The organism is Hymenobacter qilianensis (genome assembly GCF_014489555.1).
GTDB classification, from domain to species: domain Bacteria; phylum Bacteroidota; class Bacteroidia; order Cytophagales; family Hymenobacteraceae; genus Hymenobacter; species Hymenobacter qilianensis.
In genome coordinates, this window is the sequence record NZ_CP060784.1 from 4562113 (window position 1) to 4619783 (window position 57671).

At 56.3% G+C, this 57671-nt stretch carries 44 protein-coding genes and 8 pseudogenes (2 of these 52 only partly in view); 25 read left to right on the plus strand and 27 right to left on the minus strand.

All coding sequences use genetic code 11. The features are described 5' to 3' along the window. A pseudogene (gene rhaT, locus H9L05_RS20610) lies at positions 1 to 686 on the minus strand (L-rhamnose/proton symporter RhaT); it reaches 350 nt to the left of the window's first position. Between the two features lie 359 nt (positions 687 to 1045). Here rhaT and H9L05_RS20615 point away from each other — a divergent pair. The 8 genes and pseudogenes from H9L05_RS20615 to H9L05_RS20650 all read left to right on the plus strand — a co-directional run bounded on the left by H9L05_RS20615 (position 1046) and on the right by H9L05_RS20650 (position 10388). Beyond that, positions 1046 to 3153, plus strand: a pseudogene (locus H9L05_RS20615) (bifunctional aldolase/short-chain dehydrogenase). Positions 3154 to 3430: 277 nt separating this feature from the next. Beyond that, entirely contained in the window at positions 3431 to 4474 is a 1044-nt protein-coding gene (locus H9L05_RS20620) for a GntR family transcriptional regulator (protein WP_223284616.1), read from the plus strand. A gap of 397 nt (positions 4475 to 4871) precedes the next feature. Then, a pseudogene (locus tag H9L05_RS20625) lies at positions 4872 to 6151 on the plus strand (TIM barrel protein). Next, positions 6148 to 7476, plus strand: coding sequence for an FGGY-family carbohydrate kinase (locus H9L05_RS20630; protein WP_187732481.1), 1329 nt, complete (start codon positions 6148 to 6150; stop codon positions 7474 to 7476). Before H9L05_RS20625 ends, H9L05_RS20630 begins: the two are co-directional and overlap by 4 nt. A 236-nt stretch (positions 7477 to 7712) precedes the next feature. Beyond that, the gene (locus H9L05_RS20635; protein WP_187732482.1) at positions 7713 to 8453 is read left to right on the plus strand and encodes a (Fe-S)-binding protein; all 741 of its coding nucleotides are present in this window, start codon (positions 7713 to 7715) and stop codon (positions 8451 to 8453) included. Next, on the plus strand, positions 8450 to 9820 hold the full coding sequence (locus H9L05_RS20640) for a lactate utilization protein B (RefSeq protein ID WP_187732483.1): 1371 nt from the start codon (positions 8450 to 8452) through the stop codon (positions 9818 to 9820). The genes H9L05_RS20635 and H9L05_RS20640 overlap by 4 nt, the downstream gene beginning before the upstream one ends. Further along, positions 9817 to 9999, plus strand: a complete 183-nt coding sequence (locus tag H9L05_RS20645) for a hypothetical protein (RefSeq protein WP_187734366.1) — start codon at positions 9817 to 9819, stop codon at positions 9997 to 9999. The genes H9L05_RS20640 and H9L05_RS20645 overlap by 4 nt, the downstream gene beginning before the upstream one ends. Then, positions 9987 to 10388 carry a LutC/YkgG family protein gene (locus H9L05_RS20650; protein ID WP_223284617.1) on the plus strand — a complete coding sequence of 134 codons (402 nt, stop codon included), beginning with the start codon at positions 9987 to 9989 and terminating at the stop codon, positions 10386 to 10388. The genes H9L05_RS20645 and H9L05_RS20650 overlap by 13 nt, the downstream gene beginning before the upstream one ends. Before the next feature lie 208 nt (positions 10389 to 10596). Here H9L05_RS20650 and H9L05_RS20655 read toward each other — a convergent pair whose 3' ends face one another. From H9L05_RS20655 to H9L05_RS20705, 14 genes and pseudogenes are all read right to left on the minus strand, one after another. Next, entirely contained in the window at positions 10597 to 12024 is a 1428-nt protein-coding gene (locus H9L05_RS20655) for a glycoside hydrolase family 28 protein (RefSeq protein WP_187732484.1), read from the minus strand. Positions 12025 to 12365: 341 nt separating this feature from the next. Then, the gene (locus H9L05_RS20660; protein ID WP_187732485.1) at positions 12366 to 14303 is read right to left on the minus strand and encodes a RagB/SusD family nutrient uptake outer membrane protein; all 1938 of its coding nucleotides are present in this window, start codon (positions 14301 to 14303) and stop codon (positions 12366 to 12368) included. Positions 14304 to 14338: 35 nt separating this feature from the next. Beyond that, on the minus strand, positions 14339 to 16825 hold the full coding sequence (locus H9L05_RS20665) for a SusC/RagA family TonB-linked outer membrane protein (RefSeq protein ID WP_187732486.1): 2487 nt from the start codon (positions 16823 to 16825) through the stop codon (positions 14339 to 14341). Further along, positions 16822 to 17517, minus strand: a complete 696-nt coding sequence (locus H9L05_RS20670) for a TonB-dependent receptor plug domain-containing protein (protein ID WP_187732487.1) — start codon at positions 17515 to 17517, stop codon at positions 16822 to 16824. The genes H9L05_RS20665 and H9L05_RS20670 overlap by 4 nt, the downstream gene beginning before the upstream one ends. Before the next feature lie 391 nt (positions 17518 to 17908). Continuing rightward, positions 17909 to 18223 (minus strand): L-rhamnose mutarotase, encoded by a 315-nt coding sequence (rhaM, locus tag H9L05_RS20675; RefSeq protein ID WP_187732488.1) that lies wholly within the window; start codon positions 18221 to 18223, stop codon positions 17909 to 17911. 7 nt (positions 18224 to 18230) lie between these two features. Further along, the gene (locus tag H9L05_RS24350; protein ID WP_223284618.1) at positions 18231 to 18698 is read right to left on the minus strand and encodes a hypothetical protein; all 468 of its coding nucleotides are present in this window, start codon (positions 18696 to 18698) and stop codon (positions 18231 to 18233) included. 2 nt (positions 18699 to 18700) lie between these two features. Next, complete coding sequence (locus tag H9L05_RS24355; RefSeq protein WP_223284619.1) at positions 18701 to 18913, minus strand: sialate O-acetylesterase; 213 nt, start codon at positions 18911 to 18913, stop codon at positions 18701 to 18703. Next, positions 18910 to 19698: a sialate O-acetylesterase gene (locus H9L05_RS24360; RefSeq protein WP_223284620.1), complete on the minus strand. Its 789-nt coding sequence runs from the start codon at positions 19696 to 19698 to the stop codon at positions 18910 to 18912. The genes H9L05_RS24355 and H9L05_RS24360 overlap by 4 nt, the downstream gene beginning before the upstream one ends. Positions 19699 to 19778: 80 nt before the next feature. After that, entirely contained in the window at positions 19779 to 20861 is a 1083-nt protein-coding gene (locus H9L05_RS20685) for a glycoside hydrolase family protein (protein WP_187732489.1), read from the minus strand. Between the two features lie 205 nt (positions 20862 to 21066). Continuing rightward, the gene (locus tag H9L05_RS24365; RefSeq protein WP_223284621.1) at positions 21067 to 21789 is read right to left on the minus strand and encodes a glycosylhydrolase-like jelly roll fold domain-containing protein; all 723 of its coding nucleotides are present in this window, start codon (positions 21787 to 21789) and stop codon (positions 21067 to 21069) included. Further along, complete coding sequence (locus tag H9L05_RS20690; protein ID WP_223284622.1) at positions 21768 to 23933, minus strand: glycosyl hydrolase; 2166 nt, start codon at positions 23931 to 23933, stop codon at positions 21768 to 21770. Before H9L05_RS20690 ends, H9L05_RS24365 begins: the two co-directional genes overlap by 22 nt. Positions 23934 to 24294: 361 nt before the next feature. Next, positions 24295 to 25384, minus strand: a pseudogene (locus H9L05_RS20695) (glycoside hydrolase family 88/105 protein). Positions 25385 to 25533: 149 nt separating this feature from the next. Next, positions 25534 to 26754 (minus strand): oligogalacturonate lyase family protein, encoded by a 1221-nt coding sequence (locus tag H9L05_RS20700; RefSeq protein WP_187732490.1) that lies wholly within the window; start codon positions 26752 to 26754, stop codon positions 25534 to 25536. A gap of 38 nt (positions 26755 to 26792) precedes the next feature. After that, positions 26793 to 27545: a polysaccharide deacetylase family protein gene (locus H9L05_RS20705; protein WP_187732491.1), complete on the minus strand. Its 753-nt coding sequence runs from the start codon at positions 27543 to 27545 to the stop codon at positions 26793 to 26795. 653 nt (positions 27546 to 28198) lie between these two features. Between H9L05_RS20705 and H9L05_RS20710 the strand changes: the two genes are divergently transcribed. From H9L05_RS20710 to H9L05_RS20735, 6 genes are all read left to right on the plus strand, one after another. Beyond that, positions 28199 to 28558, plus strand: a complete 360-nt coding sequence (locus H9L05_RS20710; RefSeq protein WP_187732492.1) for a heme NO-binding domain-containing protein — start codon at positions 28199 to 28201, stop codon at positions 28556 to 28558. Between the two features lie 5 nt (positions 28559 to 28563). Beyond that, on the plus strand, positions 28564 to 28737 hold the full coding sequence (locus H9L05_RS20715; RefSeq protein WP_187732493.1) for a hypothetical protein: 174 nt from the start codon (positions 28564 to 28566) through the stop codon (positions 28735 to 28737). A gap of 168 nt (positions 28738 to 28905) precedes the next feature. After that, positions 28906 to 29655 carry an SGNH/GDSL hydrolase family protein gene (locus H9L05_RS20720; RefSeq protein ID WP_187732494.1) on the plus strand — a complete coding sequence of 250 codons (750 nt, stop codon included), beginning with the start codon at positions 28906 to 28908 and terminating at the stop codon, positions 29653 to 29655. A gap of 392 nt (positions 29656 to 30047) precedes the next feature. Beyond that, on the plus strand, positions 30048 to 30365 hold the full coding sequence (locus H9L05_RS20725) for a hypothetical protein (protein ID WP_187732495.1): 318 nt from the start codon (positions 30048 to 30050) through the stop codon (positions 30363 to 30365). Positions 30366 to 30469: 104 nt separating this feature from the next. Then, positions 30470 to 30655 (plus strand): hypothetical protein, encoded by a 186-nt coding sequence (locus tag H9L05_RS20730; RefSeq protein ID WP_187732496.1) that lies wholly within the window; start codon positions 30470 to 30472, stop codon positions 30653 to 30655. Between the two features lie 12 nt (positions 30656 to 30667). Continuing rightward, a complete protein-coding gene (locus tag H9L05_RS20735) occupies positions 30668 to 32947 on the plus strand; it encodes a tetratricopeptide repeat protein (RefSeq protein WP_187732497.1) in 2280 nt (759 codons plus the stop codon). Positions 32948 to 33118: 171 nt separating this feature from the next. Here H9L05_RS20735 and H9L05_RS25390 read toward each other — a convergent pair whose 3' ends face one another. After that, positions 33119 to 33436, minus strand: a complete 318-nt coding sequence (locus tag H9L05_RS25390; protein WP_262892587.1) for a methyltransferase — start codon at positions 33434 to 33436, stop codon at positions 33119 to 33121. A 58-nt stretch (positions 33437 to 33494) separates the two neighbouring features. Next, positions 33495 to 34130 (minus strand): acetylserotonin O-methyltransferase, encoded by a 636-nt coding sequence (locus tag H9L05_RS25395; RefSeq protein ID WP_262892588.1) that lies wholly within the window; start codon positions 34128 to 34130, stop codon positions 33495 to 33497. Between the two features lie 343 nt (positions 34131 to 34473). On the opposite strand from H9L05_RS25395, the gene H9L05_RS20745 reads away from it, so the two are divergent. Continuing rightward, a complete protein-coding gene (locus tag H9L05_RS20745; RefSeq protein WP_187732498.1) occupies positions 34474 to 35220 on the plus strand; it encodes a superoxide dismutase in 747 nt (248 codons plus the stop codon). Positions 35221 to 35409: 189 nt separating this feature from the next. On the opposite strand, the gene H9L05_RS20750 is transcribed toward H9L05_RS20745, so the two are convergent. After that, on the minus strand, positions 35410 to 36546 hold the full coding sequence (locus tag H9L05_RS20750) for an aminotransferase class V-fold PLP-dependent enzyme (RefSeq protein ID WP_262892589.1): 1137 nt from the start codon (positions 36544 to 36546) through the stop codon (positions 35410 to 35412). A gap of 451 nt (positions 36547 to 36997) precedes the next feature. Here H9L05_RS20750 and H9L05_RS20755 point away from each other — a divergent pair. Continuing rightward, positions 36998 to 39192: pseudogene (locus tag H9L05_RS20755) on the plus strand (penicillin acylase family protein). A gap of 194 nt (positions 39193 to 39386) precedes the next feature. Here H9L05_RS20755 and H9L05_RS25400 read toward each other — a convergent pair. From H9L05_RS25400 to H9L05_RS25405, 4 genes are read right to left on the minus strand one after another with little or no spacing between them, the layout of a single operon-like run. Next, positions 39387 to 40163 (minus strand): glycoside hydrolase family 3 C-terminal domain-containing protein, encoded by a 777-nt coding sequence (locus H9L05_RS25400; protein ID WP_187732499.1) that lies wholly within the window; start codon positions 40161 to 40163, stop codon positions 39387 to 39389. Then, positions 40160 to 40921, minus strand: a complete 762-nt coding sequence (locus H9L05_RS24375) for a PA14 domain-containing protein (RefSeq protein WP_262892590.1) — start codon at positions 40919 to 40921, stop codon at positions 40160 to 40162. Before H9L05_RS24375 ends, H9L05_RS25400 begins: the two co-directional genes overlap by 4 nt. Beyond that, a complete protein-coding gene (locus tag H9L05_RS24380; RefSeq protein ID WP_317175205.1) occupies positions 40894 to 41589 on the minus strand; it encodes a glycoside hydrolase family 3 protein in 696 nt (231 codons plus the stop codon). The genes H9L05_RS24375 and H9L05_RS24380 overlap by 28 nt, the downstream gene beginning before the upstream one ends. Further along, the gene (locus H9L05_RS25405; RefSeq protein WP_262892591.1) at positions 41547 to 41873 is read right to left on the minus strand and encodes a glycoside hydrolase family 3 N-terminal domain-containing protein; all 327 of its coding nucleotides are present in this window, start codon (positions 41871 to 41873) and stop codon (positions 41547 to 41549) included. The genes H9L05_RS24380 and H9L05_RS25405 overlap by 43 nt, the downstream gene beginning before the upstream one ends. 566 nt (positions 41874 to 42439) lie before the next feature. Here H9L05_RS25405 and H9L05_RS20770 point away from each other — a divergent pair. Continuing rightward, entirely contained in the window at positions 42440 to 43174 is a 735-nt protein-coding gene (locus H9L05_RS20770) for an SDR family oxidoreductase (protein WP_187732500.1), read from the plus strand. 219 nt (positions 43175 to 43393) lie between these two features. Here the strand turns inward: H9L05_RS20770 and H9L05_RS20775 are convergent, their stop codons facing one another. Together H9L05_RS20775 and H9L05_RS20780 are read right to left on the minus strand one after the other, a co-directional pair. After that, entirely contained in the window at positions 43394 to 43915 is a 522-nt protein-coding gene (locus H9L05_RS20775; protein ID WP_187732501.1) for a hypothetical protein, read from the minus strand. Beyond that, on the minus strand, positions 43864 to 44121 hold the full coding sequence (locus H9L05_RS20780) for a hypothetical protein (protein ID WP_187732502.1): 258 nt from the start codon (positions 44119 to 44121) through the stop codon (positions 43864 to 43866). The genes H9L05_RS20775 and H9L05_RS20780 overlap by 52 nt, the downstream gene beginning before the upstream one ends. Positions 44122 to 44367: 246 nt before the next feature. Between H9L05_RS20780 and H9L05_RS24385 the strand changes: the two are divergent. From H9L05_RS24385 to H9L05_RS20805, 4 genes and pseudogenes are all read left to right on the plus strand, one after another. Beyond that, positions 44368 to 46799 (plus strand): annotated as a pseudogene (locus tag H9L05_RS24385) (outer membrane beta-barrel protein). Between the two features lie 47 nt (positions 46800 to 46846). After that, positions 46847 to 47869, plus strand: coding sequence for a sensor histidine kinase (locus tag H9L05_RS20795; protein WP_187732505.1), 1023 nt, complete (start codon positions 46847 to 46849; stop codon positions 47867 to 47869). Then, positions 47866 to 48411, plus strand: a complete 546-nt coding sequence (locus H9L05_RS20800; RefSeq protein WP_187732506.1) for a LytR/AlgR family response regulator transcription factor — start codon at positions 47866 to 47868, stop codon at positions 48409 to 48411. The genes H9L05_RS20795 and H9L05_RS20800 overlap by 4 nt, the downstream gene beginning before the upstream one ends. Further along, positions 48411 to 48623: a LytTR family DNA-binding domain-containing protein gene (locus H9L05_RS20805; RefSeq protein ID WP_394368504.1), complete on the plus strand. Its 213-nt coding sequence runs from the start codon at positions 48411 to 48413 to the stop codon at positions 48621 to 48623. The genes H9L05_RS20800 and H9L05_RS20805 overlap by 1 nt, the downstream gene beginning before the upstream one ends. A gap of 25 nt (positions 48624 to 48648) precedes the next feature. Here H9L05_RS20805 and yiaK read toward each other — a convergent pair. After that, positions 48649 to 49640 (minus strand): annotated as a pseudogene (gene yiaK, locus H9L05_RS27060) (3-dehydro-L-gulonate 2-dehydrogenase). 450 nt (positions 49641 to 50090) lie between these two features. Between yiaK and H9L05_RS20815 the strand changes: the two are divergent. Continuing rightward, positions 50091 to 52316, plus strand: coding sequence for a bifunctional alpha,alpha-trehalose-phosphate synthase (UDP-forming)/trehalose-phosphatase (locus tag H9L05_RS20815; RefSeq protein WP_187732507.1), 2226 nt, complete (start codon positions 50091 to 50093; stop codon positions 52314 to 52316). A 75-nt stretch (positions 52317 to 52391) separates the two neighbouring features. Here H9L05_RS20815 and H9L05_RS25420 read toward each other — a convergent pair whose 3' ends face one another. Further along, positions 52392 to 52769 (minus strand): SDR family NAD(P)-dependent oxidoreductase, encoded by a 378-nt coding sequence (locus H9L05_RS25420; protein WP_262892593.1) that lies wholly within the window; start codon positions 52767 to 52769, stop codon positions 52392 to 52394. Between the two features lie 5 nt (positions 52770 to 52774). Further along, on the minus strand, positions 52775 to 53137 hold the full coding sequence (locus tag H9L05_RS25425; protein ID WP_262892594.1) for an SDR family NAD(P)-dependent oxidoreductase: 363 nt from the start codon (positions 53135 to 53137) through the stop codon (positions 52775 to 52777). Between the two features lie 564 nt (positions 53138 to 53701). On the opposite strand from H9L05_RS25425, the gene H9L05_RS20825 reads away from it, so the two are divergent. From H9L05_RS20825 to H9L05_RS20835, 3 genes and pseudogenes are all read left to right on the plus strand, one after another. Continuing rightward, a complete protein-coding gene (locus H9L05_RS20825) occupies positions 53702 to 54766 on the plus strand; it encodes a LacI family DNA-binding transcriptional regulator (RefSeq protein ID WP_187732508.1) in 1065 nt (354 codons plus the stop codon). Between the two features lie 1002 nt (positions 54767 to 55768). Next, a pseudogene (locus tag H9L05_RS27065) lies at positions 55769 to 56619 on the plus strand (sensor histidine kinase). A gap of 589 nt (positions 56620 to 57208) precedes the next feature. Continuing rightward, positions 57209 to 57671: the 5' end (the start) of an ATP-binding protein gene (locus H9L05_RS20835; protein ID WP_187732509.1), read on the plus strand. Its footprint extends 1475 nt past the window's final position; the window shows 463 of its 1938 coding nt (coding positions 1-463); its start codon is at positions 57209 to 57211; its stop codon lies off the right edge, out of view.

A 57671-nucleotide genomic window follows, 5' to 3' on the forward strand; every position in this document is an offset into this window, starting at 1 on the left:
TGGTGAGGCCGCCGAGCAGGATGATAACTAAGATGGCATTGTTGGCATAAAGCGGATTCGTGCCGTTATCAGTAGCCAGCTCCGCAATGGATTGGCCAGCCGTTAGGCCAAAGGAAAAACAAGCGCTCATCACGCCCGAAAATACAGCCACCAGCAAGCCCTTGCGCATGTCGAACTCGGCTACACCGGCTTGCTTTTCCTCCGTAGTCTGATGCTTTTCCTTCATCACGCCGGCCATGCCGCAAATCAGAATCCCCGCTACGCACACTACCAGTCCCATGATAATCACCTTGCCAGACAGGGTGCTAATCAGGGTCGGAAAAGTGCCTTCCCAAATAGGGGCACCAGCGTACCAAAAACGGCGCATAAACCCAGCGTAACGGCCATACCTAAAGACAAGCCCAAGTAGCGCATGGCCAAGCCAAAGGTAAGGCCACCAAAGCCCCACAAAATACCCCAGAAATACGTCCAAAGGACGGTTTCGGTATCCGCCTGAGCTAGCACGCCAAACAGGTTAGGCACCGTAAGATAGCCGAGCAACAAGGGAGCCATAAGCCAGGAAAAAAGCCCCCAACAAGCCAGTAGCTTTCCCAGGCCCAGCCGTTTACTTTCTTGTAGGGCAGATAAAAGCTGCCGGAGGCGAAACCGCCTAGTGCGTGGAGCACCACTCCCAGAAAAACACTCATAAGTCGAAGTTGTTGGTCGTGTTGTTTTACCAAAGCTGCCTTAATCCTTTACGCAAACCCTCCTGTTCTCTCCTGAAAGCAGGAAAGTACGGCAGGAAGCAATGGTGAATCGGTTATTGGATATGTAGAGACGCGACACTTCGCGTCTCCTCGCTGCTGAGGTTGCTCAGTATCGGTTGTTCAACGCGGAGCCGCGAAGTGGCGCGTTTATACATCCGTATACTAAGTGAAAAATAGACTCTTGCAAAATTTATTCACGCCCGAACAGGAGAGTGCAGGAGTTTTACCGCTTGCAGTTCCTATTCTTTTGTGAGCAATCTAATTATCCGGTTTTCGGCCCTCAAATCAGTAGCCTCAATATGGAAAAAACGCTCACCTTTCAGCACGTCAGTTACTTGTGGGACGAGGCCCAGGCGGCGGCACTAGCCGGCGATGAAGTAGCCTTATTTATTTATCGCTCCAACCTGCTGGGAGCGGATTTGCGCCTAACCAACTATGCGGGCGGCAACACCTCCGTCAAAATCACCGAAACCGACCCCGTAACCGGCGAGCAAGTGCCCGTGATGTGGGTAAAAGGCTCCGGCGGCGACATCGGCACCCTGACCAAAGCCGGTTGCGCTAATCTCTACGTAGAGAAGCTGCACCAGCTCAAAAACCGCTACCGCGGCCTCGAGCACGAAGACGAGATGGTAGAGCTGTTCAACCACTGCCTCTTCGACCCGAAGTGCGCAGCCCCTTCTATTGATACGCCCTTGCATGGCCTGCTGCCCTTCAAGCACATCGACCACTTGCACCCCGATGCCCTGATTGCTATTGCCGCCAGCCAGGACGGCGAGCAGATTATGCGCGACATCTGGGGTGACAGCATGGCGTGGCTGCCCTGGCAGCGCCCCGGCTTCGACCTGGGTTTGCAACTCGAAAAGGTAGTGCAAGAAAATCCGGGCCTGCGCGGTGTCATTCTCGGCGGCCATGGCCTGTTTACCTGGGGCGACACCTCGTACGAGTCGTATATGAATACGCTGGAGGTAATTGAGCAGGCGGCTGCTTATCTGGCTAGCAACTATGGCAAGAACAAGCCCGTGTTTGGGGGCGTAAAGCTATCCAACGGCCCCGATGCCGCCACGCGTAAGCAGCAGGCGGCAGCCATCATGCCTACGCTTCGCGGTCTGGCTTCGGGCCACCGCCGCATGCTGGGTCACTTCACCGACGATGCCCGCGTGCTGGAGTTCGTGAACTCGCATGATCTGGCTCGCTTGGCTCAAAAAGGCACCTCCTGCCCCGACCACTTCCTGCGTACTAAAATTCGCCCCTTGGTGCTCGACCCGGCGGTGATGAGCCAGCCATTGGCCGAGGTGAAAACCTATTTGCAGGAGCAGTTTGAAGCGTATCGCCAGGATTATGCGGCGTATTACGAGCGCAGCAAGCACGCTAACAGCCCCGGCATGCGCGATGCCAATCCGGTGATTATTCTGTGGCCCGGCGTGGGCATGTTTGCCTTTGCCAAAGACAAGCAGACCGCCCGCGTAGCCGCTGAGTTTTATACCAACGCCATCAACGTGATGAAGGGCGCCGAGGCGGTAAGCACCTACGTAGGCCTACCGGAACAGGAAGCATTTGACATTGAATACTGGCTCTTGGAAGAAGCCAAGCTCCAGCGCATGGCGCCTCCCAAGTCGCTTTCGGGCAAGGTAGCCTTCGTCACGGGTGGTACGGGCGGTATCGGCAAAGCAATCTGTGAGGCCCTGCTGCAACAGGGTGCTTGCGTAGTCGCTGCCGACCGTGCCGACCTGGACGAAACGCAAACCGATTTGCGCAAGCAATTTGGCAAGGACAGCTCGCTGGCCGTGGGCATCGAAGTCACCAGCGCCGAAGGCATTGCGGAAGCGCTGCGCCAAAGCGTACTGCAGTTCGGTGGCGTCGATATCATCGTCAACTGCGCCGGCCTGAGCATCTCCAAACCATTGGCCGAAACCACCCAGGCCGACTGGGATATTCTCAACGACGTGCTCGTAAAAGGGCAGTTCCTGGTAAGCCAGGCCGCCGTGGAGATTTTGCGTCAGCAGGCGCTGGGGGCGATATTGTGAACATCGCCAGCAAAAACGGCCTTGTGGCCGGCCCGAATAACGTGGCTTACGGCACGGCCAAAGCGGCCCAGCTGCACATGTCGCGCCTGCTGGCCGCCGAGCTCGGCCCCGACAAGATTCGCGTGAACACCGTGAACCCGGACGCTGTATTGCGCGGCTCCAAAATATGGGAAGGCGCCTGGGCACAAGGTCGGGCCAAAGCCTACGGTATTTCGGTGGAAGAGCTGCCCCAGCACTACGCCAAGCGCACCTTGCTGGGCGAGGAGCTGCTGGCCGAAGACATTGCCAAAGCCGTGCGCGTGTTCGTGGATGGCTCTCTGAGCAAATCCACAGGCAACGTGCTCAACGTGGATGGCGGCGTAGCAATGGCATTCGTGCGCTAAGCAAAAACCTGATTGAAAACGGAACGGGCCGGCTACATAGCCGGCCCGTTTTTTTGTGCGCTTCTCAAACTTCGTGGCGGGGCCGCACCTTTGGGAACGTTCCCGGCAACGATGACGCAATGAAATTGGCCTTTTTACTTCCAACTGTATTTTTAAGTCCTTAATTTATGCTCTAACAAGTAGAAGTCTGCCCAAAAAAAGCCCCCGAAGCGGAAGAGAACTTCGTTGCTTCGGTGCCGGTGTTCTTAGCTCTAGTTTTCCCACCCAACTACTCGCTATGGCCGTTGTACTTTCGCCTAATCAGAGCATGTATAAGTTGCAGTTCAAACCTTTCGACAAAACCCCCAAGTACAAGCAGATTGTGCAGTCGGTGATTACCGATATTGAGCGGGGCACGTTGAAAAAAGGCGACCAACTGCCCTCCATCAGTGAGCTCAGCGCCGAATACTACCTGGCCCGCGACACTGTCGAAAAAGCGTATCGAGAGCTGCGGGAGCGGGGTTTTTGCACCTCTGTGCAAGGCAAAGGCTACTACGTGCAGGCCACCGACGCCACCAAAATCAAGATTTTGCTGGTTTTCAATAAGCTCAGCTCTTATAAAAAGATCATTTATTACGCTTTCCTGCAAGCCCTCGGCGACCGGGCCACTGTTGACCTGCAAATTCATCACTACAGCGCCCATCTTTTTCAGGAAATTATCGAGAAGAATCTGGGCAAGTACAACTACTACGTGGTGATGCCGCACTTTGCGCTGGACTTGGATAAAGCCGACTACAAAAGCGTTCTTAACTCCATTCCCGCAAACGAATTAGTTCTGCTCGATAAAGACCTGCCCGACATGAAGCGCGACGTGCTGACCGTGTATCAGGACTTCGACAAGGACATTTTTACGGCTCTGGAAGGCGTGCAGGATTTGCTGGAAAAATACGAGCGTATGGTGCTCGTGCTGCCCAGCGTAGGCAACAACTATCCGGTCGAAATTGCCTGGGGTTTTCGCACTTTCTGCATCAATTACAACAAGGGTTTTTCAGTTAAGGAAAACGCCATAAACGAAGTGCTGGAAGCCGGCACTGCCTACGTAGTTGTAGAAACCACCGACCTGGCTGAGCTGATGAAAAAAGTGCGCCAAACGCCTTACTTATTGGGGCGTGAAATCGGCATTTTATCCTTCAATGCCAGCACGCTGAAAGAGCTGCTGGGCATCACCGTTATCACCACCGATTTTGAGGCGATGGGCCGCACGGCGGCGGAGCTTTTACTGGAGAAGCAGCGCGTAAAAGTGAAGAATCCGTTTTACACGATTCGGCGCGGGTCGCTGTAGTGGCGGCAGCCTCAGAAACAACCTTCTCTGATTATCTGGGGGCTTTTTTGTAGAGACACATACTTGTGTCTCATCGTTGTTTGTTGAGCGAAATACGTCGTTCAATCATAAGACACAAGTATGTGTCTCTACACCGTAATGGCACCATGAAATAACAGGCGAGGAGAGGCAGAAAATTGTCTCTCCTCTTCTTTTTTCACCTATCTGATCAGTTGATATTCGGCAGCTGATTTTTATCCAGGAAAAAAGCCCCCACACAGGAGAGTTCAGAAGAGTTTGGGCGCGGGTTGGTGCTAGGTTGCTTATCCTAATGAAGCTGTGTGTATCGTCTGCCTGGCCGACTTGCTAAAACGAAGCTGCCGGGCTCCATCTTCTCACCCTCGACCCCTACTCTACTATGCTTTCCGACCAACAAATTCAGGACCTCAACCAACCGTTGTTGAGCGAGCACCAGCTGCGCTTCAGCTATCTGACCGATATGCTGGCCCGCCGCAGCCTCGACGCCCAGGATGTTATCCGGCAGCTCATTGATTTTCAGGTAGCTATTCCGAGCTGGGCCCTGGGTACGGGGGGCACGCGCTTTGGGCGCTACCCATCGGGGGCGAGCCGCGCAGCCTTGAGGAGAAGATTGGCGATGTGACCTTGCTTAATCGTCTTAATCGCTCCTCCAACTCCATTTCCCTGCATATTCCGTGGGATATTCCGAAGGATATTCCAGCGCTTCAGCAGCAGCTGCAAGCGGAAGGACTGACGATTGATTCGATGAACTCGAATACGTTTCAGGATCAGAAAGATCAGGCGTATTCCTACAAGTTTGGCTCGCTCAGCCACACCGAAAAAGCGGTGCGTCAGCAGGCCATTCAGCACAACATTGAGTGCGTGGAATACGGCAAGCAACTGGGGGCCAAAATTCATACGGTGTGGCTCGCCGACGGCTCCAACTTCCCCGGTCAGCAGCACCTGCGCCGCGCCTACCAGCGCACGGCCGAAGCCTTGGCCAGCATCTACGAGGCCATGCCTTCCGACATGACCATGCTGATTGAATACAAGCCCTACGAGCCGCACTTCTACTCCATGGTTATTCCGGATTGGGGTACGTCGTACTCGCTGTGCCAATACCTGGGTGAGAATGCGCAGGTGCTGGTCGATTTAGGTCACCATTTGCCTAACACCAACATCGAGCAAATCGTGGGTCGCCTGTTGCATTTTGGGCGGCTGGGGGGCTTTCACTTCAACGGCTCCATGTACGGCGACGACGACTTGACCACGGGCAGCATCAAGCCCTATCAGCTCTTCCTGATTTTCAATGAGCTGGTCGATGGCGCTCAGGATTCCGCCGTTACCAACGCGGCCGTGGCTTACATGATCGATGCCAGCCACAACACCAAGGACCCGCTGGAAGACCTGCTCCAATCGGTAGAAAGCATCCTCGGCGCCTACGCCAAAGCCCTGCTCGTCGACCGCGCCGCTTTGCAGGAAGCCCAGGAAAATAACGACGTGGTTCGGGCCGAAGAGATTCTGCGCGACGCCTTCCTCACCGATGTACGTCCGCTGGTGGCCGAAGCCTACCGCCAAAGTGGCGGAGCGCTCAACCCCATTGCGGCCTATCGCGCCGGCCAGATTCGGGAGCAGCTTATTCAGCAACGCGGCAAACTCAGTCTGTCTACTGGCTTATGAAAAAGTCTATCTACGCTGTGTTCGATGTTGGCAAGACCAACAAAAAAGTACTGCTCTTCGACGAGGATCGACAGATCATCGACGAGCACCAGCAAGTGTGTCTGGAAACCGTGGATGAGGAAGGTTTTCCGTGTGAAACTCTCTCACGGCTTTCGCAGTGGGTGCAGGACCGCTGGCACACTTTACGGCACAATCCGCACTATAGTCTGAAGGGAGTGAATTTCACTTCCTACGGTGCCAGCTTTGTGCATTTGGGGGCCAATGGGCAGCCCATTTTGCCTCTCTACAACTATCTGAAGCCCATGCCGCCGGCCGTGAGCGCGCAGTTTTACGCTGAGCTGGACGAAGATCCCGTTGACTTTGCCACGGCTACCTGCTCGCCGCAGATGGGCATGCTCAACTCCGGTATGCAGCTGTACTGGCTTAAGCAAACCAAACCGGAGCAATACGCCCGCATTCGCACGTCGCTGCATTTGCCGCAGTACTTGTCGTACCTGATTACGGGTGAGGCATTTAGCGACTACACATCCGTAGGCTGTCATACGGGTCTGTGGGATTTCAAGCGTAATCAATACCACGACTGGGTGTACCGCGAGGGCATCGACGACAAATTAGCCCCCCTGACCAAAGACTCAATTGCGTCCGTGGTTGATGGCATTCTGGTCGGCGTTGGCTTGCATGATAGCTCGGCGGCGCTGTTGCCGTATATGCAGCAGGACGAGAAGCCTTTCCTGCTGATTTCGACCGGCACGTGGGCCGTGACGCTGAGCCCCTTCAACCGGGAGCCGCTCAGCCCGGAGCTTCTGCGCCGCGACTGCCTGAGCTTTCTCTCGCCCAAAGGCGAAATGACCAAAGCATCGCGGGTATTTTTCGGCCGTGAGCACGACTTCCAGGTGCAGCGCATTGCCCACCACTTCCACGTAAAGCCCGATTTTTACCACTCTCTCATGCTGGCCCGCCCCTACGATGAGGCCTCGCATGACTTTCAGCCCTGGTGCATGAGGGGCACGGGGCCCTTCCCAGAGCGGCAGGCCGGTGAGTGGGATCTATCCGGCTTCAATACGGCGGGAGATGCGTACCATCACCTCATGCACGGCCTCATGGACATCCTCACCGAATCCATTAACCTGATCCGGCGCGATGAGAAGCTGATCTACGTAGATGGCGGCTTCGCCCGTAACCCGTTGTTCATGCAGATTCTCAGTTGGAATTTCCCCGACGCGAAAATCAAGACTCTAGAGGTTCCTCAAGCTACCGCCCTTGGTGCCTTGATTCACTTAGAACAAGGGGAAGCTTGGAAGAAAACGCAGTTGTTGTTTTCGTAAGATTTTAGAGTTCCAAGCCTCGCTCGAATTTCACAGCAAATGGCCTGAGGTGCTTTTTTGGTTTTTTAAAAGGCCGTCATGCAGAGCAGAGCGAAGCATCTCGCGTGTTTAGTAAGATTACTAACCTCTCATCAGCACGCGAGATGCTTCGCTCTGCTCTGCATGACAGACGCGAGTCGTTTAACGATCATAAACAGAACTGGAAAACAGCTCTGGTCCAAGCTTTATAAACTTTAATGAAAGTCGCTTTATTTATTCCCTGCTACGTTGATCAGTTTTACCCGCAGGTAGGTATTGCTACCTATCAGTTGCTGGAAAAGCTGGGCATACAGGCCGAATTTCCGCAGAAGCAAACCTGCTGCGGGCAGCCGATGGCCAATAGCGGCTGCGAGCAGGACGCCATTCCTGTGTATCACCATTTTGTTGATACGTTTCAGGGATACGACTATGTGGTAGCGCCGGCGGGCAGCTGCGTGTATCACGTGCGCAAGCATTTCAATATCATTGAGCAGACTCCGGCCGTGCAGCACGTGCGCGAAACGACTTACGATCTGATTGACTTTATCACCACTATTCTGGGCGTTACGAAAATACCGGGTGAGTTTCGGCACAAAGTGGGCCTGCATCTGAGCTGCCACGGACAGCGCGGCTTACATCAGGCCAACGAGTCGGAAATGACGCCCGTGCGGGATGGGCATTTGCGGCGGCTGTTGAAATCGTTAGAGGGCATTGAGCTAACGGAGCTTGACCGTAATGACGAGTGCTGTGGCTTTGGGGGGACATTTTGCGTGTCGGAGGCGGCTATTTCGGCGCGCATGGGTCAGGACAGAGTGCAGGACCATCTGCGCAACGGCACGCGGGTACTGACGGGCGGCGACATGTCGTGCCTGATGCACCTAGAGGGCATTGTACGGCGCCAAAAACTACCCATGCGGGTGATGCACGCCGCCGAAATATTGAACGGCACCATCTTATGAGCCACCCCAAACGAGCTGAGATATTTACCCGCGATGCGGAGCGCACCACCTGGCACGACGAAACCCTGTGGTTTGTGCGCCAGAAGCGCGACAAAGCCGTGTATGCGGTGCCCGAATTTCAGGAGCTGCGCGAGCTGGCTTCCCAGATCAAAACGCACACGCTAAGCCGCCTCGCTGATTACCTGGAACAGTTTGAAGCTCAGGCCAAGGCAAATGGTGTGCACGTGCACTGGGCCAGCAATGCGGAGGAGCACAACGCCATTGTGCTCGACATTATCCGTCAGCAAAACGCCACTAGCATCGTCAAAAGCAAGTCGATGCTGACGGAGGAGTGCCACCTGAACCCGTATCTGCTGCGCCACGGGGTGGAAATCGTAGATACGGACCTCGGGGAGCGGATTGTGCAGCTGCGGCAGGAGTCGCCGAGCCACCTGGTGCTGCCGGCCATTCACTTGAAAAAGGAAGACGTGGGTGCCACGTTTTTTAAGCATCTGGGCACGGCCGAGGGCGAAGTCGATCCGCAGGTTCTCACGGAAGCTGCGCGTCAGCACTTACGCGCCCGATTCCTGGCCGCGGAAGTGGCTATTTCGGGAGTTAATTTTGCTATTGCCGAAACGGGCAGCGTCGTGGTGTGTACCAACGAAGGCAACGCCGACCTGGCCGTAAATCTGGCGCGGGTGCACATTGCCAGCATGGGCATCGAGAAGCTCATTCCGCGCCTCTCCGACCTAAGCGTATTCACGCGCCTGCTGGCTCGTAGCGCTACCGGGCAGCCTGCCACTACTTACACCTCGCACTTCAGCCGCCCCGCCGCGGGCAAAGAGCTGCACGTAATTCTGGTAGATAATGGTCGCACCCAGCAGCTCGGCCGCCCCGATTTTCGGGCCTCGCTGAAGTGCATTCGGTGTGGCGCTTGCATGAACACCTGCCCTGTGTACCGGCGCAGCGGCGGCCACAGCTACGACTTCACGGTGCCGGGCCCGATTGGGGCAATTCTATCGCCCAACATCGACATGCGCCAGCACGCATCTTTGCCGTTTGCCTCCACGCTCTGCGGCTCCTGCACCGATGTGTGCCCGGTGAAGATTGATATTCACACCCAGCTCTATAAGTGGCGGCAGGTAATTGCCGCGGCCGATGAAATTCCGGCCAGCAAGAAGTGGAGCATGCGCCTGCTGAGTCGGGTGCTGGCCCGGCCGGCTATGTACGAGTTGGGGGGCAAATTTGCCCGCACCAGCCTGCGTTTTGTGCCCCACGCCCTCACCCACGCCCCCGGTTACAACCCGTGGGCCATTGCCCGCGAACTACCCGAGCCGCCGCCCCAAAGCTTCCGCGAATGGTTCAAGCAAACCAACCCCAAACCATGACGGCCACTGCCCGCGAGCGAATTCTGGCCGCTACCCGCGCCAATCACTTCGAAGCAAACCCGCTGCCTACGGTGCCTCAGTTCACCGGCAACGATTCGGTGGAGCGCTTTACGGAAGTGCTGCAAAGCATTGGGGGCAAATTGTGCGCGTACCAGCATGCCAGCCATTGGCCGAAGTAGTTCAGGAGCTTTTCCCAGCCGCTGGCTCTGTTGCTTCTCCCCTGCTGCCCGCCACCATCACTATCGATGAGCAAACACCAACCGCTGTGCTCGATACGGTGGACGTAGCCGTGCTGGGGGGCATTTTTGGCGTAGCCGAAAACGCCTGCATCTGGCTACCCGAAGTAAACATGCTGCACCGGGCTTTACCGCTGATTACCCAGCATTTAGTGCTTGTGCTTTCCGAGCAAAATATCGTGGCCAACATGCACGAAGCGTATGCGCGGGTGCAAGATGTAGGCGGCTACGGCCTGTTCATCGCGGGCCCTTCCAAAACGGCTGACATTGAGCAGTCGTTGGTTATTGGAGCCCACGGCGCGCGCAGCCTCACGGTGCTACTCACGACGTAGTAGTTAGAAAGCATCGGTTCAACCACCGTCATGCAGAGTGGAGCGAAGCATCTCGCGTGTTTAGTGGGATTAGTACCCTTGATAAACACGCGAGATGCTTCGCTCCACTCTGCATGACCGCCTTTAGTTTGAAAAACTCGTGAAAACAAACGCAAAAGATCCTGGATGCCAGCAGCTGTTGTCCGCGCTCTTTGCGTTTTCATAGCTTTTAGAATTTCACGCTCGTGCTATTCACCACTGCTACGGGCTCTTGGTCCTGGGCCGTGATGTTGATATTCTTGACAGTCCAGTTTTTCGCGTAGCTGATGTCGCCTGCAGTCTGGGCTGTTATGGTAATGTTGCTCAGGGTCATGTTTTCGAGCAAGGAATTGGGCTGACCTTCGGCCGAAACAGCTTTTTTGGCGTTGGTCACGCGCACGTTGCTGATGTGCACGTCGCGGAAGTATGGGAGGCCTTTTTCAGCAGGCTCGACTTTGGTCAGCATGGCTTTCCAATGAGCCGGCAATGTCTCCTGCGTGTAGCCTTCGGGCAGCGTGGAGTAGCTGTAGGACGGGTTCCAGTTCATCGTCATCTCGATGGCCGTACCTACGCCATCCATCTCGATATTATCAACCCGAATATCCTCTACCGTACCGCCCCGCGTAAGCGCCGATTTGATCCGGATACCAACCTTGGTTCCTTTCGCTTTCAGGTTGCGGGCAATGACATGACGAATGCCCCCGGAGGTTTCGCTACCGCAGGTAAAAAGCCCCCCACCGGCCCCGGCCACGCAGTTTTGGATGAGCACGTACTCCGTGGACTTATTTACGCGCAGACCGTCGGCGTCGCGGCCCGACTTGAGGCAGAAGTTGTCGTCGTTGCAGTCGATGTCGCAGTTTTGCACCAGCACGTAGCTGCTGGAGTCGATGTCGATGCCGTCGGTGCTGGGGCCGTGGCCGCCGAGGTTGTTGCGGATGATAAGGCCGTCGGCGGTTACGTTTTTGGAGTAGAGCACGTGTACCGTCCAGAAACCGGCCCGCTGCAACGTAATGTCTTTGATGGTTACGTTCGAGGAGTTTGACACAAGCAAGGTGCGCGGGCGCTTGGCGTCATAGTCCACAATCCAGCGCAGGCCTTTGGCTTCGTAGTCTTTGCGCATGGCCCAATACAACTCCCAGAAGGGTTTGCCCTGACCATCTACAGTGCCTTGGCCGATGATGGCCACGTTGTCCTGATCCAGCACATTAATCAGCGCCGCGGGCCACACCATCTCGATGCCGGCAATACGGCTGGGCATTTCGGGATAATCCTTGATGTACTGGCTGCCGAGCAGAGTCACGCCTTTGTCAAGCTGTAGCGTGACGCCTTTCTTCAAAAAAATAGAGCCCGTCAGATACTGACCGGGCTCAAACGTGACAACCCCGCCTTCCCTGGCGGCCGCGTCGATGGCGTTTTGAATGGCTTTGGTGTTAAGCGTTTTGCCGTCGCCTACTACACCGTACTTGGCAGCCGCAAAGGTCGTTTTGGCCGTGGGTCGGGTTTTGGCGCCTACTTCTTTCACCCAGGCGGGATCATGGGCAGTGGGTGCCGCTGGCTCAATTACAAACAGGCTTAACCAAGTGATGAGCGGAAACAGAAAAGAGAGCAGCAGTTGCATAGGAGGCAGGATTGACCGAATCAGGAAGAAACGGGAATTGTAACATGACGCGGGACTGAGCGGCGGAACAACAGATTCCCACCACCGCTGTATTTGCCCCCCAGCCCCACGTCAGTTAACACTCACTTTTGCTTACTCATCCAAATCTGCATTTTCTCACCCGCCGAACCCTCCCGCACCCTCCTGCTACTGAAAATTACCCTAGCAAAACGCAGCAGAAATCCGGGGCGGCTACACGTTGAAAGTTGCACATGCGTGCTGCGAGCTATTCATCCAGGGGCTAAAAAATAAGTCCGTCATGCTCAGCATGACGGACTTAAAAATGGACAATTAACAGCCGGTTAGTAGCCCGGATTCTGCTCGGTCTGGCGCTGTTCCTGGGTTAGTGATTGACCACCGCGGAATATCCGCTCCAAGTGCTCGCGCGGGATGGGCCGCAGCTTGTGATAGGGCTGTATTTCGGACCGGGTATCAGGATTGAAGGTGCGGGCGCGCTCCAGCAGCGTTTCGGTGCGGGCCAGATCTTCCCAGCGGTGCAGCTCCCCGGCCAGCTCGCGGGTTCTTTCATTCAAGATGAAGGCGATAAAACGAGCCTGCGTGGTGGTGGCCGACGGCGGATACAACTCAGCTGGGTCGTTGGTGGTGAACTTGGTCATAGTAACCTGCAAGGCCGGAGCCGTGCTCGTCACGTCGCCGCGGGTGCCGCCTTCCACTAGTGAGAAAGCCGTGGGCTTTGCTTCGCCGGCCTTGTATGCTGCCCGGTTGCGCAGGGTGTTGATGTAGCCGATAGCCTTGGCGTAATCACCCTTACGACCATAAGCCTCGGCGGCAATCAGATACGTTTCAGCAAAGCGAGCCAGGATACCGTCGCGCGTGCCAGCCTCTTCATTTACGCCAGAGCCGGCCCGAAACGGGTCGATATACTTCAGCAGCTGAGGATATTTGTTGCGCACGCCTACCGGGCCGGTTGGGTCATAAGCCGAAGACACAGCGTTGCTACCGTTGCGGAAGTAGCGCGCAAACGTAGCGTAGCGCGTCCGCGAAATCTGGTTGGCAGTGAGCGTGGTTTGCGGGGTATTTACTTGGATAAAAATGGCCGTATCGCCTATGGCAAATTTGTTTTGCCCTACCTGCGCGGGAGTAGGTGCATTGGCGGCCGTCCATTTGGGAATGGTGGCGGCGTTATTAGCAATCCACACCGTTTTGAAGCTCTTATAAAACCGCGAGTCGTTGCGCCGGTCGTAGATATCCATGGTGTAGTTGGTGGGCATCAGGCGGCGGAAGGGCCGGTCGTTGAGCAGGTCGCGGGCCATGCCGGGGGTGTCTTCGTAGATCATGGTGAAATACGAGTGCACGCGGTTGCCAAAGCGGCCTGCCAGGGTAATGACGTTGTTGAACTGCGTGGAGAAAATGACTTCCCGGCTGGTTTGCCCGGCGCGGTTATTCGCATAGCTGGAAATATCCCAGAGTTTGGCAAAGTCGTTTTCCAGCACGTAACGGCCCGAGGTAATCACCTGGTCGGCGTAGTAAGCAGCGCTATCCACGTCGGTGGGCTTCTGGCCCCGCTCGTCGGTGATGGCGCTGCCGCGCGTCAGGTACACTTTGGCTAAGTAATGCTGAGCCGCGCCTTTGGTAGCGCGACCAAACTCCGCGCTTGTGGGGGACAAATTTTCCTCCGCAAAGCGCAAATCCTTGATGATCTGCTGATACACCTGCGGCACGGGCGTGCGCTCGTATTCCAGCTGTATACTTTCGGTAGGCTTCAGCGAAACTGGGATGGCACCGTACTGCTGCACTAGCTGAAAATAGTAGTAAGCCCGCAGGAAATGCAGCTCGCCGAGGCGCTGGGCCTTCTGTGCCGCAGTAGCCAGCGTGGTAGTGCCGCCAGTGAAAGCCGGAATCTTATCGATGCCGATGTTGCAGCGGTTGATACCATCGTAGTCGGCCGTCCACACATCGTGCACGAAGCTTTCGATGCCATTACCGGTATTCAGACGGCTACGGTCGTAGGTATTCCAGTAAACGTAGTTAACCTGATCGGCATGCGTAAACTCATCGGTGCCGAAGTTGAACATCGCGTAGCTGTGCTCGTTGGCGTACTTGAAGCGGGTCTGTTCGTAGGCCGCTTTTACAAGGTCTTCCAGCCCTTTTTCCGTAGTGTAATAATCGTTGGTAAGGGTAGAGACGAGTTCTTCCTGCAGATAATCCTTGCAGGCCGTGGTAGTCAGGCCGAAGGTAGTAAGCAGGGCAATGGTTATGAGTCGATATGAACGTTTCATGATACTAGGCTAGACGTGGGGAATTAGTCGTCAAATCAGAAGCCAATGCGGAGGCCAAGCACCAAGCTTTTGGTGCTCAGGTTACGCGCTTGCGCCAGTTCGCCAGAGGTAGTACCGATATCGGTGGCTTCGGGGTCCAGCCCCTTGAACTTGGTGATCAGGAAGGGGTTGACCGCATTCACGTACACACTCAGGTTGCTGCTGTAGAACTTAGAGGCTAGCTCCTTAGGGAGGTTATAAGTGAGCGAGATGCTGCGCACTTTGGCGAAGCTGCCATCCTGGTACCGCAAGGCGTCGCCAAAGGTGGCAATGTCCTGCTGGCTGTTTGGCCGGGGCTCCTCGGTGGTTGGATTGGCTGGTGTCCAGTAGTCGACTTTCTGACCTGGAAAACGCCCCCCAAGGCCGGGCCGGAAGCCCGTGGCCAGCATCTGGCCGACACGGGCATACACCAGGAAGCTCAAATCGAAGCCGCCGTAGGAGAAGCTGTTGCTTACGCTGCCGCTCCACTTGGGGCGGTTCGAGCCCAGCACAATCTGGTCCTGAGTGTTGATCTGGCCATCGTTGTTTACGTCCACAACTTTTATCGTACCTGGCCGCACGTTATAGCGAGTTAGGCCTTCGGTGTCGTAGCTCTGCCAGATGCCTTCGTACTTGTAGTCGTAGTACACGCCCAAGGGCTCGCCGATAAACCAGCGGTTGCCAAGGTCGTCCTGCTTGCCCGAGGCCAGCTCCACGAACTCTTCCTTGTTCTTGGTGAAGACAAAGTCAGAGCCCCAGCGGAACTTGATGGTTTCCACGTTCACCGTCGACACAGTGGCTTCTACGCCGGTGTTGCGCGTGGCACCGATGTTTTGCAGCACGTTATTAAAGCCCGAAACCGTAGGCAGCGCGCGGGGCAGCAACAGGCCGGTGGTGTTGGCACGGTACACTTCCACCGAACCGTTGATGCGGTTTTTAAACAAACCAAAGTCCAGACCTACGTTTACGGTGTTGGTCCGCTCCCACTCCAGCTCACTGTTGGGTAAGCCCCCCAGCGTATTGGGCAGCGTGCCGGGCGTGGGCGTGTAGCCATACGCTGGCGTCTCGTCCCACACGTAGGGAGTTTGCTGCAAGGTGCCGCCGGTGGTGTAAGGGTCTACGGACGCCTGGCCTACGGAGCCGTAGCCGCCGCGCAGCTTCAGCTCGCTCAGCATGGCTATGTCCTTAAAAAAGCCCTCCTCCTGGAGTTTCCAGGCTAGGGCTACGGAAGGGAAAAATGCCCATTTGCGGCCCTCAGCCAGCACGGAAGCACCATCGGCCCGTCCGGTAGCCGTCAACACGTACTTGTCGCGGAAGCTGTAGTTTACCCGTCCCATCCACGACATCAGCTGGCGCTGGATAAACGGACCCGAGCCGAAACTTTGTGCCGCCGCGTTGTTGGTTGAGCCTAGGTTGTACCACTTCTGCGAGTCGTAGGGCAGGTTGGTGGCACTGATGGAGGAGCCTTCGCTGCGGTCCTGCTGAATACTTTGCAGGAGCGTCACGCCCAGGCTATGGTCTGCGGTGAGCTGCTTATCGTAGAAAAGCAGGTTTTCTACGACGTAAGTAAAGTTCTGATTCTGATCGTATTGCGCGAACGATACCGCGTTGGCACCGCCGCCCTGTCCCGTAGAGCGGGCCGACCGAAACTGACCATTGCGGGCGTTGCGGAAGTCGGGGCCTACGTTGAGGCGGTAGCGCAGGCCTTCCAGCAGCCGGGCCTCAGCGTAGAGGCTGGTAAAGAAACGGGCCACACGTCGCTCACTAAAGGTGTTTTCCGGGTCGAGCAGCGGGTTCAAAATGTTGGCGTCGGCACCGGGGTTGGTCTGGAATACGCCTTCCGCGTTGTAGGGCGTAGCATACGGCAGCTGCCCAACGGCTTTGCCGTAGATGTCGGGGCCGACGTTCTGAATACCCAGGCTGGCGTTGGTAGAGCCGCCCACCGAAATGATCTTATTGACTTTGAAATCGAAGGTAGCGCGGGCTGTGTAGCGGGTGAAGTCCTGGCCAGGCTGAATACCTTCCTGATTCAGGTAGCCCACCGACAGCGACGCGCGCAGGTTCTCGGAGCCGCCACTAGCGCTAAGCTGGTGGTTTTGGGTGAAGGCGTTGCGCAAGGCGGCATCCTGCCAGTCGAAGCTCCTGATCTTGCTGGGGTCGTAAATCGGAATCTGGGTGACGTTCGGGAAGCCGTAGAGGGCATAACGGGCTTTCTCCTCCTCTGTCGCTTCGCGCGTTTCGGGAATGCGCGCGTCAAAATCCCGCCAAGTGTACGCCCCGGCGATGTTGGCCCACACGTTCGGGTCGGTGCCAAACAGCGTGAAATCGTTTACGGGATTAGGATAAGGCGTGGTATAAGAGCCCGACGTACGGTACGCTTCGCGGCGCACATCGGCAAACTCTGCTGCGTCGAACAGTTCCGGCAGGCGCAAAGGCCGGTCGAAGCTGCCGTAGGTGTTGTAGCTGATATTAAACTTGCCTTCCTTGCCGCGCTTGGTAGTCACGATGACCACGCCATTTGCCCCCGCGAACCGTAAATAGCGGTTGCCGAAGCATCTTTTAGCACTTCTACTGATTCGATATCATCGGGGTTGAAGTCATTCAGGCCCGTGCCTTGCGCCAGCGGAATGCCATCAACTACATAAAGCGGCTCGTTGGAAGCCCGCACCGAGCGGTTGCCGCGAATACGGATAGCGGGCGTTTCACCGGGCCGAAAATTGCCCCCCGCCACGTCGACGCCGGCCGCGCGGCCTTGCAGGGCCTGGGTCAGGTTCTGAACCGGCACCTGCTTGATCTTCTCTTCCGACACCGACGACAGCGCGCCGGTTACGTCGCTCTTTTTCTGGGTGCCGTAGCCAACTACTACCACGTCTGCCAGCTGCGTTACATCCTCGGCCAGCGCCACGCTTATCGGTGATGCGCTGGCGGGCACTTCCTGGGTTACATAGCCAATCGAGGAGATGGTGAGCGTGGCTCCGGCCGGGGCCGTCAGGGTGAAGCTGCCATCGGGGTTGGTGCTCGTGCCGGTGGTGGTGCCTTTCACGACTACCGTTACCCCTGGCAAACCACTTTTGTCGGTGGCCGTAACGACCCGCCCTGTTACGGTTTGATCCGTCTGGGCAAAGACGCTGGCGGGCGCCAGACCAACTACTACTGTCAGGGGCAACCAGCGGACTGAGTTGTAAAGTTGTAACATAAAGGAGGAGTTGGAAGTGGGAATGCAAACAGGGAGTTTCTACCTACCAAGTACCTGTCTTTCTTCCCCAAATCTCTCCCGCACTCTCCTGCTGCCGTGCTAGTATTTCTTCGAAGTGATCAAAAATATCTCTTAAACATCCTGACGTGTATTCTGCGCCTTCAGCTGCGACGAAGCTTTACGCATACTGATGTTTCTATACTACCTATTCACATCATTGTCATCCTTAATCTAGCGTACGGCACGAAGGACCTTCTCACGTTGAAACAAATCGTTCTTCGGAGAGAAGGTCCTTCGTGCCGTACGCTAGATTAAGGATGACAAACGGAGTGGTTAATAAGCTTCGGCTCAGTTCAGGATGACACGTTCAATCATCTATCATACAAACTTTTTATGCTTGATAAAATACCCTTTCCAACGGCGTTACCACCGGCGAGTTATCCGGATTGGTCAGCATCAAATCAGCCATATAAGCCCACCAGCGCTGCATGATTGGCAGCGACGGCAGCTGATCGGCGGTGTGCTCAGGCAGGCGACGCTGCACGGCAAATAGCGTGTCAGTAGCGGGGTTCAGGTAGATAGAATACTCGCGGATGCCGGCTTCGTGCAGGGCCGCAGTCAGTTCGGGCCAGATTTCGTCGTGGCGGCGCTGGTACTCGGCTTGCACGCCGGGGCGCAGCTGCATGGTGAAGGCTATTTCTTCCATAAAAGGCTTACAGTTTTCCTTGGGTGCTTACCCGCCATTGGTCGGTGCGAAAGGGCGAAGCGGGCAAGCCGGCCCCGTTGTATAAATTGGGCATGGGCGACTTACTCCAGCCAAAACGCACGGCCACCGGCTGCTTTACCTGCTCGCTCCACACCACCACCGAGTTGCCCTCAATACGAGCCTGGGCGGGCCGAAACACGCTGTCGGGGCCGGCAATGGTGAACTCGCGCAGATCGCCGTTTTGGGCAACTAGGCCACCGGAAGTATAGTCGAATTGCAGGCGTGCTTTGCCATCTTTCACTTCCATCTTTTTGTAGATAGGCCCCGAATACGGCAGATTTTTCTGCCCGTATTCTTTTGCTAAGGCCCACAGTGCCAATCGGTGCCCCACGACTTGCTTGTTGCGCGGATGAATATCCAGCGAGTCGCCCACGTCGGTAATGACCACCATGCCCGTGTTCGGCACGGTTTGCATACTTAGCAGCTGCGCTTCCCGAATTTCGGGATTCTGCTCCTTGTGGGGGTTATCTGGACGAAGTAAAACGGCAGATTCGGCTGCTGCCAGTCCTGGCGCCAGTTGGCTATCATGGCCGGAAATAGCTTGCGGTACTGATAGGCCCGCACGGCGTTGCTCTCGCCCTGATACCAGATTACACCCTTGAGCGTGTACGGAATCAGGGGCTTTATCATGCCGTTGTAGAGCTTGTAGGGCGACTTGTTGCTGGTTGCGCTGAGGGCTCGGCGGGCTTGGGCGTTTTGGTTTGGGGAGAGGCAGCCTGCTCTTGCTTCCAGGCGGTCAGGGCCGCTTCGTAGGCCGGGCGCTGGGTCAGCCCTTCGTCATAGCGGGTGAGGATGGGGCGCAGGTCGGGGTCTTTTTCCAGCACGTCTTTCCGCGTCCACGACTCGGCCGGGGTGCCACCCCAAGAGGAGTGAATCAGGCCCACCGGCACCTTGGTTTTCTCGTGAATTTCCTGGCCAAAAAAGTAGGCCACGGCCGAAAAGCTCCCCACTGTTTCGGGGCTGCACACCACCCAACTCCCCTCCGTATCCATCTGGGGCGTATCGGACACTTTCTGCGGCACCGTAAACATGCGGATGGCCGGATACGTGGCCTTGGGCACCACTTCCGCTTCGTTCACGACGCCCGTCATCCACTTAGATGCCCCTTTAGCCACCGGGAAATTCATGTTCGATTGCCCCGAGCACAGCCACACTTCCCCCAGCAGCACATTGCTGACCGTCAGCTTATTCTTGCCCTGAAAGGTGATGGTGTGTGGTCCGCCGGCTTTATCGGTGGGGATGCGAACCTGCCAGTTGCCCTGGGCATCGGCCGTGACTTTCTGGGGGCTTTTTGCCAGCTGGCAGTTACCGTTACGGCTTCGCCGGGGTCGGCCCAGCCCCAGAGGGCTACGGTGGTTTTTTGCTGAAGCACCATGTTGTCGGCCATCAAAGCGGGTAGCTTGATGTTGGCCCAAGCAGGGCTGGCCAGTGCAAAAAGCAGCAGAAGCAGTAGGTGGCGCAAAGGAAGCCGGTGAGTCATGCTTGGGGGCTTTTTCTAGATTATTTTAAAGATAAAGGCAGAAGCGGTCATGGATTTACCGCCCTGGGAAGCACCAAATAAGTAGGCGGGCTTACCGTCGCGCAGCAGCAATTGCGGGCGCTCCAAGCGGCCGTAGCGTTTCAGGTTAGACGGAGCGGGCGGCTCCACCACACCGTACTCACGCAGCGGTAAATAGGCAATCTTAGGGAAGTCCCAGCGCTTGCCATCCTCCGATTCGAGGTAAAGGCCGACTTCGTGGTTGTACACGCCCATGTCGCGGGCCAGGAGCCGAAATTTGCCCCCCTGCCGCCACACGAAAGCGTCTTCAAACTGCTTGTTGTGGCCCTGGTTGGAGAAATCAATAACGGGGTTGCCCGTGTACTTCACATAAGGGCCTTCCAGCTTATCGGCCACGGCCAAGCCGTACTTGCGGTTGCCGCGAATGGTGGGGTCTTTGGCCGTGAGGTAGTCCTGGGTATTCCACGATTTGTAGTACAACCAATACTGCCCATTCGGGTGCTTAATGAAAGCTGGATTGGTGGTGCAATGGTCGTCCCAGGCGCCTTCGGCGCCGGGCTCCAGCAAGGGTGCATCTGGTCGTTGCCAAGGACCATTTAATGAGTCAGCCGTGGCGAGGCCAATGCGCTTGGTGTTGGTTTTGCCGTTGCTGTTGCCCATGAAAAACAGGCAGTACTTGTCATCGACAAACTGAATGCTGGGATTGTGACAGGTAGTAGCGTCCCAGAAGCCAGGCCCGCGCGGGGCCAGCACTACGTCCACGAAGGTAAACGGGCCTTCGGGCGAGTCACCGACGGCGTGGGCTATTTCAGAGCTGTTAATCCAGCCACCCATGCCCTTTTTAGCAGGCCACCGCGAGAAAAACACGTGCACTTTCCCATCGGGGTCTTCGATTGGGCTGGTGCACCACACAAAGTAATCGGGCAGCTCCAGGGCGCGGCCCACGGGCTTCAGGTGTTTGCTGAATTTGGAGAGGCTACCCTTGGGATAATCAATCAGCCGGCCCGCAGAAAAGCCCCCCAGCGCCCGTGCTATAGGAGCCAGTGTCAGGGTAGCAAGAAAGGTGCGACGAGTAAGCATATTGGTAACACTGTAGAGACGCAATATTTTTCGTCTCCTCGTTGCTGATGTTGTTTAGTCGCTTATACGCCTGTCATCCTGAGCTTGCGAAGGACCTTATCGAAGAGGCACAGGTTGTTCAACGGTGAGAAGGTCCTTCGCAAGCTCAGGATGACAGATGATTATTGTTCAAAGAGGAGACTCCAACTATTGCGTTTCTACCACCTTACAAACCTGGCGATGCTTTCCCCTGCTGGCCATTCGTGGTCGTGGGCGTCAGGGTCACGGGGCCTAGCAAGCCAGACTCTTTCGGGGTCCATTTCTCAGCTGTGAATAGGCCATCTGCACCACGGTTTTCCTTGAGCTTGCTCGACATATTGATGTTGTAAGCATTCTTATAAGGCACCTTGTTGCGGTCCATGTGGATGATGCGGTTCGCCATGCTATTGCTGACGGTAACTACCAGCTTGTTTGTGGCTTGCATTTTCTCCTTGGGCACAAATACCTGATACGTCGGACCAACCAACGTGCCTAGCTCCTGCCCATTGAGCTGTACGCGGGCGCTTTCCGCCACGCGGCCCAGATCGAGCATAAATCCTTCGCCCGTACCCTGGGGTTTGGCAAATGAAATGGCGTAAGTGGCAGTGCCGGAGAAGTTTTTGACCGCCTCACCGTTCCAGCTGGTCCACGAGCTTAAGTCTTTCACCTGTGCTTTGGCCGGTAACTCTGGTCCACCCGACACAAAGCTCACGTCCCAAGTGCCCTGCACAGGCTGCGAAGCGCCGGTAGCTTTCAGATAAGCATAAGCAGGGCCAGTCAGGGCAGCATCGTTGGTTTCCAGGATGCACGACTCGCCGGGGGCCAATTGTACATACACCTCCGTACCGGCCGACGACGTGCGCGAGGCGGCTAGGCCCAGCTTTTCGGTCATGGGGTTGTACAGGGCCACCGATTTGCCCCCACGCGCAGCGGCACCCAGGCTTCCACTGGTTTTTCGCCCCAGTTAGCCACGAAGTAGTAGTGCCCTTTATCATGGCGACGACGCACGAACTCTAAGCCCTTATCCACCATCGTTTCGCGCTGCACGCCGGCAGCAGTCAGCGCCTGATCCACATCTTTACCAACCAGCACCGAGCCTTTGCCCACGGTAGCCTTTTGTACACCGCCGCTAGTGGTAAACTTGAGCGTGCCAACCAGCTTTTTGAAAGCAGCACGGCGAGTATCAAGTTTGCCTAAACCGGGTACGTCGGTGGGTAGTTGCTCCTGAAACACGATGGTAGCACCGTTTTGGGCCAGCTTCATGAGCTGCTCCATCGTGGCCAGGGGCATCACCTGAGCGGCCGGAACCAGAATGGTTTGGTAGGCCGAGCCACCGCCGGTTTGCAAGGTTTTGCCTGTGTTTTTTACCTGCTGAATTTGCAGATCGGAAATAAAATCGAAGCCGTAGCCTTTGGCCAGCAATGCTTCGCCGGTAGCTCCTACGGGTATGCCTTTAAAGCCGTGGTCAATGCCGTCGAAGTGCTGAAGCATTACCTTGCCGGGCTTGCCGTAAGAGTCATATATGGGCAAGTACACCAGCACGTCGTTGCTGGGCTGACCGGCCTGCATAAATGACTGCGCGTGCGCCACGTAGCGGTTTAGCTGGGCAAAATCCGTCCAGAACGTGTTATTGGGGTTGAAGTGAACCGCCGCGTAAAACAGCCAGCCCGGCCAGGCCGCAGCCTGGGGTGAGTAGTTAGTGCCGTGGTAAAACGTGTGATTTACGCCCCCCAGCAGCATGCGGTCCATCGCTTTTTTGATGTCGCTGAGCTTGGACAAGAAGTGGTCATTTTCCCACGTCGCCGTCTCCGAAGATGTAAGCTTCTTGCCTGTTACGTGCGCGGCCGAAGAAGCAAATTTGATTCGCAGCAAGTCCTCCCCTTCAATCTCGGGAATATCCGTGACGGCGTACAAATCGAGGATGTTGGCCGGCGAGCCGTGGGCCTGATTACGAATCAGGGCTTTGTGCGTTTTGGCCCAGTCGCTCCAGGTTTTGGTGTAGTTTTCCAGCAGCAGCTCCGACAAGGTTTCACGGTAATCAGTTAGTACGCGCTGGTTCTGATCTTCGCTGGCTTTACCGAACAAAGCAGGCAAATGCTGGCGCAAATCGTAGCCACGGCGCTTCTGAAATTCGGCAAACATCTGGGGCGTCCAGTTGCTCTCGCCCTGGGCGTCGTCTACCTCGTAGGAATCGTTGAAAAAAGCGCGAATACCCGACACGTCTTTGCCTTTGAAGGCATCGTCGAAGCGCTGCAAATAGTGCTGGGTTGCGGTTTGGGAAAAGTGGTCAATTACGTCGCCTTCGCCACCGGGGCCGGCCCGCTCTACCTGCTTGCCGTGCCAGCCCTGAAACACGCCAAACAAGGTCCAGTTGCCGGCGGGCGCAGTCCAGTTCAGCTTGCCGCTGGCATCTACTTTACTGGTCAAATCCACCGTTTGGCCCTTATCCGAATAAGCCATCAGCGCCTGTAGCGGTAGCGGCTTCTCGAACCGAACCTGGTCGAACGCATGGAGCTGCAAATCCTTGTTTTGGGCGACCGGCTCTACCAGCTGCTTGATGTCGATGGGTTGGCCCACCGTGCGTATCATAGGCTTCTGCATGTAGTTGACAGCCTCCTTCAATTGCTCCCCGCCTTTCACAGTATAGGTCTGGTAAGCCACGTACTTACAAGCATCCTCAAGCGTCACCCACGGGCCACCAAACGGCCACCCCGACGCCTGCGCCATATCCACACCCAGCCCTAAGCGCTTCGACTCGGTAAGCGTGTGCGTGAGCATATCCATCCACTTGGGCGACAGGAAATTAACAAACTGGTTTTCCGTGCCTTTCACCCCATAAATAGGCGTAATTTCGGTGCCGCCTAAGCCGGCTTGCTGGTACTGGGTAAGCAAGCGTGTTAAGTCCTGCTCGTTCACGGCGCTGCCCTGCCACCACCAGCGCGTCCATGGTTTGTTTTGCTGGGTGATTTCAGGCCATTTCAAGGCCTGGGCCGATGCAGTATTTTGATGAAGCGCCGCGGCAACCAGTAAGGAAAGAAACAGGGACTTTTTCATGGGGAAAAGAAGAGCAAGAAAGCGTAGCTGGAAGCTGGTGCTAAGAAGAAAGCAACGAAGCCTAAAGAATCTAAGACGAAAACTAGAACTAGCTCCCCTCCTCAGCTGAGGAGGGGTTGGAGGTGGTTGACCGGAGCGGTGTTTTGTTGCTTAAAAAAGGCGGTCATGCAGAGTGGAGCGAAGCATCTCGCGTGCTGATGTAGAATTACTAATCTGCCATCAGCACGCGAGATGCTTCGCTCCGCTCTGCATGACGGCCTTGGGGGGCAATACTGCCGAAACAACATCAGCAACGAGGTCAATCACCCCAGCTTTGGCTTTGCCAAAGCGTCCCCTCCTCAACTGAGGAGGGGAGCTAGTTCTAGTTTCCGGCGCTTACTGACTTTGATTTAATATCATTCATTTTGTAGATCTCGCTGCCGGCCAGCAGGAAGCAGCCGAGGCCGTAGTCCTCGAAGTCGGGTTTGCTGGTGTAGCTCACGGGCTGGCCGTCTTTGGGCTCTTTGCCGGTGCCTTGCACGTAGCCCAGGAAGCCATTGGGGTGCACGCACTCCTTGGCCATGGCGTTCCATGCTTTGGCGATGATGGGCTGGTATTGCTTGGCGTCGAGCAGACCGTTATTGATGCCCCAGGCCATGCCGTAGATGAAAAGGGACGTGCCGGTTAGCTCTTTGCCGCCGAAGTTTGTGGGGTCGTGGAGGCTGACGTTCCAGTAGCCGTCGGGGCGCTGGAGGGCGGGTAGGGCCTTCATCATGTTCATGTACATTTGCTCGTACTCGGCACGGTGGGGGCATCTTGGGGCAGAATTTCGAGCGTCCGGACCATGGCGGCTACCACCCAGCCGTTGCCGCGGCTCCAGTAGCAATCCTCGCCGTTTGGCTCTTTGTATGGTGGCACAAAGTCCTTGTCGCGCCACCAAAGCTGGTCTTGGGGTTGTAGAGGCCGTTGGTGCCGTGCACCGTTTTGGAGTAGTTGTAGAGGCGGTACATCTTCTCGTAGTAGGCCGTATCCTTGGTCATCACGCCGAGCTTGGCGTACACGGGCATGGCCATTTGCAGGGCGTCAATCCACCACCAGTCGTCTACCTTCGGGCTGTTCACCATCAGGTCGATGCTGGCTTTAATGTCGCGGATGCGCTCGGGCTTGGGGTCTATTTCGTAGAGCGCAATGTAGGTCTGGCCGGCGGCCTGGTTGTCGGCGTTCCGCGTGGTGATGCCGTTATTCAGGCCCCATTGGTGCTTTTCGCCCCAGTCCACGGCGTAGTCGTAGTACTGCTTCTGCTTATCGATGCCATAGAGTGCCATAAGGCCTTCGTAGTACACGGCCCGCGTCCAGATGTGGCTGGGACGGGTTTTGTTGGTCACGATTTCCTTGCCCGTATCCGGCCACTTCTTCATGAAGTAAGCGTTGGTCTTGCGCAGGGTTTTGAGCACGTCCTTCTGCTTGGGCATTTTCTGGGCCTCAGCCGAAGTTGCCAGACTGGTCAGCAGGCAAGCCGCCACCAATAATTTACAATAAAAAGCCCCCAGCGCTGCGTCATTGTCATGGTATGTGGTGTCATAAGTGTTAGTGATTTTTGTTGTCGTTCGGGCACGTTTTGCTACGACGCCGCTTTGGCAATTTCTACCGCGTACACCTGCTCCTGGCCCTCAAAGTTGGCGCGGAAAATTATCCACTTGCCATCGGGTGAGAAATGGACGTTCGGCTCGAGCTTGTAGCCGTGGTGCTTCATGTTCACGAGCCGCTCCGATTTGAATTTGTCGCCCTCCGGGCGGAACAGATAAATCCACATGCCGTCGGGCGCTTTGGCTACCTGGCCCGCGTCGCCGCCGTCACCGGCGAATAGCTTCTGATCGGGCGAGATGTTGAAGTGAATCGACCACTCGTTGCGGTCCATCTGGTAGAGCTTTTCCTTGCCGGTTTTCACCTCGGCACCGGCCAGATAGAAGGTCACGCTGCGGGGCTTCTGCAAGTCAAACCACACCGTTTTGCCATCGGGGCTGAAAAACTCGTGGCCGGCAATTTCGCCCTCCACAGTGCGCTTGTGCACCAGCTTGTTCTGCTTGGTTTTGATGTTGATATGCCAGATGCGGTCCACCTTGTGCCAGGGACCTTCGTGGCAATACATGAGCAAATCGGGGTCGGTGGGCGAAAACTGCACATGACCCAGCCAAGTATTCTCCTTGTAGATATCCGTCCGCTTGCCGGTTTTGGCGTCGATGGTGAACAGAATGTGCTCCACCTTGGCATCGTAGATGCGGTTGAAGAAGTCGCTCTTTGCGGGGTATTTGCGCAGGATTTCGCGGGCTTCTTTGCCGCCGAGCGCGCCGGCAATCGTGGTTTCGTTGGCGTTCAGGCTGGTGATATTGCCCGGAAAATCCTTGGGGAACACGTAGATGCGGCGGGTCTTTTTGGTGTCCACGTTGGTGGCGTACACCGTATCCTGGGCTTGGTAGAACACATCTCGACCTTTAGGAGCTACTATTTCGCCGCTCACTTTGGTAAAATAGCGGGTCAGCGGTTCCACCTGCCGCGTTTTCAGGTTTACCAACCGTAGCTGCTTGCCGCGCTCATCGGTGTGGTAATACACCATTTTGTCGCCTTCACCTGCCTTGCCTTTCAGGAAGGGGTTGTTGTGAAAATAGAAGCTGCCGTTGCCACCGTCGGTGGGCGTCAGGCGCATCACTTTGTGGCCCGTGTCCTGGTCTATCCAGTCGGCGGGCATGGGTTTACCGCCGGTTTCCTGCTTGGTTTGGGCCTGCGTACCAGTGGCCAGCAGCAGGCCGGCGCTGAGCAGGAGGTAAAGTCTGGTTGATTTCATAGTCGGGAGAGTGGGAGATTTGGGAGAGAATTCCGAAGTCAGGATTTGGGCGTGCTAGCGCCTGGCACGCGCACGTACTTTTTGAGGTCGCGCAGGGCAATGACTTTGTAGTGATTGTCGTGCAGATAGCGCAGGTATTCCTCAAATAGCGCGGGCGGCGTGGTTACCCAGTCGTGGGCATAATCGGGGACGCCGTGCACGGTGAGCACCACAATTTTGCCCCCCACGGCCTGCTGAATGGCTGTCAGCACGCGCTGCTTGTCGGTGCCGGTAGTGGTGAAGCTGGGGATGAGCAGGGGGTTATCGGTGGCGGGGTCGTAGGGCTTGTCGCCGCCTACGCGGGCAAACTGGTAGCCCTGCTGGGGCAGCACGGTGAAGGCTATCGGGTGCGTATCGTAAGCGGGATAAGCAAATGTGGTTGGCTTAGCAATACCATTGTTGCGGCAGCGGCTTTCAATAGAATCCAGCTCGGCCACCAGTTCCGGCGCGCTCATCTTGTTCACGTGCTTATGTGTGAGCGTGTGGCTCCCGATTTCGAAACCCTGCCGGTGCAAGTCTCCAATCTGAGACCAGCTCATGTACTTGGTTTTGTCGGCGAAATCGGGGCGAAACTCGCAGACGTAGAAAGTGGCGCCGAAGCCGTATTTCCTGAGCAGAGGCGCTACGTAGGTGGCGTGCGTTACGGCCGCATCGTCGAAGGTGAGCACTACCAGCCTGTCGGGCACGGACCGGCGCAGCTGCTGGGCGTGGCTGCTGCCAACACGCAGGCCGAGCGCTACCAGAAGCAGCATTCTAAGTAAGTGAAGCTCTGCGGTATGTACACGAATGGCGTGAAGCATGTGTACAAGAAACACTCTTCCCTTGCCCCAACCCTCCTGTACTCTGGGGTGCAGTGAAATTCATTCGCTGTGAAATGCCCGATACTATAGCCTTTGGGTCTGTAGCTTCTGCGTTCGAAGTGTACCAATGGTTACTGTAGCTAGCACGATGTTACGATATGGCTTTGCGCTTTATTAGCACAGTTATCCTTTATATTGTCATTCTCCCGCTGTCATCCTGAGGCACGAAGGACCTTCTCACTCAGGCACGGATCGTTGTTATGCTAGTCGTTCATCGGTGAAAAGATTCTTCGTGCCTCAGGATGACAGCGGGGAAATGTGGGTGAATACGGATGATTAGACAATTATATTCACGAGTCAGGGCGCTAAAGCACTTCTAGCCGCTATGCTCGACTAGGCAATAGCGCAAGCAATAGGAGTTGAAAGTATTCCTTAGCCTAGAGCTTGTACCTTAGCAAAGCCGCTGCCTGGTAAGCTGAACAATAGATTGGGCACATCAGCAGACAAGCCGCACGTTGAATATTTAGTAGAATAACAACTCCCGGTGAAGGCAAGGACACGGCCAGTTCTATCACTCATTTTTACCTGTACCCTCAGCCCAGATTATGCATGGCACCGTTCTTATGCTGCTTAAGCGTTACGTTCAAACTCAGTACGACCACAGCACATGGCTCAAGCTCATGGAGCTTTCGGGCCTCGAAAACGTTGAATTCGACCACAAAACAGTATACCCTGACGAGAACATTTATGCCTTGGTAGGTCAGGCTGCCGAGATGACCGGCCTATCGGCGGGCGAATTGCACGAGAAGTTTGGTGAGTACCTGGTGCCTGATCTGATGTTTATGTATCAGAAATACGTGCAGCCCGAGTGGAAAACCCTCGACATGATAGAGCATACCGAGCTTACCATGCACAAACAAGTACGGCGTGAGCACCCCGAAAATAGCCCCCAGTGCTTAATGTAAAGCGTTTGGGCGAAAACGAACTGATCATCGACTACGTGTCGCCGCGCCGCATGAGTGGGCTAGCTGTGGGCATCGTGCGCGGCCTGGCTACTTACTTCGATGAGGCCGACCGCATCGATGTGATGCCCACCACCAGCCACGACGGCGAGCGGGTGCGCATCCATGTGCGCCGGACCTGAGGGCATTTTGAGGGAAGCGGGGGGCAAAAAGATGGGTCTATTGGACATTTAAAGCCCGGCAGTAATATCTTTTTGCCCTCCACCAACGTTCTAGGGTCCTTGCCGGCCTGAGTGCACTTTTCCGCTAAAGCTTGTACTCTGGTTATTCCTGATCCAAGAACCAACTTCATGTCTATAAAAATCACCACCCGCAGCTTACTTATTGCCCTCTCTATTAGCGTGTTTGGCTGTAGCTCCAACAGCTCCGACCCGGAACCTACGCCTGCGCCAGCTCCTCCCCCTGCCCCGGCGGCTCCTATCACCTACAAAATCACGTATGCCGGCAACAGCCTGCTCTCCGGCTACCTGGGCTTCGTGATTGATACCAAGATCATGGCCGAGGTCAAGAGCCAAGGCGGAGCTGCTTTAGGCGCCGGCACCTCCGAAAATTTTGCGGTAGCCAACTACGTTACCCCGCAGGTGATAGACCAGCTGCCGAAGATTAACGCGGCCTTCGACCCAACCAAGGACGTGAACGTGCTGGTGCTTTGGGAAGGCACCAATCATATTTACTACGGAGCCACGGCCAAGCAAGCCGAAGAGTCGCTGCTTGAAGTGTGCCGCAAGGCGCGCGCCGCGCACCCCGAGTGGAAAATCGTGATGGGCACCTTGTTGCCCCGCTCCGAAGACGACTACCCCGCCACCCAGGAGCGCGACCGTCTGGCCGTAAACGTGGCCCTGCGCGCCGTAAAAGCCAGCGGCAACACGCTGTTCCATGAGCTAGCCGACGTAGCCCAGGACCCGCGCATCGGCCCAGGCGGCACCGAGAAAGACAAAACCTACTACCACGACCTCGTGCATCTCAACGACGCCGGCCAGCAGGTAGTAGCACCCATCTTCGCCAAGTCCATCGTGGCGGTTATCAAGGCAGGCAAGTAATACGATTTCATAAACTAGACCGTCATGCAGAGCGGAGCGAAGCATCTGGCGTGCTGACGAGAGATTAGTAATCAAACGGCACGAGCGAGATGCTTCGCTCCGCTCTGCATGACGGTCTTATGTGAGACGTTTTTATGTGAAAAAGCCCCCAGACTATCCAATAATCAAACAACCAAACACCTAAACAACGACCTCAACCACCCCCGTTTGCGCTGCGCGAAACCATCCCCTCCTTGTTAAGGAGGGGAGCTTGGACGTGTGTGGCGGCTCAGGACAATGAACGGAAGCCCGATAGCACAATTCAATTTGCATATAAACAACACAATATTCTTTTGTATTATTTCTAATATTAGTATACATTAATAGTTATTATCACCTCAGCTATCTTACCTATGGCGCTCACCGAAGGAAATACAGACAGCATAGAGTTTCCAGTGCCATCCGACGAGTGGCAGCTTTACGTTGATGCATTCAGCGAGACCTCCAAGCGGCTCGAAGACCCGAATCCCTTTACTGCCGCTTTTCAGCTGGAAAATGGTGAGATACTGTACGTTATAAACACCGGCGATTCGATGATTGCCGGCACGGCCACTTACACCGACGTGCCCCATGCAGGCTTTGTGGATCTCATTTATGAGGCCATGCCCCCAAGTACCAATTCAAAAAGCCCTACGACGTCAACGTTACGGCCCTGCGGGAAGGCAAAATAGTGGAAGCCACGCTTCGGTTCGCCGAATTCAAGTTTAGCAAAGCAGAAGAGCTTACCGAAAGAACAGGCGGCGTTATTCACAATCCGCCTTATTAAAAAAACAGCATGTCAAAATCTCGCACAACCGGCAAAGGCGACTCGGCTCCCGATGAGTCGAACCCTGATGCCCCCACCCCCATTGGCAGCAATCCGGATGAGCCCGTCGACCTCTCCACGCTGGAGGGCGGCGTATTGCACAACCCACCCCAGGCAAAGCAAAGCCAGGAGTCCAGCACTATCGACGAGGAATAGCGCGGCGGCTGTTTGCTAACCGCCTACCAGCCAGCACGCGCATCAACGTATTTACCCTTTGTGCCCGCCAGCATGAAGCATGTAGTAGTCCTGCTTCTTTTGAGCGTTATTCTGCTCCCGCAGCCGGCTCTGGGCCAAACGCCGGCTGCCGCCGACAGCCTGCGCCAGCTGTTGCGCCAGCAGCCCCGCGCCGATACCGTCCGCGTGCAGCGCCTGCTGGCCCTGGCGCACGCGGTGCGTATAGCAGATATGCCCCAGGCCATGCAGCTGAATCGGCAGGCGCTCACGCTGGCCCGCAAGCTGGCCAATACCGACGGCCAGGCTGAGGCGCTGTTGGCCCTGAGCATCCTCTACCGCCGCCAGACCAATTACGACCTGGCCCGCCGCTACGCCCAGCAGGCCCAGAGCTTGTTTGCCAGGCCCAACGACCCGGAAGGACTGGGCAGAACCTGGCTGCAAATGAGCTGGATTGACTTATTACAAGGCAATTATCCGGGCGCCTTGTCTTCTGCCCTGAAAGGCTTGCCCCTGACGGAGAAAAGCGGCGACCTGCTTACCCGCACGCGGCTGCAAATCAATATGGGCAATATCTACAGCCAGCTGGGCGACTACACGGAGGCGCTCTCGACGCTTCGGGCTGCGCTAAAGAACGCCCGGCGCCTCAATGACGAGCAGACGGTATTAATGGCCCTGAATGGATTGGGCACTACCTATCAAACGCTCAAAAACTGGCCGCAGGCTATTGCTTATCACCAGCGTTCCCTTAGCCTCAGCAAAAAGCTGGGCAACGTGGGGGGCGAAATTTCGGATGAAATCAACCTTGCGGAAGTATATGGCCGGCAGGGAAACACAACCCAGGCGCTGGCCCACGGCCTACGGGCTCGCCAGCTGGTGCGCGCCACTCAGGATACGTACAACCTGCCCTCGGTGGAGCTGATGCTGGCCCGGGCCTATCTGCTCGCCAACCAGACCGATAGCGTGCTGGCCCTGGCCCATCATGCCCTGGAGCTTAGCCAGAAATCGGGCAGCAACGTCAATATTTTCATGGCCAGCGAGTTGCTGGCCGACGCCTACGGTCAGCGTCGGGATTTTGAGCAGGCTTACCGCTACCGCAATCTGCAGATAGCCTATGACGATTCGCTCTCCGGGGAAGACATTCAGCGCCGCACCAGCGCCTTGCGCTATGGCTACGAGCTGGACCGCAAAAAGGCGCAGATTGACCTGCTCAGCAAAGACCGCCAGCTCCAGAAGCAGAAAGCTGAGCGCCAACGGCAGAAGTTCGTGGGCCTGCTGGCTGGCATTGCGGGGCTGTTGCTGCTGGCCGGGCTATTGCTGCGCAACGTCTTTTTAAAGCAGCGCGCCAACCGCCAGCTCAAGGAAAAGAACCTGGCCATCGCCGCCCACCGCGACGACCTCGACCAGGCCCTAACGGAGTTGCGCGCCACCCAGGCCCAGCTGGTGCAGCACGAGAAGCTGGCCTCGCTGGGGCAGCTGACGGCGGGCGTGGCCCACGAAATCCAGAACCCGCTGAACTTCATTACCAACTTCTCCGACCTGGGCGTGGAGCTGACGACCGAATTGCAGGAGGAGCTGGCGAAAGAAAAGCTGTCGGAAAGGGGGCGGGCCACGATTGAGGAACTGCTGCACGATCTGTCGCATAACCAGCTGAGCATTCATCAGCACGGCCGCCGCGCCGACCGCATCGTGAAAAGCATGCTGGAGCACTCCAGGGCCAGCAGCGGCCAACCCCAGTCCACCGATCTGAACGTGCTGGCAGAGGAGTGTCTGCGCTTGGCGCACTACAGCTATCAGGCTGCCAACAAGGACTTTAAAGCCACGCTCACCACCGAATTTGCCCCCCAGCTTCCCAGCCTGCAAGTGGTGCCCCAGGATTTGAGCCGGGTGCTGATAAACCTGCTCACCAACGCGTTTTACGCCGTAGCCGAAAAGCGCCGACAGTTGGGCGAAGCGTATCAGCCGGAAATAACCATCCGCACCCAGGAAACCGAAAAGGACGTTCGGATTGTGATTCGCGACAATGGCAACGGCATTCCGGCCGAGGTGCGCCAACGCATTTTCGAGCCCTTCTTTACGACCAAACCCACGGGCGAAGGCACGGGCTTAGGCCTGTCGCTGAGCTATGATATCATCACCAAAGGCCACCGCGGCACGCTGAGCGTAGAAACAAAGGAGGGCGAGTACACGGAGTTTACGATTTGCCTCCCACTAGCCGTCGCCCCACAACGCGCCGCCCGCACCGCCACACCGGAAATGACCAAGGCCGGTGTATAAACTCCTGTAGAGACGCGTATTGGCTGTGCCGACCTTCGGTTCACGTCTCATCGTCGCGGTCGTTGTTTAGGCGAATTATGCGAACGGCGCGATGCCCATCGTTCACCGACTAGACGCGAACCGAAGGTCGGCACAGCCAATACGCGTCTCTACATGGCGCTGGGGGCTTTTTTACTTGCGTATGCCTTCGATAATGCTGAACGGCGACCTGGTCGGCAGGATGCGGGTCAGCTCTAGGCCGGCCTTCCCGAACAGCTGACGGTACTCCGCTTCGGTCCGCTCGCAGCCGCGCAGGTACAGCAGCATCTGCAGGTCCAGAAACTTGCCGAAGGAAGGCTCGTTGCCTTCGGGCAGCACCATTTCCACCACCAGCACCTTGCCTTCCGGGTTCATCGCCTCGCGGCAGTTATTCAGAATGGTCAGGCTCTGCTCATCGTTCCAGTCGTGGATGATGTGCTTCATGATGTACGCATCGGCCCCTGCCGGCACTGAATCGAAAAAACTGCCCCCACCCGCTCGCAGCGGTCGGCTACGCCCTGCGATTGTATCAGGTCGGCGGCAGCTTCCACGATGGCCGGCATGTCGTAGAGAATGCCCGCAGCCGGGGGTATTTTTTCAGAATAGAAGCCAGCAGCAAACCATGTCCGCCGCCTACATCCACGATGGTAGAAAAGGCCGAAAAATCGTAGGCTTCCAGCACGGCGGCGCTGCTAAAGGCGCTGTTGCTGGACATGGCATCGTTGAACACCTTGCCGGCCTTCTCATTCTTCCAGAAATAATCGAAGGACGAGGTACCAAATACCTTGTCGAAGGCCGGCTCGCCGGTTTGCACGCTGTAGAGCAGCTCGGCCCAGGTTTGGTACTGAAAGTCGTTGGTCATCAGGGTTACGAAGGACCGCAGGCTGCCGGGCACGTCGCTCAGCAGCGACTCGGCCGGCGGCGTCAGGCGAAAACGCTTGTCTTCGTCTTCGGAGAATACGCCCACGCTGGCACAGGCCCGCAGCACCCGATACAGGGAGCGCTCGTGCGTGCTGGTAAGGCGGGACAGCTCGCCGGCGCTCTTGGGGCCGTCCTGCAGCAGATCGGCAATACCCAGCTCGGCGGCAACCCCTATAGCGCGGGAGGGCGCAAACCCAAACATAACCTGCATGAGCTGAAGGGAAGGAGGTAGCTCTTGCGACATAGATAGTTTACTTAAAGCATATCAGATAGTTAAGCGCAGTTTATAGTTTACTGGAAGGCTATAGCTCGAATTTGCCCCCCCAGAACGCTACTCTAATATATTCTATTTATTCTATTTATTCTATTTATTCTATTTATTCTATTTATTCTATTTATTCTATTTATTCTATTTATTCTATTTATTCTATTTATTCTATTTATTCTATTTATTCTATTCTTATTTATAAAGCTTTAGTCGCAATTTTTGCCCGTACGTTCTCGTACAAGCTTCATTATTTATAGGAAAACCAACGTTTGAATCACCTCCACCAGATCAGTAAACCCTCACTTTATCTACCACTACTATGAACAAACGTGATTTTTTGCAGCGCGGTCTGCTGCTGGCCATTAGCGGCCTGGTAAGCCCCGCCCTGCTGGCCCGCGCCCGCGACGAAAAGTTTCTGGCCGAAGCCCGCGCCACGCCCATGGCCGATGGCCCTTTCACGCTGCCCGCGCTGCCTTACGCCTTCAATGCCCTGGAGCCCCACATCGACGCGCGCACCATGGAGATTCACCATGATGCCCACCACAAAACCTACGTGTCGAAGCTCAACGAAGCCGTGGTGGGCAAACCCCAGGAAAAGCAGTCGTTGGCCGAGCTGCTGGCCTCCGCCAGTAAGCAGCCCGACGCCGTGCGCAACAATGCCGGCGGCCACTGGAATCACTCTATGTTCTGGCAGATACTCGCCGCTAAAGGTGGCGGGCAGCCCACGGGCAATCTGGCTACTGACCTAACCAAGACTTTCGGCTCCTACGAGAAGTTTCAGGAGGAATTTGCCAAAGCGGCCACGGGGCGCTTCGGCTCAGGCTGGGCGTGGCTGAGCGTAGATAAGGCTGGCAAGCTGTTCATCTCCTCCACGCCCAACCAGGACAACCCCTTGATGGATTTACCGGGTATTCAGCGCGGCACGCCCATCCTGGGCCTCGATGTGTGGGAGCACGCCTACTACCTGAAGTACCAGAACAAGCGCCCCGATTACGTGAAGGCCTTCTGGAATGCAGTGAACTGGTCGGCAGTAGGGCAGCGCTACGACGCTGCCCGCAAGAGCTAGACCCTAGAACACAGCGTAAGACCTCCTTGGATTTACAAACACGAGGCGGTCATGCAGAGCAGCGCGAAGCATCTCGCTCGCGGTAGTGAGGTTAGAAATCCAGCGTCAGCACGCGAGATGCTTCGCGCTGCTCTGCATGACCGCCTTATTTATTACTCTAAGACTCAGTCATCTGCTTTTCGTTCTTTGCTACGGCTTGTAGTGAATGTCGATAAACGCCAGCAGAGCCGTTTTAAACAGCTCAATTTCCTCCGGCGTGTTGTAAGGCGCCAGGCCGATGCGGAGCCAGCCGCCCAGCTCGTTTACTTGCAGCTTATCGGCCATGGTGGAAGCGTAAAAATGGCCGTGCGCTATGCACATATTGTAGTTATCGGCAAACCATGCCGCGGCATCCCGGGAGTTCACGCCGTCGAGCGTAAAGGCCAGGGTGGGCGTTTTGCGGGTGTCGGTCGGGGCGCGGTACAAGCGTACGGGGGGCAAATTTTGCAGAAATTCTTCCAGCATGAGCGCCTGCTCTACTTCCTGTTTCTCAATGGCTTCCATGGCCGTGCGCAGGCGCTGTTTGCGCGTGGCGCCCGTGCCCAGAGTTTGAATAAAATCCAGCGCGCCCAGCAGGCCGGCAATGGCTTCGTGGTTTTGGGTGCCGGTTTCCAGCTTATCGGGAATGTGGGCGGGCGCGGGGGCCAATTTGTAGACGGGCAGTTGCTCAAACAACGCCGCCGACACGACCGCAATGCCCAGGTGCGGCCCGAAGAATTTGTAAGCCGAGCAAAACAGAATATCGGCCCCCAGCGCCTGAAAGTCAATCGGCAGGTGCGGCGCGGCGTGCACGGCATCCAGCACGACGAGGGCATTTACCGCCTTGGCCCGCCGAATTATGTCCTCTACCGGCGTCACGGTGCCCGTCACGTTCGACGACATACTCACGGCCACGAGCTTGGTGCGGGTCGTTAGCAGCTTGTCGAGCTGGTTTAGTTCGAGGGTGAAGGTTTCGGGGTTTACGGGGATGAACTTCACCACCGCGCCCCGGTCTTTGGCCAGGGTCACCCACGGATCGACGTTGGCGCGGTGGTCGATTTCGGTGACGAGTATTTCGTCGCCGGGCTGAATAAAGCCCCCCAGACTGCGGGCAATGGCGAAGGCCAGCGAGGTCATGTTTTGCCCGAAGGCCACTTCCTGGGGCTGGCAGTTGAGAAAGTCGGCCATGCCGCGCCGGCCTTCTTCCAGCAGCTCATCGGTGGCTTGGCTGGTCCCGAACATGCCGTGCAGGTTGGCCATGCCGCCGCTGATGTAGTTTACCATCGCGTCCAGGGCCTGCTGGGCCATCTGGGTGCCGCCGGGCCATCGAAAAAGATATAAGGCTTGTGCTGAGAGCTGGGGCGAAGGGCCGGAAAATGGGCGCGAATGGAATCGACTGGCAGAGTTGTAAGCGACATGCGAAGAGGGTGGAATGAGGGGAGGCTGCAGATTGCTCGTAAGGTATAAAGCGGCGGGAACATGCGCTAGCCTACGCAAAAAAGCCCCCAGGTCGTCATGCAGAGCGGCAGCGACGCATCTCGCTCGCGGTGGTGAGATTACTAATCAGACATCAGCACGCGAGATGCGTCGCTGCGCTCTGCATGACGGCCTGGGGGGCTTTCTAATGTTCCGTGCTACTTTTAGAAACAACAGTCACATACGCTGCGCTAAAGGTCATGGCAATTACCGCAAAACCGTAGCGTAGTCCTGTCGCTCCTGTACATTTACCGACCACTCCACCCGTCCACTTCCTGTTCCGATGCGCCCTCTATTTACTCTGTTCCTTCTTTTCTCCTGCTTAGCGGCTCAAGCGCAGGCATTCAAACCCGAAGAAATTGCGCGCTGGCAGCGGCAAGCCAAGCAAGTAAATATCATCCGCGACCAGTGGGGCGTGCCGCACATCTATGGCAAAACTGACGCGGATGCCGTGTTCGGCCTGCTCTACGCCCAGTGCGAGGACGACTTCGCCCGCGTGGAGGAAAACTACCTCACCAACATCGGGCGCTTAGCAGAAGTAGAGGGCGAAACGGCTTTGTATAGTGATTTGCGCGCTAACCTCTTTTTGGACAGCACCCAGGCCATCAATATCTATAAAAAAAGCCCCCATGGATGAAGGAGCTGCTGAATGCCTTCGCCGACGGCACCAACTATTACCTCTACACTCACCCCACCGTCAAGCCTAAGCTGCTCACGCGCTACCAGCCCTGGATGCCGCTTATGTTCAGCGAGGGCAGCATTGGTGGCAATATCAGCGTGGTGCCGCTGGAGCGTTTGAAAGCCTTTTATAGCCAGAAAAAATCAACTTCCTGGCAGCACCCTGATTTTGAGAAGCAAGACCGTGAACCCGTCGGCTCCAATGGATTTGCTATTGCTCCGGCCAAAAGTGCCAGCGGCCACGCCCTGCTGCTAATTAATCCGCACACGTCCTTCTACTTCCGGCCCGAAGTGCAGATGGTAAGCGAAGCCGGCCTGAATGCCTACGGTGCCGTTACGTGGGGGCAGTTTTTTGTATATCAGGGATTTAATCAGAACTGCGGCTGGATGCACACCTCCAGCCAGGCCGACTCCATGGATGAGTACCTGGAAACCATTGAGGAGAAAAATGGCAAGCTGTATTACAAGGTTGGCAAGAAGCGGCGCCCGGTGCAGGTCAAAAAGGTGTCGCTGGCTTATAAGCAGGGCAACCAGGTGCTGCGCAAGGAGTTCACTACTTACCGCACCCACCACGGCCCGGTCGTGGGTCAGCAGGCCGACAACCAATGGGTGACGGTGCGCATGATGGATACGCCGCTGGAAGCGCTGGAGCAGTCGTACCTGCGCACCAAAGCCACTGACTACGCCAGCTTCAACGAGGTGATGAAGCTCAACGGCAACGCCACCAACAACACCGTTTTCGCCGATAGCAAGGGCAATATCGCCTACTGGCACGGCAACTTCATGCCCATCCGCGACCCCCAGTTCGACTGGAGCCGCCCCGTTGATGGCAGCAATCCGCAAACTGAGTGGAAAGGCTTACACAAGGTAAACGAGCTAGTGCAGGTGCTCAACCCTGCCAGTGGCTGGATTCAAAACTGCAACTCCACCCCGTTTACCGTATCCGGCCCCAGCAGCCCGGCCAAGGATAAGTATGCCGCCTACATGGCTCCCGACGCGGAAAACTACCGCGGCATCAATGCCGTGCGCGTGCTCAGCCGCCGGAAACTATACACGCTCGACACGCTCATTGCCGCCGCCAATGACCCATATCTGGCAGGGTTCGAGGAGTTAATTCCGGCCCTGGTAGCCGCTTATCAAACCCCGGCCGGCAAGGCCAGCACTGCCTCGAAGGCGGTGCCGGAAGCCATAGAGGTGCTGCGTACCTGGGACAAGAAATACGGCAAGACCTCCGTCGGGCAAACGCTGGCTATCTATTGGGCCGAGCGCATCCAGAAGCTAGCCCGCACCCGCGCCCTCCCCGACCAGCGCCTCGACAACCTGACCTTCACCGCCTTAGTCATTGAAAAAACGACGCCCCAGGAGAAGGTAGTCGCCCTGGCCGAAACCCTCGACGAGCTGACCCGCGACTTCGGCACCTGGAAAATGCCCTGGGGCGAAGTAAACCGCTTCCAACGCCTCACCGGCCAAATTCAGGAAGTGTACGATGACAGCAAGCCGAGCATTCCAGTGGCTTTCACCTCCTCGGCCTGGGGCTCCTTGGCCGCTTTCGGCGCGCGGGCCCAAACCGGCACCAAAAAGCGCTACGGCAACGTCGGCAACAGCTTCGTGGCTGTGGTAGAGTTCGGGCCGCGCATCAAGGCGCGCTCGGTGCTGGCGGGGGGTGAAAACAGCGACCCCAACTCGCCCCACTTCACCGACCAAGCGACGATGTACGCGGAGCAGCGGTTCAAAGACGTGCTGTTTTATCCCGAAGATGTTCGCAAGAATGCCAAGAAGACCTATCACCCCGGCGAGTAGGCATTGCAGACGCAAGAACGATGTAGAGACACATACTTGTGTCTTCTTATTGAACGACCAGCACCACGCAGTTTTACTGTAGAAACAACATTCGCAACGACGAGACACAAGTATGTGTCTCTACACCCTGTAAAACAGCGAGGCCGCGCCGTCAATAATCAGACGGCGCGGCCTCGCTGTTTTACTCCGGCTGGTTAATCAATCATAACATTGGCACCCGTCAAAGCCACGTTGGCTTGCAATACTTGCTTCGCGGCCAGCGCCGATTTCAGCGGCTGTCCGCCACCCACGAAAACCTGCACTTGGCCGGCCTGTTCCATGCGCTCGGCTTTGTCATTCAGCAAGGATAACTGCCGGGGAGTGAGCGTGAACTGAATCGTCTTTTTCTCGCCGGCTTTGAGGTTTATCCGCTGAAAGCCTTCGAGCGCGTGCAGTGCCACGCGTCCTTTGGCATTGGGGTGTTTTACGTAAAGCTGTACTACCTCGTCGCCGGCGCGCTTGCCGGTGTTTTGCACTTCTACGCTTACCGTTACGGGTTGGCCGGTGGGGGCACTGGGGGGCATTTTTAGGGCGCTGTACTTGAAGGTGGTGTAGCTCAGGCCGTGGCCGAACGGATACAGCGGCGTGTCGCGGAAGTAACGGTAGGTGCGGCCTTCCATGTCGTAGTTATCGAAGGCGGGCAGCTGCTTTTCTGATTTGTAGAACGTGACGGGAAGGCGGCCGGCGGGGTTGTAGTCGCCGAACAGCACATCGGCCAGGGCAGTGCCGGTGGCTTGGCCGCCGTACCAAGTGTTGATGATGGCGGGAATGTTGGCGGCTTCCCACGGCACACCCAGGGCGCTGCCGGTCATCATAGCAAATACCACCGGCTTGCCTGATGACTTCAGCACCTTCAGCAGTTCGGTCTGTACTTTGGGCAGGGCAATACTGGTGCGGTCGCCGCCGCTGAAGCCTTCCACATCTACCTTCATTTCCTCACCTTCCAGACGGGGAGAAATGCCCCCACGAAAATAATCGCGTCGGCGTTGCGCACTTGAGCCAGAATGTTCTTGGCGTTCATGGGTACAATGTGGGCACCGGCAAACTTGAGAATGGTACGGCGGTCGGCCTGAAAGTATTCGAGCCTGATTTCCATCTTTTGACCCGCCACTACTTTCTGTTTGTGCTGGGTGGTTGATACGCCGCGGCTTTTCCAGTTGTCGAGCACCAGCTTATTGTCGATGAACAAGCGGTAGCCGTCGTCGCCGGTGATTTGGAAAGCCAGCTCTTCCGACTTTTCCGGGGTAAACGTAGTGGTGTAGCGGGCCGAGAAGTTCTCGGCCGGCAAGCCCGGCACCACTTCAATCTTTACGTTGGCCAGATAGCGGTCGAGGCCGGCTTCCTGGGTAGTAACTATAGGCTGACCTTGCAGCTCGGTGCCTTTGAAGTACTCAGCCTTAAAGCCGGGCTGGCCGTTGCTGGTCAGGTTTTTATTGATGTCGAAGGTTTCATACACGATATTGCTGGCGTAGTCAACTCCCTGGATGAAAGTTACTTCGGTGCCTTTGCCCACCTTAGCCCGAATGCCTTCGAGCGGGGTTACATTATCGGTCGGGAAGCCGTTATAGTTGCCGAGCTGCACGGCGTCATTGTCGGCGTTGGGGCCGAGCACAACTAGCTTCTTGATGTCTTTGCGAAGCGGCAGCGTGTTCTTGTCGTTTTTCAAGAGCACCAACGATTCGTGCGCCATTTGCAGGGCATGGGCCTGGTGGGGGCACTTTCCACCACGCTCATCGGAATCTGGGCGTACTTCACGCGCTCCGTGGGGTCGAACATGCCCAGCTGAAAGCGAATCTTATACAGGCGCTTCACCGACACGTCCAACTGCTGCTCGGTGATGAGCTTGCGCTGCACCGATTCGAGCAGAGAGTTATAAGTAAAGAGCTTGCCGGTGGCGCATTCGAGGTCTGTGCCGTGGAGCACGGCGTTGGCAGCAGCGGTGGCCGCGTCGGGGTCGGTTTTGTGGTTTTGCCAGAAGTCGTTGATGCCGTCGCAGTCGGAGGTGACGTAGCCTGTGAACTTCCACTTATCGTAGAGAATCTCGTTCATGAGCTTGTCGCTGCCGCAGCAGGGCTGCCCGGCGTAGGCGTTATAAGCGCACATCACGCTGGCCACTTTCGCATCTACAATCAGGTCGCGGAAAGCTGGCAAATACGTGTCCCACAAGTCGTAGTCGCTGATTTTAGCATCGAATACGTGGCGCAATTGCTCGGGGCCGCTGTGCACGGCAAAGTGCTTGGCGCAGGCCGTTACTTTCAGATACTTCGGGTCGTCGCCCTGAAAGCCTTTTACCAAAGCCGAACCCAGCTGCCCGGTCAGGTACGGATCTTCGCCGTAGGTTTCCTGCCCCCGCCCCAGCGCGGGTCGCGGAAGATGTTAATGTTAGGCGTCCAGAACGTGAGACCCTGATAGATGCCCCGCTCGCCACGGCGGGCGTACTCGTGGTGCACAGCACGGGCTTCGTCGGAGGTGATGGTGGCCATTTTGAGCATGGCCTCGGTGTTGAACGTGGCCGCCAAGCCGATGGCCTGCGGAAACACCGTTGTTTTCATGCTCGTGCGGGCTACGCCGTGCAGGGCTTCGTTCCACCAGTTGTAAGCCGGAATGCCCAGTCGGTCGATGGCGGGCGAGGCGTTCAGCATCTGACTCACTTTTTCCTCCAGCGTCAGGCGACCGACCAGGTCATCTACCCGCTGATCAACGGGCAGATCGGGATTGCGAAACGGGAAGTCTTCGGGCTTGCTGGGGGCATTTCCTGAGCAGTAGCGGAGGCTGGAACAGTAGCAGTTTGCTGGCTTCCTTTATTGCACCCAGCAAGGGCTACCAGCGATACAACGATTAAGAGTTTCTTCATCCTGAAGGTGGGGTTGGGTGAAACGATGGTCAGCGGTGGCTACTCCGGGTCGCTGACGACGCATAGTACATGGGCAAGGGCGCGTGACTGTAAGTGTTCGGTTCAGGCTGGTTTCAATCACAAAGACCCGCATCTAAAGTAGGCGGCTTACCACCCACGACCAGCGATTTTAAGCCAAATCTGCGCTGTAGCGCAAGAAATAATCTATGTAAACGATTGTGATAGTATTTCTTACCGATATAAGTGCCTTCGTAACTCAGCCCTTTGCCCGCCTCTCTACGTTTATCTAGCTTCGAACCCAAGACGCAGATCTTACCTCACCCCAACCTTATACTACTCTAGAAAAGCAAAATCATGGCAGGAAAACTCAATGGAAAAGTAGCTCTCATTACGGGTGCAAGTGCCGGCATCGGCGAAGCCTGCGCGCGGGCTTTGGCCGCCGAAGGAGCCAATTTGGTATTGACCGCCCGGCGCGACGAGCGGCTGGAATCACTAGCCGCGGAACTGCGCCAATTGGGCGTGGAAGTAACGTTTGTAGCCGGCGACGCCCGCGACGAAGAAACTGCCCGCCGCACCGTGCAAGCCGCCACCGACTCGTTTGGCCGCCTCGACATCCTGATCAACAACGCCGGCGCTGGCAACTATAAAAACCTAGTTGACACGAGCGCCGACGAATACGACGAGCTCATGGACACGAACATGCGCACGACTTTCCTCTTCACCCGCCACGCCGTGCCCGTGATGCAAAGCCAGAAATCCGGCACCATTCTCATGCTCTCGTCGATGGCGGGCGTGTATGGTTTTGCGGGCGAAGCGGTGTACTGCGCCACCAAGTTTGCTCAGGTTGGCTTTGCTCAGGCCCTGGATAAAGAGCTGCGGCCCGACGGCATCAAAGTAGGCGCTATCTGCCCCGGCGGCGTCAAAACGGAGTTTGCCCTGGGCAAAGGCCGCACCGAAGACAAAGTAGCCCAGTCGGGGATGCTGGAGCCCGAGGACGTGGCCGGCGCTGTGCTGCTGGCCTGCACGCAGTCGTCGAACTCGCGCATCATCGAGATTCAGATGCGCACCATGGACGAGGCGCTGACGTAAGCCTTGGCTTTACAACTAAATCATAAAAAAGCCCCCAGCAGATACCTGGGGGGCTTTTTTGGTTCTTACGAAGCTATAAAACCTGCACTGTAGAAATCAGAACGATGTAGAGACGCAACACTTTGCGTCTCGTCGTTGCTGATGTTTTTAACAGTGCAGTATGGGTCGTTCAACGACGAGACGCAAAGTGTTGCGTCTCTACATCGTTCAACCCGCTTCTTAAGTAGCTAATGCGGGCTGCCGCAGCAATTGATACAGGCTGGCTATATGGCTGAACAGCACCACCGGCACAATAAACGCGGGCAGCCACACAAATGGAAAGCGCAGCACTCCCACATTTGGCTGCTCAAAAGCTAGCCGCTGAAGCGGAGTGGGGGCCGAGAGCAAAGCCAGCGTTACAATGATGCCAAGCAATACCAAGGCAGCTATATTCCAGGCAATTAGCCCTCCCCTACCCAACCGCTTATTGCGCCACAAACTTGCCACCACCGGAGCCGTCAGGCCCGAGAGAACATCGAAGTTGCGGCCGGAAAACGTCATCAGCTCGGGCACCAGATGAGCGGCTGCCAGTCCGTATAAGCCGATTTCCACGCCTATCCGCACTACGCTGATGGCAGCCAGATCGGCAAGGGGCAGGCGGGCCATCCAGCGGCGGCCTTGCGGGGAAATAACGATGGCCAGAATCACGGCTAGGGCCGGAAAAAGTGCGCCCAGCGCCAAGCGGGGCGGCAGCGCGTCCAAATCGGTTTGATAAAAGCCCCCAGCGCCAAGCCGGCCTGCGCGGTAAGCCACAGGCCAACGATCAGCCAGTAATAGTTGACTGAGCTGCCAGCGCGTTGAATCGCCTGCGCCATCAGCCACGCGGTAAAAGAAGTACAGGCCACAAACAGCACGCTAAGCCAGGCGGGCGCTGGTGCGTTCAAGTAGTCCAGATTGACAGTAGGCATGAAAAGCAGGTGTTAGTAGTGGCTTACTAGATAATAATATAGCCATAATTGAATAAAAGTACTAGCGCGTCTTTTCGCATCCTTACCTGCCAGGAATGCGCGCTAATTCACTGAGCTAATATCCTATTTCATTGCGTCTACATCCGGCTTCATCAGAATCTGATTCCGGGCCGGAAAGATGCTCGTGACCTTTGTACCACGCCAGCCATCAAGGCTGCTTAGCACAACCAGTCACGCACTTAGACCATGAAAAACGCTGTTAAATTTCTCCTGCTGGTGTTTGCCAGTCTTTCTTTCAAGAGCTTCGCACAGGATAGCACGTCGCTCTCCGGAACCGTACTCGACCAGGAGCACGCCGCAGTGCCTTTTGTGAATGTAACGCTCGTCAAAGCCGCCGACACCGCTCTTATAGTCGGCACGGTAACGGACGTTAACGGCGGCTTCAAACTAAATGCCCCCCAGCCAGGATTTTTCCGCCTGCAAGTGATGGGCCTCGGCTATATGCAATGGACATCAGCAGCGTTTGAGGTCAGCGCAGAAGCCGGCGGACGTGATTTCGGCGCTATCGTGCTGGCGCCCAGCACGCAGTTGCTCAAGGAAGTAAAAGTGCAAGCCATGAAGCCTACGGTGGTGCAGCTCGCAGACCGCACGGTGGTCAACGTGGAAGGCACGGCACTGGCGGCCGGCAACACTGCCTTCGACGTGCTAGCCCGAGCGCCCGGCGTATTTGTGGACCAGGACGGCAGCATTCAATTGAATGGCAAGGCCGGTGTGCAAATTATGCTGGATGGCAAGCGGGTGTACCTCACGGGCAAAGAATTACAGACCGTGCTGCAAAGCATGCCCGCAGAACAGGTTCGCACCTTGGAGCTCATTTCCAACCCCTCCGCCCGATTCGATGCCGAGGGCACGGCCGGTGTCATCAACCTGACGCTCAAGAAAAATCAGCAGGCAGGTCTCAACGGCAGCGTGTATGCTGGAGCTCAATACAATGGTCGGGCCGGCTACTCAGGCGGTGGCACACTGAATGTAAAACACGGCGCTTGGAACTCGTTTGGCAGCCTGGATATGGCCCAGCGTCCTAACCTGCACACTATTGCGGCAAATCGCACCTTCGATGCCTCAGGTCCCGGTGTTCAGTTTCGACAAGACAGTCGGCAGACCGGAACGCGCAAGACGCCTTCCTTGCGGGTAGGCACTGATTATGACTTCAACGCCAAGCACAATGTAGGAGTCACGGCTAACGTGGTGTTGGCTGATGAATCAAATGTGTTCAGAACCGAAACGCTACTCGGCGCTGACGCGGACACCAGCCGGCAGCAGGTGGAGGCGCGCAATACTCTTAACAACCGCCTGACTAGCGGCACTTTCAACCTGCACTACCTCGGCAAACTGGACACCCTAGGCACCACATTATCGGCCGATGCCGACTACGTAACCCTGACCGATGACACGCGCAGCACTTTCCTAAACCGGTATCTGCCCGTGAATGCGGTCGAGGAAGGAAGGACGCAAACGCTGGCCAGCGACAACCCCGTGAACTACGATATCTACGCGGCCAAAATGGACTACACTAAAGCGCTGGGGGCAATTCTGAGCTTGAGTTGGGGGGCAAAATAAGCCAAGTTCGCTCCGACAATGAGCTGGCATTCTACACGAACTCCGCGAGTGAGCGTATCCTGGATATAACGCGCAGCAACCACTTCGTGTATCGGGAAAATATCGTGGCGGGCTACACCAACTTCAGCACCAGCCTGGGCGATAAGTGGAAGCTGCAAGCCGGCCTGAGGGCTGAGCAAACCCGCAGCAAAGGCAACTCCCGCACCCTGGGCACCACTACGGCCCGCCGCTACCTCGATCTGTTCCCGAGCATGTTTGTGCAGCAAAATGTGAGTAAGGAGTACCAGGTCAGCTACCAGTACAGCCGCCGCATCAGCCGGCCACGCTACGAAGACCTCAACCCTTTCGTGTTCTTCCTCGACCCGTACACCTTCGCCCAGGGCAACCCACAGTTGCGCCCACAATACACGAATTCCTGGCAGGTATCGCAGACGCTAAAGTCGACTTACAATCTCACGCTGGGCTTTGCCCGAACTGCCGATTACATCGCGGAAATCCCCACGCAGAATGCTCAGGATACCTTGACCCTAATGCAGCAGCGCAACGTGGACCGCTTCGACCAACTGAATGGAACCCTTTCGGTGCCTGTAAAGCTCGGCTCGAAGTGGCAAATGAACAACGTGCTTAGCGTGGCTTACCAACACTTTCAGACGGAGCTGCAAGGTCAGAAAGTAAATAACCGCCAGCTGCATTACTTCCTGCAATCCAGCCAGCAGGTACAGCTGCCCGGCCAGCTTAAGCTGGAAGTGAGCGGCATGTATCTGGGACCGCAGGCCTACGGGATTTACCAAGTGAAGCCTATCTGGTGGGTAGATGCTGGCCTGAAGCGCTCCTTCCTGGGCGACAAGCTGGACGTGAGCCTGAACGTGGTGGATATCTTCCGCTCGCGCCAGCTGCGGGGCTCTTTCCAGACGGCCAGCAACCGCACCGCCTTCGACGTATATCGTGGTACCCAAAGCGTGGGGCTGCAAGTGCGCTATTCGTTCAGCAAAGGCGCGGCGTTTAAAGCCAAAACCCGTACCACCAACCTGGATGAGCTGAATCGCGCCAAAGACTAGCCTTGCCCTAGCAGCTGTCCTTAGTACCTTCCTTGAAGACACCACGCATGCTCCGACGAATTATCACCGCTGCGCTTACGGCCATAGCTTGGTTTTACATCATCGTATTTATCAAGATGGGCACCGTGTGGTTTTTCAACCTACGGGGCATGATAGAGCTGCCGTTTATCTTTCTCTTTATGCTCAGCTCGTTTTGGGTGCATGAGAAAATAGCCTTGCTCTTCACCTCTGCCCGGCTCGATTGGCTACCTAACTGGGCTAAACGGCTGCTGGAAGGCGCGGCCGTATTTGCTACCGCCATGCTCCTGTGCTGCCTCTTTGTTTTCGTCCCTGCTTCCTTATTGATTCCAACTGCCAAATTTCCGGCTCAAGACCTGCGGCTTTGGTTGGTGTTTACGGCATTCCTGTTCCTGTTCTTTTACTATTTCGTGGAGCGGGAAAGGGTGCAGAAAAAGCTACAACTGGAGTTTCTGCGAGCGGAGCAACTGCAGAAAGAAAGCTTTCAGGCTCAATTGGAAGCCCTAAAAAACCAGGTAAACCCGCACTTCCTGTTTAATAGCCTGAACGTACTTGGGTCCTTGATTTACAAAGACCAGGACCAAGCCGTTACGTTTCTGCACCGACTCTCGGGTGTGTACCGCTCGGTGCTTACCCACAGCGACCGGCTTACAGTGCCGTTGCGGGCTGAGCTAGAGCTAGCCGACGCCTACATCTACTTAATGAAAACCCGCTTTGGCGATACCCTGGATTTTCAGATAGATGTACCCGCCGACAAGCAAGTTTGCGAGGTACCTCCCGCGGTGCTGCAACTGCTCATTGAGAATGCTATCAAGCACAACGGAGCCACGACCAACAAGCCTTTGCGCGTGCGGATTTGTGTTGATCAAGATCAGCTAGTAGTAGAAAACAACCGTCAGCCGCGCTTGGATGCAGCACCGTCAACGGGACTGGGCCTGCAAAATATTATCAACCGCTATGAGCACCTGACGCCGAAACCCGTGCAGATTGTCCCGACTGACGAGACCTTTACCGTGCGGCTTCCCTTGCTGTCTGCCTCCCCCACCGTATGAACGTACTCATTATTGAAGATGAGCAGCTGGCCGCCGAGGTGCTAGCGAGCATAATTACCCGCCTGCGCCCCCAAGCTACTATTATGGCTTCCCTCGGCTCGGTGGCAGAGGCAGTGGAATGGCTGACACTGCACCAAGCTCCCGACCTGATTTTCTGCGACATCCATCTTTCCGACGGCAATAGCTTCAGCATATTTCAGCAGGTGGATGTGCGGAGCCCGGTCATCTTCACCACTGCCTATAACGAGTATGCCATTGAAGCTTTTAAGGTAAATAGTATCGATTATCTGCTCAAACCTATTGAAGCCGGGGAGGTGGCTAAGGCCCTGAAAAAGTACGAGGAGTTGCAGCGTCACCATTTGCCTTATGGTTTGGAAAACCTGCAGCGCCTAGTGCATACGCCGGCGCCGGCTACTTTCCGCACTCGGTTTTTGGTAAAGCAAGGCCAGGGGTTGAAGTCGGTAGGGGCCGATGAGGTGGCGTATTTTTTCGCGGAAGAAGGCGTTGTGTTTTTGGTTACGAAGCAGGGGCGCGGTTTATAATCAATCTCACGCTAGATCAGCTGGAAGAACAGCTGGACGGCAGCCAGTTTTTCCGGGCAAATCGGCAATTCATCGTGCACATTGGGGCCGTGCAGGAGGTCCGGCCTTACTTCAAGGGGCGCTTGTCGTTGGTTGTGAAGCCGCCAATAACCGAGGAGCAGGTAGTGACTAGCAGCCGGGCGGCCGCCTTCCGACAGTGGCTGGATATGTAGTGCGTGAGGAGGTCTGCGTGAGCCTTCACATTTGCTGCACTTGCTGCCAGATGTCTTCCTCCACTGGAATACCATGCTTCAGATTATCCTGGCGGGTAGCATACGACTGCTCGCCGGGGTAGTACACCTGCTCGCCGGTTTCCGACGGCGCGCCGCTTTTGGTGTAGCTAATAATTTCCTCAATCAGGCTCGCGTGCATGTTGGGCTGATGCAAGGCAATAAAGCACTGCGACACGCCCGCCTCAGTGCCCGACCGCGTGATGGCCGCCGTGGAACGGCCACCGCTGAGGGCGGTCAACAGCACGTCGAGTACCAACGACAGGCCCGACCCTTTCCAAAAGCCAATAGGCAGGGCCCGCTCTGAGGCCAGAATATCGGCGGCGTTGGTAGTGAGCTTACCGTCTTGGTCGTAGCCGCCGGGCACAGGTAGAGGTTCCTGCCGGGTGGCGTAGGTATTGAGCTTGCCATAAGAGAACTGCGAAATTGCCATATCCAGCACGATGGGGGCTTTTCGGCGCGCGGCACGGCAATTACTAGTGGATTGTTGCCCAGCCGTGCGTCGGTGCCGCCCCAGGGCGTGACGTTGGCAATGGTATTGGTAAAGCAAATGCCGATACAGCCGGCTTCGGCGGCCTGCCAGCCGTAGGTGCCGCCGCGCATCCAGTGGTTGGTGTTGCGGAGCGCCACGCAGCCAATGCCATGCTCCTTGGCCAAAGCAATAGCCCGATCCATGCAGACGCTGGCGCTGTACATGCCGGGGGCTAAGTTGCCATCCCAGCGCTCCAGTGCGCCATTTTGCTCCATACATTCGGGCTCGGCGGCTGGATGAATCAAGCCTTGCTGCACGACCTGCACAAACGTGGGAAACCGGTTGAGGCCATGGGTATACACGCCGTCGCGGCTATTCTGGGCAAAAATGGTGGCACAGTGCTCGGCTCTTTCTTCCGAAAAGGAAAGCGACAATAGCACTCGCATTAACTCTTGCTGTAATTGTGGGTAAGGGATGCGAAGGCTCATGGGGGGCTTTTTTGTTGATGATTAGCAGCTACTTGTGGTTGTCCGCTAGAAAGCAGCTTACTCTTGTGCATTCGGGCCAGCATTACGCTGCCTGCTTCCGGTTTCATCTAGCATACTCAAGTTTGCAATACGCGATTTTTCAAATTTCTACCTGCTTTTTCGCCACTGTCATCTATTCGGGCAGCGCATCTACGGGTTGCCCAACGGCATTTTCAGATCTTAAGGAGAGAAATTAGCCCCCCACATGGTAGCAAGGCTCGTGAGCAAGCGGATGGGTTTTGGCTTGGGTCATAGCTCCTCCGTAGTAATACGGACAAAAAACGAAGCTGAAGTGTCGTAAAATCCGTAGTAGCTAACTGTCCCCGCTGTAGCGCCGACACGTTATACACAACAGATTTACGAGCAGGCACCATTGTCCCTGTGCGTCTGAGGCTTTATACATTTCGATTGATGGCCAGAACCATTATTGTTTCCAACCGCTTGCCGACCAAAGTGCAGCGCACCGCCGACGGGCTTACTTTTCAACCCAGCGAAGGCGGGCTGGCAACTGGCTTGGGCTCCATTTACAGGGCCGATGACAACATTTGGGTGGGCTGGCCGGGCTTATTCGTAGATAATCCCGCCGAACAACAGCACGTAGCCGACCAGCTCCGCAACGACAGCATGGCGCCCGTATTCCTGACCGAAACCGAAATCCGGGATTTTTACGAAGGCTTCAGCAACTCCACGCTCTGGCCTATTTTTCACTATTTCAACGAATACGCCAGCTTTGAAGAAGCTCATTGGGAAGCCTACGTAGCGGCCAATCAGAAATTCTGCGACGCCGTACTGGAGCTGGCCGGCCCCGACGATACCATCTGGGTGCACGACTACCAGCTGCTGCTCTTGCCCCAGATGCTGCGCCGCGCGCGACCCAATGCCACCATTGGCTTCTTCCTGCACATTCCGTTTCCTTCATATGAGCTGCTGCGGGTGCTGCCCTGGAGCAAGGAGCTGCTGGAAGGCATGCTGGGCGCCGATCTGATTGGCTTCCACACCTTCTACTACATGCGCCATTTCCTGAGCGCGGTGTCCAACCTGCTGGGTCTGCCCAATCAGAACGGCCAGATTGAAACGCCCAGCCGCATGGTGCTCGTCGATGCCTTCCCGATGGGCATCGACTATGAGCGCTACGCCTCGGCCGCCGCGTCTGAAGCTGCGCTGGCGCATATCGAAACCTTCCGCGAAGCCCTGCGCGGGGTGCGCATGATCCTGTCCATCGACCGCCTCGACTATACCAAGGGCATTGCCCAGCGTCTGCGGGCCTTTGAAGAACTGCTAAAGCGCTATCCCGAGTGGCGCGAGCAGGTGAGCCTGCTCATGCTGGTGGTGCCCTCCCGCGACCAGGTAACGCAGTATCAGGCCCTGAAAGTAGAGGTAGATGAGCTGGTAGGCCGCATCAACGCCCAGTACGGCACTATTGCCTGGACTCCCATTCTGTACTTCTACCGCTCGCTGCCCTTCGACCAGCTGGTGGCGCTCTACCGGCTAGCCGACGTGGCGCTGGTAACGCCTGTGCGCGATGGTATGAACCTGGTAGCCAAGGAATTCATTGCCTGCAAAGCCGACCAGCGCGGCGTGCTCATCCTCAGCGAACGGGCCGGCGCGGCCCAAGAGCTCTCCGATGCGCTGCTCATCAACCCCACCGCCACCGGCAAAGTGGCCGACGTACTGCACCAGGCCCTGACCATGCCGGAGGAAGAGCAAAAAAGCCGCATGAGCAGCTTGCAGGCTTTGGTGCGGCAATACGACGTGTTTGCCTGGACGGAGCTGTTCATGAATCGGTTGGCGTACAGCAAGATCAAGCAGCTGACGTTGGGCACCGATTTACTGGATGACGATGCCAGCGCCCAATTGCGGCGCGACTATCAAAAAGCCCCCCATCGCCTGTTATTGCTCGATTATGGCGGCACCTTGGTCGGTTTTCACAACAACCCCGAGCACGCGAAGCCCGACGAAGAGCTGCTCCATCTGCTGCGCGCCCTCACGGCCAACCCGCAGAACCGCGTCGTTATTATCAGCGGCCACGACCGCCCAACGCTGGAAAAATGGCTGGGCCACCTCCGCCTCGATTTTATTGCCGAGCATGGCGTTTGGCTGCGGCGGGCGGGCGAAGAATGGTACCTTTTTCGGCCAATGGAGTCGGTATGGAAGCAGGCATTCCGACCTTTGCTGGAGCAGTATGTCAGCCGCACCGCCGGCGCGTTCATTGAAGAGAAAGATTACTCCCTGGTGTGGCACTACCGCCGCGCCGACGCTGCCCTGGGCGAAGTACGCTCGCGCGAGTTGCTAAACCATCTCAATTTTATGACTTCCAACACCGATTTGCAGGTTCTGGAGGGCAATAAAGCGCTGGAAATAAAGACTATCGGTATTACGAAAGGCACCGCCGCCCAGCGCTGGCTCACGCCTGATTCTTCCGACTTTATCCTGGCCATCGGCGACGACCGCAGCGACGAAGACATCTTCCGGGCTTTGCCCGCCCACGCCTACAGCGTGAAGGTTGGCAGCGCCATCCACTCAGCGGCCCGCTACGCGGTGGGCGGCGTTTCGGACGTGCGCAAGCTGCTTACCGAGCTTACCGAGGTAGAAGCCAACCGCCCAGATGTACACATAGCGCAGTCCACTCCTACCTAGTGTCGCGCTGTTAGCCATTGAATGCAAAAAAGCCCCCAGCGAAGTTCTGGGGGCTTTTTTGCATTCAACTGTTTCCTAATGGCTGTTAATCTGCTCAAATCGAGCATCAAGCTCGGCGCGCGAGGCCTGTCGGATCTTCTCGGAGGTGCCATAGCCTATTTCCTGCTCCCCCGCTGCTAGTCGGGCCACGATACTGTCCGCAAACTCATCGACAGGTACGGCCCAGGTGTGCAAGCCGGGTCCGCCCAGGTCGGTATTGACGCCGGGCGGCACAATTTCCAGCACGCTCACCCCAACGGACACAAGCTGCTGCCGGAGCGAGAGTGTAAAGGAGTGCAGCGCCGCCTTAGTAGCGCTATAAATAGGCGCCGCCGCCATCGGCGCAAAAGCCAGCCCCGACGATACATTGATAACCACGGGATTAGGTTGCTGCCGCAGGTGGGGCAGCAGCAAAGCCGTCAGGTGAATGGGCGCTTCAAAGTTGATAGCAATTTCCTGGCGCTGCTCTTCCCAAGCCTCCAGGCTGGGGGCAAATCGGCGAGCTGGAAACGGTTTTGGATGCCAGCGTTATTGATCAGCACATTCAGGGCTGGGAAGTCGGCTTGTACTTGGCGGGCCAGTTCAGCGCGGTCGGTGGCCTGCGCAAGGTCGCACTCGTAGATGTGCAAACCGGAAACTTTGTCTTGAGCTTCGCGCAGCTTATCGGCGCGGCGTCCGCAGATAATTACGTCGCTGCCCGCCTCACGCAGGCGCTGGGCCAGTGCGAACCCAATACCGGAAGCGCCACCCGTTATCAGAATCGTGTTGTTTTGAAGGTTCATAGAATAGCTGCGACTAATGGTTGAGGTAGAAATATCTTCTCCTAAACGCAGACGAAGCGTGTGAGAACGAAAACCATGAACCCTGACCCAACCTTTTTTGCCAGCGGCAATGCTAGCGGCTTACACAACCACAGAAACGGACAGGAAAAGGCATAAAAAAAGGCATCCCACCCGGAATGCCCTTTTCAAATCCCAAAGTTGAAGACAAAGTCCCACCCCTACTTCAACTTGGGTTAGCCTCCCAGAATCGGCGCCACAACTGACAGTATTGGCACCATTCCAGAGACTAAGACTGTTGGTGAAAGCCAGCTAAACAGCTTATCACGAATATCTTCATTAAGGTGTAAGCCTCAATTATGATGGCAATTTAGAAAAAAGTTGGTAATACCTAATGTATCTACCTTGAAAATTTATAGGGCGAATGTAAAAAACCTGTACTTTTATTAAAACAGCCCCATAGAATAGAGGCTATTATCATAACACCACACAATTAATAAGGAACTTTGCATTGTGTCGCCGCTCCACATCCTAGTTTCCTTTTTCTCCTTCTACAGAACCTAAAGCATGGCACCTACTCCGAAGCGTGTTTCCATAATCGACATAGCCAAGGCGCTAAACCTGTCGGTAGCGACGGTATCGAGGGCATTAGCCGATAAAAAAGATATTGGCGAGGCCACCAAAGCGCGCGTGCGCCAGTTGGCCCAAGAGCTAAACTATCGGCCCAACCAACTGGCCTCGGCGCTGCGCAAAGGCCGGAGCGGCACTTTGGGCGTGATTGTACCGCACATAAAAGGCTATTTCTTTCCGGCCGTAATGCACGGCATCGAAACCATAGCCAGCAAAGCAGGCTACAACGTGCTCCTATGCGAATCGAACGAAGACGTGCGGCGCGAGCGGCGCAACGTCGAAACGCTGCTGTCGGCGCAGGTGGAGGGCATTCTGATGTCGGTATCGGCCACTACCCTCGACCAAACGGACCACTTTGAGCAAGTGCGTAAGCAAGGCACGCCGCTGGTGTTTTTCGACCGCATGCCCGAGCTGGTTGGCAGCACCGGCGTCGTTCTCGACGACTTTTCGGGCGCCTACCAGGTGGTCACTCACCTGATTGAGCAGGGCTGCACCCGAATTGCGCACTTAGCTGGTCCTCAGCACCTAAACACCAGCCGCAACCGCTACCTGGGCTACGCGCAGGCCATGCGGGCCCACGGTCTGCCCCTCGACGATGAGAACCTGGTGTTTGCGTTGCCGGCGCTAAGCCAGGAGTCGGGCCGCATGGGCATGGAGCATCTGCTGGGGCTAACCCAGCCGCCTGATGCGGTGTTTGCTGCCTATGCCATCCCTACGGCCGGCGCTCTGGAAGTGCTGCATGAGCGCAAGGTTCGGGTGCCGCAGGATATTGCCTTAGCCTGCTTCAGCAACGAGCCCTTCACCACCATGACCACTCCCCGCCTGACCGCCGTAGATCAGCGGGCCGAGCAGATGGGCGAAACGGCGGTGCGCTTGTTCTTGCAGCTCTGCAAGCGCGGCCCCGAGTACGCACCCCCACCCATCGTACTCAAGCCAGAGCTTCGCCTCCGCGACTCTTCGCTGCATATGCAGCATTGGCAGCCCCAACTACAGGCTTCCTGATCGGGAAAACAAAGAGTAAAAAGCCCCCAGCAGACAATTTAGATCTGCTGGGGGCTTTTTACTGTTAGCGTCTGGCAGCATAGGCACCGCCCGCTAACACCGGAAGCACAACAGTAGAAAAACACGCCTCGAAGTGGCCTGGGGGCAAATTTGTCACTTAGCAGGCGCTGTAGTAAGTTAGATTGTTGCGGCCGCTACCGTAGGCCCGACCAACAGCAAACGCTCCCACGATTTCTGCCCCTATCGCATTAGAACATGGATTATCTACAGCTAATGCCCGCCGTCTGGCGCCTGCGATTTCCCAAAGACACCGAGATAGATTTCATTCAGCATTACGAAGAGACAAACATCAGAACCATCAAGATATCCCTGGCTTTTGGCTTCGTGCTTTACTCATCGTTTGGCATTCTGGATATCTTTTCGGCGCCCAATTCGACGGCTACAGCGTGGTTTTATCGCTTTGGCATTGGCAGCCCCACCCTGCTGCTCATTGTTATCATCACCCACATAAAAGCGCTACGCTCCTATCTACAGCAGATTATCAGCGGTGGGTGCATCGTGGCCGCCATCACCGTCAGTCTGATTATCAAGAAAACGGACCCGAGCGAATTGGCGCACACCCATTATTACGTGGGCCTGATCATCATCATGATGTTTACGGGGTCGTGGGCACGGCTGAAGTTCTGGTACGCTTTCGTTTCCAACACTCTGATAATCAGTATATATTTCGTAGTACTGGTAACCGACGGGCATTCAATTCACAACAGGCTGCTGATTATCAATAATGGAATGATGCTGCTTTCTGCGCATTTTGTTTCTGCCCTAACGTGCTACTTTTTTGAAGTGAACAGCCGGATTGATTTCCTCCAACGCCGAACTATCGAGGCGGAAAAGAACAAATCGAATGCCCAACGGGAAGAGCTGGAGTTGCAGGCTGAGCAGCTGGCCGATGCGCTTAACTCATTGGAAAACACCCAAGCGCAGCTGGTGCAGCGGGAGAAAATGGCGAGCCTTGGGGAGTTGACGGCTGGTATTGCCCACGAGATACAGAACCCGCTGAACTTCGTCAATAACTTCGCCGAGGTGAGCACTGAACTGGCCGCCGAGCTGCAAGCCGAAGCTGCCCAGCCCGAACCGGACCTGCTGACCCTGCGCGAGGCCGCCGAGGATTTGAGGCAAAACCAGGAGCGCATTCAGCAGCACGGGCGCCGAGCGGCCAATATTGTGCGCGATATGCTGGCCCATGCCCGCGCCAACAGCGGCGCGCGTGTTCCCACCGACCTGAATGCGCTGGCCGATGAGCACCTGCACCTGGCTTATCACAGCCTCCGGGCCAAAGATCCGCAGTTTAACGCCGCGCTTACCACGCACTTCGATCCGGCGTTGGGCCCTGTTGAGGCCATACCGGAAGCCTTGAGCCGGGTGATGGTGAATTTGTTCAATAATGCCTTCTACGCCTTGCAGCAGCGAAAAAAAACGGAGGTCAACGGCTACCGGCCGGAGGTGCAGGTATACACCCACCGCTCCAATGGGCGCGTAGAAGTGCGCGTGCGCGACAATGGCTTGGGCATTCCAGCCCCATTCGCGACAAAATCTTTCAGCCCTTTTTCACCACCAAGCCCACGGGCGAAGGCACAGGTTTGGGCCTCTCGCTTAGCTACGACATCATCACCCAGGGCCACGGCGGCACGCTCACTGTTGATAGTCAGGAGGGCGAATTCACCGAGTTTACCATTGAGCTCCCCCAAAGCCCGGCACCGGAAAAAGCCCCCAGACGCAGGCACAGCAGGGCCGACAGGACGCACCCGTGGAGCAAATCCAACTACCTGATTAGCACATGTAGCTGTGGATAAATACGTAGCACTTAATATAAATAATTAAGTATTTTTTAGTATATTAGTGGGCAACATATACCGATTTGTTCGGTAGCAGAAAATCAGGTGGTGGGGGCGCAAGCTGGGCCCCTGTGCGTTTTCGGTGCCGACGCTTGTGCGGCGTTTGGCTTACAAGATTAAGGTTCTTCTTTCGGTGGGATTTTAGCCCCTTCTGACGTTGGAAATCTGCTGTTCCCATCACCGGCCATTCACGACCACCCCCTCCCGTACGCACAGATTGAAATTGTCAGCAGCTGCGCTCTCCGGTAATTGTTTGCGCCGGAATTGACTACTGCGCTTGCTCCTTCAAAAGAGAGGATACTTTGGGGCTGCCGCAAGTACTGGCAGCAGCCCTAAAAAGCCCCCAGGTTAAAGAATGGCATGGGGTTATTGGTCGCGTTCGGATGCTTTTTCGCTTAAGTGGTGCTTCGCTCCTTGCCATGAAAAGGTTTTATGTGCTGCTACTGTGGGGCTTAAGTTTGAGTGTCCCTGCCAGGGCCGTTCAGCTTGATGTCAGGCTCGACAGCTTGCACCGGCTATTGCTGGTAGCGCCCCCGATACCGGGCGGGTGCTGCTGCTGACTCAGCTGGCCTACGAAAACACGCAAAGCAACCCGCTGGCTACTATCTTTTATGGCAAGCAAGCCCTACAGCTGGCCCAGAAGCTGAAATATCGACGGGGTGAGGCGTGGGCCTTGATTCGGTTGGGATCGGGTTTTCGGGAGTCGGGCAACTATCCGGCGGCGCTGCAGGTAGGAATACAGGGCCTGCGGCTGGCCGAAGAGCTGCGCGATCAGGAGCTGATTGGGCGGGCGCTGAATACGCTGGGCTATCTGTATTGGGAGCAAGGCTATAGCCGGCCGGCGCTGGCTTACTTTTTTAAGGCGAAGAGCGTAGCCGAAAAAAGCCGCAACATTAAGCTCCTGACCCGCATTATGGGCAACATCGGCAACGTGTATGCCCAGCTAAACCGCCTGGACTCGGCGCGCCACTACTCGCAGGTTGGCTACGCCATGGACTTAAGTGAGCACG

Coding starts and splice junctions, on each gene's coding strand:
- H9L05_RS20620 (WP_223284616.1), top strand. CDS start 3,431: ATGGCCGTTGTACTTTCGCCTAATCAGAGCATGTATAAGTTGCAGTTC.
- H9L05_RS20630 (WP_187732481.1), top strand. CDS start 6,148: ATGAAAAAGTCTATCTACGCTGTGTTCGATGTTGGCAAGACCAACAAA.
- H9L05_RS20635 (WP_187732482.1), top strand. CDS start 7,713: ATGAAAGTCGCTTTATTTATTCCCTGCTACGTTGATCAGTTTTACCCG.
- H9L05_RS20640 (WP_187732483.1), top strand. CDS start 8,450: ATGAGCCACCCCAAACGAGCTGAGATATTTACCCGCGATGCGGAGCGC.
- H9L05_RS20645 (WP_187734366.1), top strand. CDS start 9,817: ATGACGGCCACTGCCCGCGAGCGAATTCTGGCCGCTACCCGCGCCAAT.
- H9L05_RS20655 (WP_187732484.1), bottom strand. CDS start 12,024: ATGCAACTGCTGCTCTCTTTTCTGTTTCCGCTCATCACTTGGTTAAGC.
- H9L05_RS20660 (WP_187732485.1), bottom strand. CDS start 14,303: ATGAAACGTTCATATCGACTCATAACCATTGCCCTGCTTACTACCTTC.
- H9L05_RS20670 (WP_187732487.1), bottom strand. CDS start 17,517: ATGTTACAACTTTACAACTCAGTCCGCTGGTTGCCCCTGACAGTAGTA.
- rhaM (WP_187732488.1), bottom strand. CDS start 18,223: ATGGAAGAAATAGCCTTCACCATGCAGCTGCGCCCCGGCGTGCAAGCC.
- H9L05_RS24350 (WP_223284618.1), bottom strand. CDS start 18,698: ATGCAAACCGTGCCGAACACGGGCATGGTGGTCATTACCGACGTGGGC.
- H9L05_RS24355 (WP_223284619.1), bottom strand. CDS start 18,913: ATGATAAAGCCCCTGATTCCGTACACGCTCAAGGGTGTAATCTGGTAT.
- H9L05_RS20685 (WP_187732489.1), bottom strand. CDS start 20,861: ATGCTTACTCGTCGCACCTTTCTTGCTACCCTGACACTGGCTCCTATA.
- H9L05_RS20690 (WP_223284622.1), bottom strand. CDS start 23,933: ATGAAAAAGTCCCTGTTTCTTTCCTTACTGGTTGCCGCGGCGCTTCAT.
- H9L05_RS20700 (WP_187732490.1), bottom strand. CDS start 26,754: ATGAAATCAACCAGACTTTACCTCCTGCTCAGCGCCGGCCTGCTGCTG.
- H9L05_RS20705 (WP_187732491.1), bottom strand. CDS start 27,545: ATGCTGCTTCTGGTAGCGCTCGGCCTGCGTGTTGGCAGCAGCCACGCC.
- H9L05_RS20710 (WP_187732492.1), top strand. CDS start 28,199: ATGCATGGCACCGTTCTTATGCTGCTTAAGCGTTACGTTCAAACTCAG.
- H9L05_RS20720 (WP_187732494.1), top strand. CDS start 28,906: ATGTCTATAAAAATCACCACCCGCAGCTTACTTATTGCCCTCTCTATT.
- H9L05_RS20725 (WP_187732495.1), top strand. CDS start 30,048: ATGGCGCTCACCGAAGGAAATACAGACAGCATAGAGTTTCCAGTGCCA.
- H9L05_RS20730 (WP_187732496.1), top strand. CDS start 30,470: ATGTCAAAATCTCGCACAACCGGCAAAGGCGACTCGGCTCCCGATGAG.
- H9L05_RS25395 (WP_262892588.1), bottom strand. CDS start 34,130: ATGTCGCAAGAGCTACCTCCTTCCCTTCAGCTCATGCAGGTTATGTTT.
- H9L05_RS20745 (WP_187732498.1), top strand. CDS start 34,474: ATGAACAAACGTGATTTTTTGCAGCGCGGTCTGCTGCTGGCCATTAGC.
- H9L05_RS20750 (WP_262892589.1), bottom strand. CDS start 36,546: ATGGCCCAGCAGGCCCTGGACGCGATGGTAAACTACATCAGCGGCGGC.
- H9L05_RS25400 (WP_187732499.1), bottom strand. CDS start 40,163: ATGAAGGTAGATGTGGAAGGCTTCAGCGGCGGCGACCGCACCAGTATT.
- H9L05_RS24375 (WP_262892590.1), bottom strand. CDS start 40,921: ATGGCGCACGAATCGTTGGTGCTCTTGAAAAACGACAAGAACACGCTG.
- H9L05_RS25405 (WP_262892591.1), bottom strand. CDS start 41,873: ATGCTGAACGCCTCGCCCGCCATCGACCGACTGGGCATTCCGGCTTAC.
- H9L05_RS20770 (WP_187732500.1), top strand. CDS start 42,440: ATGGCAGGAAAACTCAATGGAAAAGTAGCTCTCATTACGGGTGCAAGT.
- H9L05_RS20780 (WP_187732502.1), bottom strand. CDS start 44,121: ATGCCTACTGTCAATCTGGACTACTTGAACGCACCAGCGCCCGCCTGG.
- H9L05_RS20795 (WP_187732505.1), top strand. CDS start 46,847: ATGCTCCGACGAATTATCACCGCTGCGCTTACGGCCATAGCTTGGTTT.
- H9L05_RS20800 (WP_187732506.1), top strand. CDS start 47,866: ATGAACGTACTCATTATTGAAGATGAGCAGCTGGCCGCCGAGGTGCTA.
- H9L05_RS20815 (WP_187732507.1), top strand. CDS start 50,091: ATGGCCAGAACCATTATTGTTTCCAACCGCTTGCCGACCAAAGTGCAG.
- H9L05_RS25425 (WP_262892594.1), bottom strand. CDS start 53,137: ATGAACCTTCAAAACAACACGATTCTGATAACGGGTGGCGCTTCCGGT.
- H9L05_RS20825 (WP_187732508.1), top strand. CDS start 53,702: ATGGCACCTACTCCGAAGCGTGTTTCCATAATCGACATAGCCAAGGCG.